This is a genomic window from Chryseobacterium sp. KBW03 (assembly GCF_003852415.1).
Classification (GTDB): domain Bacteria; phylum Bacteroidota; class Bacteroidia; order Flavobacteriales; family Weeksellaceae; genus Chryseobacterium; species Chryseobacterium viscerum.
The window spans coordinates 1-57,671 of the sequence record NZ_QAJO01000003.1 but is presented as its reverse complement, the minus strand read 5'-3'; the positions used below and the strand labels follow the sequence as shown (position 1 = coordinate 57,671).

Below are 57,671 nucleotides of genomic sequence, written 5' to 3'. Positions count from 1 at the left end.
TTGACTAGACTCCATCGAAAAGTTCGATACAAAATGATTGATGATGGAATAAAAGTAAGTGACAACATCACCTCCTTTTTGCTTGAATGCTTAGTATGGAACACACCAAACCGAATTATGAATGAATATGACAGTTGGACAGAAAGATTAAAGCAATCAATAATTTATATTTACCAACAAACTACGGAAGATAGCACTTGCAAAGAATGGGGTGAAGTTTCTGAATTACTTTATCTATTTTACAGTGGTAGAAAGTGGTCAAGGTCAGACGTAAATGAATATATGGTTCAGCTTTGGAATTATTTAGAATTTTAGATTATGGTTAAACACAATATAAGAATTTTTGCATTTGCGATTTTATGGCTTGCATTTATTGTGTATGCTATAATTTTTGTATCAACACAAAATTTAGATAGTATTGATTTTCAAAAGGCTATAACACATATATCTACGACAATTTCTATAAATATAGTTATATGGATGATATTTATAACCTGGGCTTGGAAATGGAAAATATTTTATCCTTGGCTTGTCCCTTTTCCTAATTTATCCGGAAATTGGGTAGGAACAGTTAAATCAAACTGGAAAGAAAAGCAACTTGAACCAATCCCAATTGAAATTTCAATAATTCAAAATTTCTTTAATATTCAAGTAAAAATTAAAACTAATGAAAGCCGTAGCTACAGTATAGGAGCATCATTTGATATTGATACTGAGCGCGGATTTCAACAACTATTTTATTCCTATTTAAACACTCCTAAATCTGGAGTAAGAGAAAGAAGCGAAATGTATTATGGCTCTACAATTTTGAACTTTGACGGTTTTAAAGTTGAAAAAATGGACGGTGAATATTGGACCGATAGAGAAACAACCGGTGAAATAACTTTAGAAAAAAAGAACAACTTATAAAATTGAAACTGTCTTATGAATATAAATGAATTATTAAATTCACTTAGTAAAGTTAATAATAAAGTTAATTCTTCGTTATTTAGTTCCTCATTATCTTTACAACTTCAGGAATTATCTCAAAAAACTACTTTAAGTTTAAGTGCGCAAACTATGGCAGCATTTATGCCAATGTCTGAAGTATTAAAGAGTTATCAATTTAACGGACTTTTAGAGAGTCAAAAAAAAATGATGAATAGTCTTTCAGCGTTCAGTTCAATATCTTCAATATTACAACAAATTGCAGCTCCAAAAATTCCAGATTCGACAGTTATCGCATTGCAAGGAATTACTAGTTTACAAAGCATTCAATATTTTGAAACTTTAAAATCAATACAAAATGCAACATCAGTTTCTAAGCTTATCAATTCAACTTTGGAAATACAAAAAATTGGAAATATAAATATAGCTTTTAATTCTCTTACTGCACGACTAACACAAATAGCCTCAAATAATAATGAATGGGAAATATTAGAAGATTACCAAAGTTTTGTAAGTGATGCGCTCGAATTTTCAGATAATATAATTGAAAATAATGAAAGGCAATTAGAAATATCATTTAACTTATTGTTCGAGAAATTCACATTTTACTACGAAAAACATAAGCAATCTGGTGCAATTATCCTTAAATTTTTTGAAATATTAATGATGTTTACAGCGATGCATCAATATTACGATTTTATACAAACTAAGCCTGAACTGGCTACAAAAAAAGATGTTATCGAATTAAAACAAGTGCAACAAAAAACTTTAGGATATGTAAAAAAAATAGAAAGTCATAGAGAGAAAAATATTGAAGAACAAAGGTTAATTCATAAATCTAAAGTACTTTTGAAGCCCAACAAAAGATCGAGCATAATTAATGAACTTCCTAAAAATTATTTCGTTGAGGTTTGGAAAAAGCAACCAACTTGGGTTTTAATAAAATATATAGATCCAAAAGATGGAGTTCCGCAAATGGGATGGATTTTAAGAGATAATATAGAGTTTTAAAAATGACTACAAAAATATGGCATTGAGTTAATAATTGAGTTAATAATAGAACGATTTTCAATAATATCTGCTTCAATTTGCTATTAAATTTTATAAATTCATTTCAGAGAGAAATGTCAAATATTTTGTCGAAATTAAACTACATTTTCGCTAATACTTTTCTTGTTATCTACAATTTTAATAAAATCAATTTCAAATGAATGAAAAAATACATATTGAACAAAGAGCAAATATTAATGTTAAGCGTACTCCAAACGGAGATGTAATTATCTATGAAGATCACAGAACAATTCTAAATGTTTTATTTGCTAAAAAGCTAAACAAAGAAATTGATTTTCCCGTTAATATTATTTTGTTTGATAATCATGATGACTTTTGTAAACCGAATGAATCAGCATTGGAAACCATAAAAATCTTTAATGAGAATGAACCATCAATAAGAGAGTTTTGGACATTTACGGAATTTGACCTTAGAGCTTTAGATGATGATTGGATAAAAACTGGAATGGAATTGGGTTTAATCGAAAATGTATTTCTATTTAATTCAACCGAAAGTTCTTTAGGATTTCTCACTGCTTATGAAACCATTAAATTTGGAACAAAAAAGCTATATAATTTAGGCTACATTTGGGATGCAATTTCCAATAAAGGATGCTTAAATGACATAATAAAAGAGGATGATTTTGGAGAATTTTGGGATGATTTTGGCTGGATTAATGAAGATGGACAATTTTACTTTGAACCAAAAAATAAATTTATAATTGATTTTGACTTAGATTGCTTTTCAACTGAGATATTGGATAAAAGAGTAGCGATTCCTGCAGAAATTCTTGACGAAAAATTAATAAAGGAATACCGCAGAGATAATCATTCATTTTACAGCAGCCAAGAACTTATAATAGAAATGATTCAGAAATCGGAATTAACAACAATGTGTTTTGAAAATCAATTTTGTGGTGGTTTTGCGGAATCTTTAAAAATTTTCAATTACATAAATAATACATTTTTTGAAAATAAAATAATTTAAAAAATTGATTGTCAGTTTATTTGTCTAACAGTTGTTTTTCTATAAAATTGAGAGTTATAATAATTTTAAAGATCTCTATAAACCAAGAAGTATCTTAATCTTTAGCACAACTTCTTTTATATTATAGCATACTTCGCACACATTTGTAGATTCTTCGACTATAGTAATTCTATTATTGGAAGGTTCAAGTTTGATAATGTAATTATTTATTCTTAAAGAAGGATTATTATCCCATCCAATCTCAAAATTATACTCAATTTCCTTCACATTTTTAAAATATAACTTTTTTATGTAAAACGTAATTAGTTCATTAAAATAACCAATAGTCGATGTAGAATTTAGCTGATAAGCATAATGATTATTAAATAGCTGTATAAGATTTTCTCGTCCATAATTGAAAATTTCAGGACATCTAATATATAACTCTTTGTAATGTAAATTTTCAAAGCTAATACCGTCAATTGAAATAGAGCCTATACATTTTTGAATAATAGTTTTTAATGATATTTCTAATTTGTTTTCATCGTAATCAGTATCAAGTATTAGAGATTTCAAGATTTTGTTTTTATTATCATCATTAAAAATCTGTCTCCAATTTTCATTACGTTCTCTGACGGTACCAAAAGTATTTTTAAGAAACGATTTTTTATTATCAGATTTTGAAATAAAATAATCACTTTTTGTAAGAAGACTTCTTTGTAATAAAAAAGATTCGTGATTCAAAATTTCTTTTCGAAATAAAGGATTAATCTTATTGAAAATATTCTGAAATTCATCTAAATCTCTTCCTGAAAAATCAATAATAAATTTAATTTGTCCATAAAAATAAGGATGCTTTTCCGCAAGCACTATAGGAGTTCTCCAATCTTCATTTACAAGCAGTTCACATTTTGCAATCTCATCATCTTTCTGAATTTTAGGAAAAGACATTGTGGATATTAAATCTTTTTGTTTTATTAATGACTTTGAAAAATCTAGTGATTCAAGAAGTACCTCTATTGAATGTAGATTGTTTTTAAAATCATCTGGGGAATCTACGTAAGAATTAAAGATTAAATTTGAAATGATGCGGTTGTAATCTCTTAAATGGTTTAATTCTTCCTGAGAATATTGCTTGAGATATTTATCTACTTTTAAAATATAACGCTGAATAGCAAAAAAATAAAGTTTTTGCCACCAATTTGTTGATATAATATTTGCTGAAAAGTAGAACTGGCTAAAAGTCTTAAAAGAATCATTTTCAAGATAGAAACTAAAAAACTCTTCCAATGTCGAATCTAAAATCATCATATTAGATTCTCCAGTCGTTTCAACTTTACATAATTCTAAAAATCGAAAATAGGTTTGCAGATTATTTTTGAAAACATCATTATCAAAAAATTTTTCGAAATCAAAGTCAGGCGATTTTTTGACCAATACATCTACTATTTCTGAATTAATATAATATCCGTTTGCATTTTTAATTATAATAGAATTTTCTTTTGCTGAGTATTCTTTTATAAAATGACTTAGAAAACTAAGCTTGAAATATTCAAAATAACTACTATCAATCTCATATATGTTTTTACTTTTTGCATTCCAAAAAATATCATTCCAAGAAACATCAAAATTTTGGTTGTAATCTGTCCTCGAATTATCTTTTATTAAATTTTCTTGCTCGATTTTGTTGAATAACCAAGCTTTGAAATTTTCAAAATCAGATAACTGCTTTCCTCTAGCGTTCATTTTCACATAAAGGTCATCAGAAAGATTAAAATCCTTTAAATCTAAAAAATCAAAGTAAATTAAATCTTCAGTAGTAAGACCTTCGTATAACAATATTAATTCCTGTTCGGAATAGTTATGATCAACTAATTTGTGTATTTCCTCTATTACATTCAGCATAGAATTGACGGTCGGATCATTCTGCCAAGTATTTGAAAAGCCTTCTTGATTAATAATTTCTTCTTTTAGATTAAGTCTGAAATCCAACTTAACATCAGTACATAGTAAATGAATAAAATTTTCTGTACTTTTCCTGGTTCTATATTTGAAATTTTTCAATGTCGATAAATCTTCAAAATTTCCTAGCCTCTTGGCTAAATACCAATGTATAAGAAATAAAGTCGTTAATCTTTGTTGTCCATCTAAGGGAATCAAATAGATTAACTTTTGATCTTCAAAATCTTTCTCTTCAACGGAAGTTTCTCCAATAGTGAGGTCAATAGAATTAGCATAAGTTTTTATACTAAGCAACAATGCTTCGAGTGCTTTTTTATTTCTCTTATATTCTTCTTCATTTCTGAGTCCAAAAATTTTCCCATATACAAAGTCAAGTCCTAATTTTTCTCTGTAAACAAGAGCATGGATGATCGCTTCAAGAAATTTTTTCCTAATTACGGGGATTTTACCGTAATCTCTACCTTGCGCATAATCTCTTTGGATAGATGGTATCTCAACTCCCTGATCATTGAGGAGTTTCCAAAATGTATAATTTGATATTGACATTTACTAGTTTTTAGTTTGGTAAAAATTCGTTTAATCTTTCTTCAATTCCTTTTTTATACGCTTCTCCATCTTCATTTGTCCAATGCGTGTAAGAAAATTTTTCATTTAATGTTTTATTAAAAGCATTTAATGTTTCGACTGGTATAAAAACAGGCACCCCTGAATCGGTTTGTCCATTTCTATCAAATCTCAATATTTTTTTTCTTTTTTCTTCAAATAGATCATTTTGCAATGCACTGTTGGTATATCTATCCAAAAGTAACAGATTATTAATTTGGTGCGTTCTATTTGCGAACAATTTTACTAATTCATCTATTCGTCCAACTAGCAGCTCATCGGTTTTCAGATCTTCAAAGGATTTCTTACTTTTTAATTGATCTAGTATATCTACGTTTTCAAGTTCTTTGCCTTCATACTGAAACTTTACCTGCTCCCCAAACCAATTTTTGTACAATTCAAAGTCCGTAATTTCTTTAGGATTCTGGGGAATAATATGCTCTATGCTCCATTTCATATTTACATAGAGTTCAAAAGGAAATTTGTTTTCAGAAATGTTATTGATATAATATAAAACATTGTGGAGTAAGAGAACTTTTTGGGTTTCTGCTTTATGTTTTTCAAAATGCAGATTTTCCAAGTTGTAAATCTTGTAAACTTTTTTATTATCATCTGTTGCCTCTTTTTTAAAAGCTTCGATAATCATGGTTTTGAGTTCCGTCTTGGAATCCTTTTTACCTTTACCTTTAAGTTTTTCTATTATTTGACCAAGATTTTTGATATGGGCATTCGTCAAGTAACCTATATAATGATAAAGTTCTGGATCTTTGAACCAGTCAACAATTTTGTTATGAAGCTGTACTATTTTTTCCCATTCATCTGCAAATGAAGGCAATTTTCCTGTACTCTGGTTATAGTTTTTCTCATAAAATCTGTACGCAAATAGGTCATCCTCTGCTTTTTTATTAAGATGCAAATCAAACAGGTAATCAATTCTTGTTCCCTCTGTGTACAAATCTTCGTTTGGTTGTATAAAATACCAAAAGGAATCTTCCTGTAATGATTTTTCTATTGCATCCCATTCCAAAGCAAACTGACTAACTTTGAAATCTGCCAATTCCTGAACTTCCTTTCTTTTAATGTCCAAGATGAATAGTGCTTTTATCAATTCTGAGCTTGTTAGCTTTATTTTACCTTTATTGTTATTTAGGAAAACGTCTATCACTCTATCATTGTTCATTGCCGAATCCAGCGAATACCAAATCACTTTTACATCGTTCAGCAGTTTCTTTACAAAATCCTCCGCAGAACCTTTATTAATGAGCATTATTTCACACCACTTGCGGATAAAAAGGCAGACGACAAAAAAGTGATATACATCTACCGTATCATAATCTTTATGTTTCATTATAAAAGCTGACCAAAGCCCATTGACAGTTTTCAAATTGCTATAATCTCGCTCTGTAACATCAGAATCTTGAAGTGCATCTATATTGAAAGTAAAAAGCTCATGAAGTTTTGTTTTGAGGAAAACACCGCTACGGGTTCTGGTTGAGAAATCAATATCGTACTTCCAAGAAGAATCTATAGCATTAATAAACTCTAAGTATGACAACAATAGAAATAATGTTGTTGTTCTCTGCTGACCATCTATTACTTCATTCTTTGCGAAGATTTCTATAGTTTCGGCATCTATCTGTATTTTTTGTCTTTCGGTAGCTGTCGGCTTCAAAATAATAGGCTGAAGACAGTATAGTCCGGAATCTGCTTTATATTCATTAATATCGTTAAGTAGCTCTAAAGTTTCTTTTTTCCCCCACTTGTATCCTCTTTGATAATTACCAATTTCGAAAGTTATATCTCGTAGTTTTTTGATAGGAAATAATAAGATTGTGTTTTTCTTCACGGTTGTTTTTTAGTTTTATTAATTAAATTATACTGTTAATCACTCTTATTTATGAGCAATCCCTTATCCTGTATTTTATTCAAAATTCCTCAGCCCCTTATATTGCCATTTTTTATAAGTTTTTCCAACTAACTTTTCTTACTAACAAATTTGTTAATCCACAAAATAAATGTTCAAATATATATCAAAAAAGTATAGAAAAATTACGGGATAACTCTCGTGCTAAAGTTTCCCCCTTAAAACCGCCATATCATCACTCACTTTCTTATCAAGAATCTTCGCGTAATGCTGAGTCGTTTTGATATTAGTATGCCCAAGCATCTTACTCACACTTTCAATAGGGACACCATTGGACAAAGTAATAGTAGTAGCAAACGTATGCCTTGCGATATGGAACGTCAAATCTTTATTGATTCCACAGACGCTCGCAATTTCTTTGAGGTAGGAATTCATTTTCTGATTGCTGAGAACAGGAAAAAGAATATCTGAATTGACACATTGCGGATGATTCTCATATTTTAAAATCAGCTCCTGAGCCACTGGTAATAGCGGAACTCTCGTTGAGGTATCGGTCTTTTGACGATGGGTAAAAATCCATTGGTCACCATCAACGCCGATATTGATGTTAGATTTTGACAATTGCTTGACATCCACGTAGGCCAATCCGGTATAGCAGCTGAATAGAAAAATATCCCGAACTTGGTTCAATCGATCTGATGCAAATTTCTTTTCGTAGATCATCTGTATTTCTTCTTTGATAAGATAAGGACGTTCCACTTCTTTAATTTTTGCTTTGTAGCCTAGAAAAGGATCTTTTGATAGCCAGCCGTTCGCCATACATAATCGCATGATCTTTTTGAAATTCTTGATGTATTTTACAGCAGTATTGTTAGCGCATTTTCGGACACTACGAAGCCAGAAATCATAATCCATTATGAAAGCGTGATCAATCTTTGTAATATCAATGTCAGAAATTTTATATTTCCAATTTAGAAATTCTTGTGTGTGTTTTAAAGAGGTTTTGTACCGTTCCAATGTACCGGGCGCAAAATCCTGACCTATTAATGCTTCTACTTTATCATTGTGATCCTGAAAAATAGGAATGAGCATTCTTGTGGTAACATCAGTCCCAAGCAGTTTAGATTTTAAACTTTCTGCTGTTATAAAATCTTCTTCTTTTAGCATCAGGTAGTGGAAATCGTAAACTTGCTGTTCCAAAGTTTTAAGGTAAGAGTTCAGTGTTTTGGCTTCTTGAGTATTACCTACGGCTTTCTGTGATTTATTATCCCATTTCTTTGGATCGATATACCTTTTAGCTGCAATCTCTGCAGCCTTGCCGTCTATCGTAATTCTTAAGTAGATAGGAGCAGTTCCATTTGTTCTAATTTTATTCTTTTTTATAAAGAATAGTAGGTTGAATGTTTTGTTCATCGTGTGATAACTTTAATTGTTTAATAATTTACTTTTTGTTACCACTTTTTGCAAGATGTTCAATCGTTAGACTGCCTATTGGTCGGGTTTTTCAGAGATTTCAGTGACCTATTTTGATATTTTCACGATAGGTCACTAAATAGGTCACTTTTAATATGGCCTTTTTTGATTTTCTTTGATACTAGCGCAAAACAAAAAACGCTGTAAACATTGATGTTTACAGCGTTTTAGCTTATTTTGGTTTCCCAACTGGCGGAGAGTGAGGGATTGCCACCTAACATTCTATCAACATGTAAACCAATTAGTTACAAATTGAAAATAGAAAGATGCCACATATGGGCCACACACCCGTCTATCTTGTTAATTCTCTTAAAATCTTAATTAAATTAAACTAAGTTCATTTAAGCAAATATAAGAATTTTAAGGAAAAAATCTTCAATAATTGGACGTTTAAATTTATAAATGCCACCAGTGGGAAACCGAGCGCTCCGATCGTAAGCCTTACTCATAATTATCCTTTTTTACTCCATTGAGAAATGAAGTAAGTCTATTTGTTTCTTATATGTATTAGTTAATGTACCATCATTCATATTTCCGAGGTTATGATGTTAAAATGACCTTTTCAGTTTTTCACTGGATCTGGTCAATACACGCACATCCCACATAATTTGGAAAAATAAAGGATTATAGTAATATTTCTTTTTACAACATATTTACTGTTTCCCGCACTGTTTTACGATAATTTAGTACTAAATTTAGAGAATGAATAGGAGCCAAAGTATAGCCAGTATTGCACAATCACTAAGCAGGTTTAAAAGTGAAGTAGAAATCTTAAACTCTGCCAATCTTTATGATATAAATCTACATTCAGAAAATGTATTAATTCCCCTGCTGAATGAACTTTTCCAACTACGTTTGGAGAATGCGAACAAAACTAAAAAGAACTATCCTGGCATTGACCTGATCGATACTGAAAATCGAGTAGCATTCCAGATTACTTCTTCAAATGATAATACCAAGGTCAAACACACATTAAAAAAAGTCATTGACCATAATATCTACAATGATGTAGATTTCGTCTATGTATACATCCTGACAGAGAAGAAGAAATCATATAACAACGAATCTTATGATGAAATTTTAGATGGTAAAATAGATTTTGATCCAACTAAGCACGTTATTGATTATAGCAACGTAATGAATATGCTTGACTCGATAATTCAGGCGACCCGCATCAATAATATAGTCAATCTTTTAGCTGAAGAGTTTACGGATGAAAAAATTGAAACTCGAAAAAAATTAGCAGAAAATGTCGAAGAAATCTTTCAAGAAGATATCTATCCGAATCTTATAAAAATTTGTACTCCTCAAAAGATTTTTATTGCGGAGCTTAATATTGAAAGGCAACAAATTATAAATAAATCTTGGGAAACCGAATATAAACTGAAGAAAAGTGCCTCCCAACGAAAAGTTATTATGCGAGCTTTAGATTTTGCAGGTGTAAAATTTGTTGGAGACTGGTATTTTGTGGAAAATAAACTTATAAGTTTTAGTGATCTCACAAGTTCCAAAAATCCTTTACAAAAGATAATAGATACAGGTACGGTTGAAAGCATTGATATTGATGAGTTTATTACCGTCAATGATAATTACAAAAACTCCTTCATTGGATTGCTAAAATCATGTATCAACCAGAAACTATATAACAAATACATCAGATGGATTGAAAAAGAAGGATACTTCAGATTCACATTTACGAGTAAAACACCAATGGTTCGGAAGATTACATGGAAACTAAAAAAACAGGCGACAAGAGCCGCCGTGGATGAAATCTGGAATAAGGATCACACACAGATACTATGCTTTAAACATGTGGCATTTTCCACTTTTATACATAATTTTGACGATGTATTCTATCTTTCAATAAATCCAACTTGGAGTTACACCTGGAATGGTTATGAAAAAAGTAATTTAGAAAAAGATCTTTTGTCAGGAATTAAACGGCTTGAAACTAACAAAAGTATTTACTATGTATTTAGATTTATTTGTTACTGTCTCATAAATAACCTGGAAAACGAGATTGCATATGATACCATTCAGTTTGAACTGCCTTCACCGATGGAATTAACCTATACTATTTAAGATGAAGATAAAACTATTAGAAGAGCCTATTTTAGAATTTGGTTTGGGGGAATCAATTTGCCCTAAAAGAGGAATAGCTGGCATGTCGCCATACGATTTAGAGAGTGTACGTCCGGAAAAAATAACCCTGGGACTTATCGGTAAAAGCGAAAGTATTGATAGTATTACAAATTGGTTGCAGTCAGCAAAAAAAACTATCCGTAATAATAAGCCTAACCTTAAAAATCTTTTTGCCGATTTTCCCGGTTTTAATAAAGAAATGGCATTTCAGTCTGAAATCGTGTATGATCAAAGCTATTTAAGAAAACTAAACAATTCTGATGTTGATCAGCTTATTAAAAAAGCTGATGATCTTGATGCCGTAATTGAACATATGGTTCAGATTTATATGACCGAAATAAAATTCTTAACAAAAAACAAGAAGCCTGATGTAATCTTATGCATCTTGGATGAGAAGCTTACCTCTTTGTTTTTTACTTCAGGAACAAAAAAGAAGAACTCAAACAACAACATTTTGGATGAAGCAGATCTAAACGATGAAGATCTTGCTGAACATGCGGATGAGGAATTTTATTCTGATATTGAAATAAACAAAAAGGAATACAATTTCCGCCGGTTACTTAAAGCTAAGGCGATGAGATATGGCGTTCCAATCCAAATTATGCGTGACAAAATTGCATCGCCCTCCCGAGACATGCAAGATGCAGCGACTATTGCATGGAATTTTTTTACAGCAATATACTACAAAGCTTCGGGAACACCTTGGTCATTAAAAAAAGAAAGCTCTGATATTATTTGCTACGCTGGTATTAGTTTTTACAGAAGTCGTGATAAGCAGACTATTCAGACCAGTGTTACCCAAATTTTTAACGAGCATGGCAAAGGAGTTATACTGAGAGGAGCCGAAGTTGAATTGAAAAAAGGAGATCGCGAACCACACCTATCGGAAGAACAAGCTTTTGAGCTCATGGACACGGCTTTGGGTGAATACTACGAAGCTTTAAAAATCTTCCCTCAACGTCTTGTTATCCATAAATCCTCAAATTTTAGCGAAAGTGAAATTGAAGGATTTAGAAGGGCAACATCAAAACATAAAATCAATTCCATTGATCTTGTAACGATCATGTCCTCCTCTCTTAGACTCTTTAGAGATAATATGTACCCACCGCTAAGGGGTACCATGTGTACAATTGATAGTAAGAATTTCATTTTATATACTAGAGGGTTTGTGAATTACTTTGAAACCTATCCAGGTGCTTATATACCAGATCCTCTTCTTATAAGGCTTTTTTCACATGATGAATCTCCGGAAGTAATATGTAAAGAAATTCTGGGACTTACGAAGATGAATTGGAACAATACGCAGTTTGATCGAAAATATCCCATTACCATAGAATGTAGCAGAAAGGTTGGAGATATTTTAAAATATCTCGACCCCGACGATCAACCGCAATTAAAATACAGCTTTTACATGTAAACTGCAGAAAACGCTTTCTTAAAAGGTTACATACATACTTATCAGTTCATTCCCACAGGCAACTAAAAATTTAAAAGTAATTTTTATTGAAGCACAAAAGGACTTCTTTGAGTCTTGCGTTACATAAATAACATCTCAAAAGCTCTCCATTTTATATCTTCAAAGGTGAATAAACTCGGCTTAAACTGAGTAAATTCGCCTTTGACTTCTTTTGGCTTTAAGATTGCATACCTTTCCGGAATAAAGCACACGCAAGTTAGTTTTATAGATAAAAACAGGTCTGAAACAGGTTTCAAAAGGTCCATTGATACCTTGTTCCCGGACGAAAACAGTTTTGCCACCGGATGACCCTTATATGATAACTTCTACAAATTTCCGGACCTGATATGGGTGTCTTCAACGTATTGTTCATCATTACGGCCGTTTAATAAACTGACATTTTTACACAAAGGGCTTTTTTTGTAATTTGGTAAAAAATAAACCATATGGAAGAGACCAACAAAACTTTTGAGTTTCATTATGAAATAGATAAACTTCCTTATACCGTTTTTCAGCAGGCTGACGGATCCACACGAAGAAAATTCGGGGGAACCGGCTTGGGCCTTTCCATTAGCCGCGAGCTCGCCCGGTTATTGGGCGGCGAAATTCAGCTTACAAGCATTTTAAAACAGGGAAGTACGTTCAGCCTTAGTATTCCGCTCAAAAAAATCACAAAAAAGCCAATCCCATTAGCAGCGGAAATTAACAATTTAATTGAAGAAAACATTACTGATGTCATTGAATTACAGCCTGCCCCTAACTATGTTCTTTCTTCGGTGCCCGATGAAATTGAGGACGACCGGAATAACATTCAACCGCAAGACCGTATAATTCTGATTGTTGAGGATGATACCAATTTTGCCCGCGCACTCTTGCAGTATGCCAGGCAGCACCATTACAAGGGAATTGTGATAGTCCGTGGAGATATGGCCGCAAAAGTTGCTGCTGAATGTCTACCTACTGCGATTTTGCTCGATATCCAACTACCGATTATGGATGGTTGGCAGGTAATGGATGAGATCAAAAAAAATCCAAAAATCAGACATATTCCGGTTCACATTATGTCGTCATTTCAGGTAAAGAAGGAGAGCTTGTTAAATGGTGCAATTGATTTTATCAATAAGCCGCTGGCTCTCGAAGAAATGGATCAGATTTTCAGAAAAATAGAAGAAGCGCTGGCGCGCGGTCCCCGCAAAGTTTTGATTGTGGAGGAGAACTCGAAACATGCCCAAGCACTCTCCTTCTTTCTCAGCAGCTTTGACATCCAGTCCGAGATAAAAACTGATGTGCAAAGCAGTATCGAAGCATTGTGCTCCGATCGAGCGGATTGTATTATTCTGGATATGGGATTACCTGACAAAATGGGTTATGAAACGCTGGAAGCGATTAAAACAAATACAGGTTTGGAAAATCTACCGATCATAATTTTTACAGGAAAAAGCCTGTCCCCTGCCGAGGAATTTAAAGTGAAGCAATATGCTGACGCTATCGTTGTCAAGACGGCTAATTCCTACCAAAGGATACTGGATGAGGTAGGGCTTTTTCTCCACCTTGTAGAAACTGGAAAAGATGATAAAACAGCAAGGAAAAATAAACTGGGCGGCCTGACCGATGTCCTGCAAAATAAAAAAGTTCTTATAGCCGATGATGATATCAGAAACATCTACTCCCTTACCCAGGCGCTTGAGAAACATCAGATGATAGTCGTTTCCGCAACAGATGGAAAAGAGGCAATATTGCGTATGGAGGAGCATACGGATATAGCAATCGTATTGATGGACATGATGATGCCAGAAATGGATGGATACCAGTCTATTCAGATCATCCGCCAAAATGAACATTACAAAGCTGTTCCCATAATTGCCGTTACCGCGAAAACTATGCTCGGTGACCGCGAGAAGTGCATCGGAGCGGGAGCTTCAGATTACATTTCTAAGCCTGTTGACACAGACCAGTTGCTGTCGCTCCTTCGGGTATGGTTGTACTAAAATTAATTGCAAAATAAAAGAACATGGAACAAAATAGACTAATTCTTCTCATCGATGATGAACCTAAAAATATTTTCGCACTTAACCTTGTTTTTAAATCAAAAGGTTATTCGATTCTGACGTGCAACTCTGCAGAGCGTGGATTAAAGCTTTTAAAACGGGAAAATAAAATAGCGCTCGTTTTGATGGATATGATGATGCCTGACATGGACGGATATGAAGCGATCAGGACCATCCGGTCATCTTCCGAGGCTTATAAAGATGTAGGCATAATAGCGGTGACAGCTCAGGCAATGAATGGTGACAAGGAAAAATGTTTACAGGCGGGCGCCGACGGTTATATTGCAAAGCCAATCGATATTGACCTTCTTATCAATGAGATTACTTCTTTTATAAAATCAAAATGACAAAGCTTTCAAACGTTTGTTTATGTTGGATAATATAGAATTCCCAAACTAGCTCATCAGCTGAAAGCCACAAACTACACAAGCAGTCTGTTTTGAAATGCAAAACGTACTAAATCTGCTGTATTTTTTGTTTTTGTTTTATCGATCAACTGCTGGCGATGGCCTTCAATGGTTCGTTTGCTCAGAAAAATTTTGTCGGCAATTTCCGCATTGGTGAATCCATGAGCAATCAGTTCCAAAACACTTAGCTCCCGTTCAGAAATATCATAGCGCTGGCAGATCATTTCCTTTTCGATATGCGCGGGCTCGATAACATGGAAATTATCCAGAAGCCCTAATCCGATTGAGTTTGAAAGATATCTTCCTCCGCCGGCAACCTGCAGCACTCCGCCCAAAAGTTCATTATAGTCTGCATTTTTTGATAGGTATCCCGCTGCTCCAGCCCTGAAAGCTTCCAGAACTGTGGTGTTTTCGTCGATCATGGACAACACGGCTATCCTAACTTCGGGAAACTGAAACTTTACTTTGCTGATCAAGGAAATTCCGTCCATCTCCGGCATATTGATATCAGTTACTATAAGATCGGGAAGCTCGCAATTAGTCAGAAATTCGAGCGCCTGAACTCCATTGTCCGACTCCCCTATAACGGTGATCTCATCATGCGAATCAAGGATAAGCCTCAGGCCGTTACGGACCAGTTTGTGATCTTCGACAAGTAATATCTTAAACATTCAAAAAAAAATTATAAAAGAAACTATATATTACCCTCAATTAGCCTGCCATTTATCCTTGTTTTTTAAATCTTTCGGCTAATAAAAAATATAATGAAACTTTAGGACTTTTTACATGTTAGACCACGTATTTTTACCTGGTTTATTAAGCGTTTAATTCTATATTTTTACCTCAAAAAACATTTACCTTTTATACTGCTCTATGAGTCTCGAGGAAACAATAGAACGACTAAAAAAAGAAAATAAAGACTTAAAACAACGGGTTTCCGACCTGTCAGAATTTATTGACAAGGCTTCCATCTCGTTGCACTGGGTGAACAGTGATGGCATTATTATTTGGGCCAACCAAGCCGAACTGGATCTGCTTGGTTACACCGCCGCAGAGTATATTGGCCAGCCGATCAAAAATTTTCATGCCGACCAGCAAACAATAAAAGATATCCTTCAGAAACTGGGCAGCAATGAGCGTATCGATGATTATCCAGCAATTCTAAAATGCAAAAGTGGCGATATCAGACACGTGGTTATAAATTCAAGCGCTTTGATAAAGGATAACGAATTTATGCATTCGATGTGCTTTACAAAAGATGTTACAGCAGCCGTGTTAGCGCAACAAAGAAAAGACCAGCTCACAGAGATATTAAAAGAAAAAGAGGAAAGACTCAGGCTCGCGCTCGCTTCCACGGGTCTGGGAACCTGGGATTGGAATTCTGATAATGGAATGGTGCATGTTTCCGAAAAGGCACAGCAGATATTGGGTCTCCCTTCAAATAGTGAATTTACCCAAACGGTGGTTGATATTTTGCACCCTGAGGACAGAAATGCTGTCATAGAGCAGATCAGAACTTTAAGTCAAAAGAGCATTGATTCCCGGTTTGAGTTTACATGTAGAATAGCAAGAAAGACGACGGGCTTAATTTCCTATATTAAAGTTCAGGGGTCAGCTTATTTCAGCGCTGGCAGGAAGTCCAGAAGGATTATTGGAGCAATCATGGACATCACCGACCAGAAAAAAGCCATCCAAAAAAGTGCGGAATTGGCCGCTATCGTAAAATCGTCTTATGATGCGATCATCGGAAAAACGCTTGAAGGTATAATCACAAGCTGGAATAATGCAGCTTTCTCGCTTTTCGGATATACTGCCGAGGAAATGATCGGCCAGTCTATTTTAAAATTGATCCCACTTGAAAGGCATAGCGAGGAAGATTATATTCTTGGCCGGATGCGGCTTGGACACTCGATCAAGCATTTTGAAACTGTCCGCCTGACGAAGTCCGGGAAACCAGTTGATCTGTCTTTGACAATATCACCAATTAAAAATGAACTCGGTGAAATTATCGGTGTATCCAAAATCGCCCGGGATATCACAGAGAAGAAGCAAGAAGAAAAGAGGAAGAATGTATTTATCTCTATGGCAAGCCATGAGCTCAAAACCCCACTTACAAGTGTGCTGATGAGCGCCCAGATCATGCAGCAGCACAAAGATACATATGGCGAAAAAAGCGCCCTGATGGGAGATAGAATTGAAGCGCAGGTTAAAAAGATGATGCTGATGATTCAGGATTTTCTTAGCGTGGCACAAGTTGATGAAGGTAAATTACAACTCAACAAATCCTGCTTCGCGCTTGAAAAATTAATGAAAGATTGCCTCGACGAAATGCGATCTGACAACCGCAAGCATGACTTCAGATTATCCTGTGATCCTTCGATTCGCATATTTGCAGATCGGCAGAAAATCGATCAAGTACTTGGAAACCTTTTAAGCAACGCGGTTAAATATTCCCCATTGGGCGGCGTGATCGACCTTGGGGCGGAAAATTGTGATGAAAAGATACGCATATACGTTCGTGATCAGGGGATAGGAATAGATGAAAAACATGCTAGAAGTATATTTAAGGCATTTTACCGTGTTGACAATTTAAATTCATCAAATATATCTGGATTTGGAATTGGCCTATATGTGGCCTCAGAGATATTGCGAAGCCATGGCACGCGTATCGAGGTTAAAAGTAAAAAAGGCGCAGGATCAACTTTTTATTTCGAGATTCCGGCAAGTATACCGAACAACCCCTAAGTTCTTCATGTAAGTACATGCTCTATGCAAACCTAATAGCATGTGGTGCTGTTCTGCAAAGAAAAGACAAATATGGTATTCACAGTATACGCAGAACATCACTATCGAGGGCGGAAAATTCCTCTATTAGCGGTCTTCATTCTTGTAAATTTTGAAAAAAAAGCAATAGGTCGAAAACTTTCCAGACAAATAGTTGAAAAATATGTAATCGTCAACAATAGGGGCAATTGATAGAAAGGTCAGTGTCGTGCATTAGATCCCGGCGACGAGCACTTTTATTTTTTCCCAAAAAAAGTACTTTGGAAATTTTTAAAAAATTTCCAAACAATATGCATTTTATATGTGTCCATTTTGAAAAAAACTAGAATTATGGCAACATCAAATCAAAATGCACAGCAAATGCCCAATGCGCATTTACATGAACTATTCGTAGATGAACTAAAAGATATTTTAGGAGCCGAAAAACAGCTTCTTAAGGGCTTAAAAAAGTTAAGTAAGGCAGCAGAAAACGATCAGCTTAAAAAGGCATTTGATGAACATTATAATCAGACCGAAGGACAGATCGAACGTCTGAAAGAAGTGTTTGCCTCATTAGGAATTCCTGCGCGTGGCAAGAAATGTAAAGCTATGGAAGGTCTTCTGGAAGAAGCAGACGAAATAATCGAAAGCTTTGAAGGTGACCCAGCGCTTGATGCGGCATTAATTTCTGCCGCACAGAAAGTGGAACATTATGAAATTGCCAGCTATGGGTGTCTGGTGACTTTCGCAAAATTGATGGAACATAGGGAGGCTGAGCAGTTATTACAGGAAACACTCGATCAGGAGAAACAGACAGATACCTTGCTGACCGAAATAGCAATCAATGGAGTTAACGAGTCCGCATCATAGATAATGGTTTTCCCCAGAAATCATGCCGATAATTATATCGGCATGATTTCGTTAAAATCGTATATCAACACTATTCACTGCCACTTTCTGATACTTCCTCAAACGATCCCAGATAGCTTTTCACAATTCCCTTTGAATCGACCCGAATTAATGCTGAAAAGTCTGAATTAAGATTTTCATAAAAATATTGATATTTTGTTTTTCGGGTATAGCGCTGTTTTATCGGTTCAAAAAGATGGAGAAGTATGGCTCACCGAGAAAGTCAGCAGCAAACAGATCATGGATCTGATCATCCAACAAGGAACCAGTTTCCAGCCTGGTGAAATGATTGCCTATTCAAATTCCGCATATTATCCGCTGACAAAAATTCTCGAAGAAAAATACCGGATGCCTTTTCAAAAGATCGTTAGTGAAGAAGTTATAAAACCGCGCAGACTTAAAAATCTGACTTCCTTCAAACCCGATAAAAAAAACGTGTTTCTACCTTATCGTTATAACGATAATCCTTGGAGTCCATTGGAAAAAGACCTTGATTTCCTAAATGTCATAGGCGTCGGTGACATTGCTGCCACCTCCTATGATCTGAACATTTTCGTAAACAGTTTGTTCCACAAAAACATCCTTAAAAAGGAAACACTACCGTTGATGGAGACAGTAATAGGAAAAGAAGTTTTGGGAAGAGGAATCGCAGTCTGGGATTTTGATGGGACCATATTCTATGGGCATGGTGGGGACACTCTAGGATCGCATGCTGTTCTAATTTATAATAAAGAAGCCGATATTTCTATTGCTTATAATACCAACGGTGAAAGGATCAAAAAGGAAGATTTTATAAAAAATATCGTTAATCTTCTTTATCACAAGGAGGTTAGGCTTCCAGAACTTAAATAACGAAAATAGCTCTGCTTATGCACTAGCAAATCATAATTCCAAGCAAAAAAATGTAAACGATATAGGTCCTCACATTATTCAGGTTGGATAATTACGTAGTGGACAAACTTAAACTCGTCTTTAATTTCAGTCCTGATCCGCCGTATTGCTTCAGTAATCTCCTCTGTATCTAAATGATCCTGGAAATCTATGATCAGCATCAGGACGACTTCCTCCGGTGATTGATAAGTAGATAGTATATTTTTCGTTTTTAAAACTGTTGCGTCTTTTTCGATAAGCTGGGCAATCTTCTGTCTTGTTTCCGGGGCTATCCCCTCACCCATCAGCAGGCTTCTGCTTTCCCTGGCAAGAATGAAAGAAACAAAGACCAGCAATAGTCCAACCAAAACCGAGGCAAGTCCATCCAGCTCAGGAATCTGCAAGCTGTGGCTCAGACCCATCAACACCATAACTATAACAAGTCCTGCCACAGCAGCACCGTCTTCAAATACAACGAGAAAGCTCGATGGGTCCTTGCTTTTTATGATAGCATCCCACCATCGCATCCCATTCCGGGTTTTATTAAACCCTTTTAAAGCAATAATAAATGAAGTCCCTTCGAAAATCAAGGAGAGAATCAATACAATATAATTCAATAAAGGATCTTTCATGATTTCCGGCTCTCTCATATGGGAGATTCCCTGAAATATCGATAATGCACCCCCAAGTCCAAAGATCAATATGGAGACTACAAAAGACCAGAAGTATAGCTCTTTTCCATAACCGAAGGGATGCGTTTGATCCGCAGTCTTCCTGCTTCTTTTTAAACCGTAGAGTATCAACAATTGATTAGCAGTATCTACGGTCGAGTGAATACCCTCAGAAATCATGGATGAACTGTTGGTGAATGCTCCTGCAATAAATTTAGTTAGCGCAATTAGTAAATTCGCAGCAAGAGCACTATATATCGATTTTTTATTGTCATTCATTAATTAGTCGAAAGCATCTTAATTTATTTAGAGTTATGGTTACTTGCCATATTGATCAATAACCTTTTTCAGGTCAATACCCTTTCCAAGAACAGGCTTGAAAATATCTCCCATTTCATTCATTCTGTCAATAGCATTTCGAATATCAAAATCGCTGATCTTAAGTCCCTTTTTTACCTCGTCCCAGTGCAGCGGCATCGAAACAGTTGCTCCAGGTTTTGGTCTTACGGAATAAGGGGCGGCGATTGTCGCATGCGGCCTGTTCTGCAAGAAGTCAAGATACATCTTACCATGACGGTCCTTTACAGTACGTTCAAGGCTTGTATAGTCAGGAAGTTCATTGTGGAGCAATGTAACAACAACCCTGGCAAATTCTTTGGATTGATCGTACGTGTATTTATTACCAAAAGGAATATATATATGCAGCCCTGTTGAACCGCTGGTTTTACAATAGCTTTCAATACCCATATCGTCCAGAATGGTCTTGGTAACCTGCGCAGCTTCGATTACCTGATCGAACGAATTTTTATCAGGGTCAAGGTCGATAATGCAGAAACTTGGGTGATCAGGTTTCTTTATTGTGCTGTTCCATGGATTCATTTCGATGCAGCCGAGATTAGCCATATAGAGCAATGTCGCTTCGTCCTTTCCAACCAAATAATGCTTGTCCTCTTTATCGGTGTCACTGTGATACAAATAGGTTTCTGCCCAGTAAGGCGCAGTATCGGTCACGTCCTTAAAGTAGAAGCCCTTTCCTTCTATACCATTGGGAAAACGGTTCATACTCTGCGGTCTGTCTTTCAGATAAGGCAAAATAAAAGGAGCGGCCTGATAATAATAGTTGAGCAGGTCTCTCTTGGTATAGCCTTCTTTTGGCCAGAAAACCTTATCAAGGTTGGTGAATTTTAACTCATGTCGGTTTATTTTTTTGACCTGGGTTTTATCGGTCGGATTTAACAGCGTTTTTCGCTCGCCCTGTACTCTGGGTGTCACAAGTTTATCAGCCATATCATCGACTATTTTTTCGGTTTCTGCTTCTTGTTCCAAGATGACTTTCTTAGCACTTTTATCCTCCCGCATACCATCGAACGAAGGATGCCGCATAACACCATCACTGGTAATCTCAGTAAAACTGACCTCGCAGACAAGCTCGGGTCTGAGCCACGTGACAGTCGCATGTGGTGGATTCGGACGAAATCTTGAAGGTTTATTGACATCAGGTTCTTCGGCAAAAGGAGCTTTGTTTATAATTAGGGGTTTAAAAAGCTCCATCATTTCGTGCTGAGACTTTTCATTAAACCCAGTACCTACCTTTCCCGTGTAAATTAATTTCTTTCCTTGGAAAACGCCAACAAGAATACTGCTAAACAGCTTACTTGAATCATCGTTCAAAGTATAACCGCCGATGACAACCTCCTGCCTCTTGTTAGCTTTAATCTTTAGCCAATCCTTAGACCGAACTTTCGAATAATAAAGACTGTCCGCCCGCTTAGCCATAATACCTTCTAGACCGAGCTTTCGGGGTTCTGCAAGGAAAGCAATGCCCGAGGTATGGAAATGCTCACTGACTAAAATACTGTCACTCTGTGGCAGTATTTCCTTCAAAATGCCCTTCCTATCGAGTAATGGCAAGTCTCGCAGATCTTTCCCATCGTACCACAGTATATCAAAGACATAATATACTAGATCACCATCGGCCTCGCTGCGCCAGTTCTGTAGTGAACCAAAATTTGCGGTTCCCCCTTTGCCGAGCACAACAACCTCTCCATCCAGTACGGCATCAATGCCCAGCGATTTCAGCTCGTCATGAATTGGATAGAACTTATCGTTGAAACTTTTGTCGTTACGGGATTTAAGTTCTACTTCTCCTTTATTCATAAAAGCAACAGCCCGGTATCCGTCCCACTTTACTTCATAAATCCATTCATCATCGTCGAAAGGTTTGTCAACAAGTGTAGCAAGCATCGGTTCTATCGAGGTATAAAATTTCTGTTTGGGTGCTTTTTTCAGTAGAGCAGAAACATTGGTTTTAACGGTGGATTTATCAGGTTCAGCGTCCAGCTGATCTTCAATAATTTGCGACGCCTCTTTGGATGCAGTCTTCCTATCTTTAACGGTAGTATCCTTTTTAATGATATTTTTTCCGTAGACCTTATCAGGATTTTTTTCCATCTGGGCAATGGTCTTACCTGAAATAACAGATTTGTCCTTTAGCGTGATATCTTTTTCAGCAGCATACCTATCATCGAGTTTCATCAGGAGCCAGCCATTTTCTCCCCGTCCGTGGGCTTTGATAAGGGCAAATTCTCCTTTGAGCTTTTTGCCATGGAGCTTAAATTTGAGCTTGCCAGAATATAACTGATGTAAAAGGCTTTTCTCCTGTTTGGAAATATCCGTAAAGTCACCTTCTGCCGGCTCATAGGTTCCCTCATCCCAGACGATAACTGTGCCGCCACCATACTGTCCTTTAGGTATCACACCCTCGAAATCACGATAGTCATAGGGATGGTCCTCCACCATCATGGCAAGCCGTTTCACGTCAGGGTCAAGGGATGGACCTTTGGGGACAGCCCAACTTTTGAGTACTCCATCCATTTCTAGACGGAAGTCGTAATGGAGATGGGATGCATCATGTTTCTGGACAACAAACCTTAATTCCTTTCCCGAAGGTTTTCCTCCGAAAGGTTCAGGCGTTTTATCTGCGGACCGTTTTTCACGATATTTTTCTAAAGCCATAATAGATCAATTTGAAGTTAATTGGTTCTCTCAATAAAAGCTGCGGTTGATGCAGAAGTAGAATCTACCACGCTAAGCAATACTATTTATTGTGCCGCTTTTTTAAGTACTCCTCCAAGGTCTTACGGTCATTTGATCCTGTTTTTTTTTATCGCACCTACAACGGCCTGCGAACTAACGCCCATCTTATCCTTGAAATACTGTATCTCATAATTTTCTGAGCTGCTGACTTTTGATCTGTCCTGTTTTCCCTTTTTTGCTTTGTTATCTGCCATGAGTTAATATTTATTAAATTAATACCTTGAAAATTTTTATTAATTATTTGCCTTAGTGACTAAAATTGTATGAAGAACAATGCTCACCGTAAAAAAGATTGCTCCGTTTCAGTAATAGATCTGACGCTCCTTTAAGTGGATGATTTCCTGCTGTGCCATCTTTTTAATCGCTCTAATCACTGTTTCAACCCGTAGGCCTGTAAGGTTGGCTATTTGCTGCCTTGTCAGGGGCATATGATAGCGAAAAGGCTCCTCCTCTCTGGCGCATCCTTTATAATAATCCAATAAGGAAACAATCTTTTCAGTCGGATTCAAAGAAGAATTATTGAACAGCATGGTATATTTATAGTACAGCCTATCAGAAAGGTGCCGCAGGAACTGCGATGTAATCTCTTTATTATCTTCCACTAATTTCAGGAAATTCGCTTTAGGAAGTTTCAGTACGATGCAGTCTGTTTTCGTTATTGCGTTCATCGGATAACTATTTGCACCAAAAAGCAGTGATTCACCAATACTGTCTCCCTTAGAAAGTATATTCAACGTAAATTCCCTGCCGTCCTGATGGTAATTGTTCAGCTCTACAGTCCCGCTGCAAATCTGCATATAGAAATGAGGTGTATCGCCCTTTTTGAATATAATTTCTTTTGTAGGGTACCGCTCCTCATATGCTCCATGTTTAAGTAAAACATTTTCATCGGTTATCATACTAATAATATTTATGGTTTTTAAATAAACATCTTAGGTAAATTGGTTTCCTTGGGAATACAAATAACGCACCATTTCAAACCAAGCCCGGCGGTCAAAAATTACCAGATTAATAAATGGTATATTTTTTTAGGACAAACAGCCTCGCCTTGGTTCCGCTATTTTTGTAAACCTGGCGAATTTACACCCGGTCATTCCTAGGATAGCCCTGGTCAGTGTCCAGGCAATAAAATAGAAGTTGAATCGATGCAGAAAACGATATGTGGTTGATTGTTAAAAAGTTGCATACAAATGTTCAGCCGAAAAATTACCTTATACTAAAATTACGCGATAAATGATCCTCGAAATTTAAAACGGTAAAGGCTTAGTTTTTGTTAGTACCTATAAACTATCAGGCTGGCTAACAATTAAAAACTAAACATATGTCAAAAGGTAAAAAAGATTCCAGGATTCTTGCGTTTTTTAAAAAACTCGGTCCTGGATTAATTACAGGGGCCAGTGATGATGATCCCTCTGGTATTGCAACCTATTCACAGGCGGGAGCGCAATTTGGGCTATCCACATTATGGACTGCGCTGCTCACATTTCCGCTAATGGCCGCAATCCAGGGCATGTGCGCAAGAATAGGGCTGGTAACCGCGCAGGGTTTAACAGTGACTTTAAAGAAACATTATTCCAAACCCATACTTTATGGCATGCTTCTATTTAGCTTTCCTGCAATAACCTTAAATATAGGGGCTGATATACAGGGAATGGGTGCCGTGGCCCATATGATTTTTCCTAGGGTTCCTGTCTCCCTGTTTTCCATTCTTGTCACAGCAATTCTTCTGTTCATTATTATCCGCTATCCCTATCAAAAAATTGCCATGATCTTGAAATGGCTGTGTCTAAGTTTACTACTATATATTATTGTTCCCTTTATGGTTGGCCAGGATTGGATAATGGTCGCAAAAAAAACATTTATTCCAACAATCAGGTTCGACAAAGAATTTCTATCGATCATAGTGGCAATTCTAGGAACGACCATTTCGCCCTATCTATTTTTCTGGCAAACAACCATGGAAGCAGAAGATCAGGCACACAAAGGCGTTGTGATGGTAAATAAACGGATCTTGAGCGAGATGAAGACAGATGTAAACATGGGAATGCTCCTTTCCAATATGGTAATGTTCTTCATGATACTGACAACAGGAACCGTACTTTTTACAGGCGGGATCCATAAAATTGATACAGTGGATCAGGCCGCAAAGGCTCTTGAACCCCTTGCCGGCAAACTTACCTATTTTATCTTTGCTTCCGGAGTACTCGGAACAGGAATGCTCGCAATACCTGTTTTAGCAGGTTCTCAATCTTATATGCTTGCAGAGACATTCGGTTGGAAGGCGGGACTTGACAAGAAATTTTCGCAGGCAAAGCCTTTTTATGGCTCAATCATCGTGTCACTGCTGGTAGGGCTGTCACTGGACTTTTTTGGTGTCAGTCCTATCAAGGCGCTGCTGTACACGGCAATTGTATACGGGCTGACAGCACCGGTAATGATTGCCGTGATCATGCATATCGCGAACAATGAACAGATTATGGGCGAACATACAAATTCGAGGTTCTCCAATATACTAGGCTTATTGACGCTGGTCCTGATGACGGCGGCAGCAGCAGCACTTATTTATTTCTTGTTTTAATTTAATAAATCCACCATTAAAAGAACTGCAGAACGCTAATTTTTATAGGTTATGTTGTTACGCAACAATTCATGCATCATAGTCTGAATTCCAAATTATTGTTTATTAGAAAGATCCTGTTATTCTTTTTTGTACATATCGTCGATCATTTCAGACAAAAGTCTGGAGCTCTCTAATATATTATGCAGAGATTTATCGACAAATTTTTCCGGTATATTTTTATTTTGCATGAGCATCTGGGCCGCAAGCGTAATTGTTGTAAGAGGATTTTTTAGATCATGCTTCAAAAAATAAGCGCGGTCATGTTGAACGACATTTAATTGATCAGCATTCGGCTTTAATACTGTATGTTCGAGACGGTCCTTAGCAAGGTATTTCCCAAGTGTTTTAAGAAGTTTTTTTAGAAATCTTAGCTCCCATCGGGCCCATTTTTGCTGCTTGTCATCAATGGTACTTTCTTTTGGCTGCAAGAAAGATGCATTCTTGGGAACACTTGAGTCGACTGAGGAATCTTTACTTGACACTTGTGTCTCCATGTTATTACGTATTTCCGGGCAACAGTTTAACGCCTTAAAAACATACATGGAGCAGTCTTCCCGTGTACTGATCATTACGGCTTCCAGCCCTCCAAATTGATCGGTTCGGTAAAGGTCGGCATCAGCGTTATTTGTGCTTTCTTTGTATTTTTGAAACTTGCTGAACAGTTGGTCAGGGTTTGTTACAACATTTTCACTGGTGAAATTTCCGAAATGGATAAGCTTTTCCTTTTGTTTATAAATAATACCCTGGGCATGCAAAGCTTGCAAAATCTTTGATCCATAACGGTGTAAAGCCTTTTGTGGCTCCAGCCCCAATTGCAACTTATTCTTTAACTTCTTATGCAGCTTTGATAATTTCTTACAAACCGCTTTGCGCTTTAAATTTAATCCTGCTATTTCAACATATACTTTGCCTTGGACTTCATAAATGATCAGTTCATAGGTCACGTTTTTAATACATACCTTTTTGATCAATATGCTTTTGACATCTTCCTGCCGGCCTACCCTTTTCGCTTTTGAGACCAATTTAGGTGCAATTCTGTTAAGCATTTGCTCAAAGCGAATACCCAGAACTTGCTTGAATTCCAAATCCAGCAGGAACGACCAATTTTTACTTGCAGCAACACAGATATCCTTTTCAAAAATCATCAAGGACCTGAGCATATTGCTCCGCCTCCCCTGACGGGTCTTTCCCACTGGGCAAAAATTATCAAGCATAAAACCTTTAGTTGAAAGTCGAACCGAATTTATTGTTGTATTATTTACATGGTGCGATATACAGCCTGTAGCGAATCTAACAATTTTTAATGGTTTTTTCAGTAGAACAAAAGAAAAGATCTTTGTACCTCTAAACAAAAATTTATTTTTTTAAAACTCCCATGGCGCAAAAGTTGTATTTAATCTGTTAACATCAAAAATATTAACAGTATGGAAACAAAAACAACAAAAAAAAGTGATGATACAAAAAATGCTGCATCCAAAACAGCTAAAACTCCGGCTAAAAAGGATGCAGCTAAAGATCTCGCAAGTTTATTCGAGGACTCTTTAAAGGATATTTATTGGGCTGAGAAAGCTTTGGTAAAAGCACTCCCACAAATGCACAAAAATGCCACGGATGAGAATTTAAAAAATGCATTACAGAAACACCTCGAAGAGACGAACACACATGTTGACAGGTTGGAACAATGCTTTGGTGCTCTTGGAAAGAAGCCTCAGGCTAAAAAATGCGATGCAATGCAGGGATTACTAGATGAAGGAAAAAGTATTATCGAGGAAACAGAAGCGGGAGCTGTTCGCGATGCTGGTATTATAGCGGCCGCACAAAAAGTTGAGCACTATGAAATTGCAACGTATGGGACGCTTGCAGCTTTTGCAAAAGTACTGAACGAAAAGGAATGCCTTGAAAATCTCACTGCAACCCTCAAAGAAGAGAAAGCATGTGATACGCTGTTGAGCAGCATTGCCGATACAAATTTGAATAACGCTGCAAAGTAACAAGCCTTTATTAAAATTATATTTAGTGCCTTTTAAAGCAAACTTGCTTTCAGAGGCACTTTTAATTTTGGATTTAGTCGTTCACAGCATTGTATAAATACAGCTATTCCAGCTTTCGTTCGAAGCTTAACACATTTATCACTATAGTTTAGTCCCAACAACGTGAACATTATGATTTACGAATTTCATTTTGTAAATTAATGTAGGATGGAAAACCATCAGAATTAAAGGGAAAATAGTTCATTTGGGGTCAATCAATACTTATTATGAATACTCAGCACTTTGAAATTGCGAAAAGTTATTTTCCGGATTCCACTTCGGCAAAGTTAATCTCGCAGCAACTGAACGCTATTATTAAACAGACACAAAAAAATTGTAGCAAACAAATTGTACTTGTAACGAGCCTGTGTCCGGGCACTTTAGATCTATTAAAAGAAATGGAGCTAGATGATATGGTTAAAGCGTTTCATTTGGGTGGAATTGATGGATATCCATTTTTGGACCTGGACGGACTGGAAAGTTTAATGCAGGCTTCTGATGTTATGATCCTCCTTATCTTTGGTCCGCATGTGGTGATTTCACCGAAAGAGGGCAAAGCTCCAAAAAGCAAGGCCGATACCTACTTGCGTGCATGTTGTAATGCAACAGAATTCAGAGATGCTCCACTTGCAAACACAATAACTTCTGGTAGAAATTTTCCGGACCGAAGCGCCCAGGTCGAAGAAGTCATAAAGCTATTCTCGATGCATACTGAGCGACTGACAAATGCTAAGGATCAAACTTTGGAAATTACTGACATCTTTTATGAAGCGATCGAGGAAAGAATTAGGACGATCATCAGAACAAAAAACGCCAGTGTCAGTATCCTATTATTTGGTGGAGTTTATATAAACTTTGTTGATGACCCCGAATCCATGTGCCTGCCAAGAAATTTGGCCTATTTGCCTTCGTATTCGGATGAATACCAAACCATCGATATCTTTTAGAAACAGCTAATTGCACAGCAAGTGCTACGGGAACTTTTGCGCAGCTTCAGCCTAATCATAATTGGCGACCAAAAGTAAAGGCATACCATTAAAGCATGCCTTTACCAAAATCAATTTAAACAAAACGTTTTGAGATGGAGCGCATTTCTAAACGGTTGAGAATTTCGATCAACTTCTTACGTTCTGGATATAAAATCCCAGACCTATATAAACTGCTCTAAGAGATATTCAAAAGTGAACTTCGGGTTGTATCCCAAAATCTTGCTTGCTTTGTCACTATTGTAAACCCGATCAATTGTTTCTGGAAAGTTCCAGCCTTTTTCACGGTAAAGATCAATGGCTTGCGGAACGCGTTTGGCAATGACCTCAAGGGGTCGTCGTTTAAGTGTCTCCACATCCTCCATTTTAAATGGAGACCGGCTTGAAACATTGAAGATCTCAAATGACTCAAAGGTAAAGGAGACAGCAACCTTAAGAAGTTCGGCAGCATCCCTAACATCAAGTCCACGATACAGCCGGTGATTCAGGCTGATATTATCCGCCTCAGGTAAAAACCGTGCCACCCTATAAACGCTTGTCATGATCTGCTCTTTTTCAAAAAAGTCCCTGCATAATTCTTCACAGGCCTGTTTAGTGATGTCATAAATATCCCGTGGCTGCACTTGTAGCTCCTCGGTAACCCAAACCGCTTCGCGCTGATTGACCATCGCCTTTCCATATAATGAGGTAGAAGAAATAAATAAAAAGCGCTTGATGTCATTTTGCACGCAAGCATTTAACAGGTTTAATGTTCCGGAAATATTGGTATCTACAAAACTTTGCCGATCATAGCCCTCATCCATCTGCTTGCCGTGCAGAGCAGCAGTGTGAATAATCGCATCAAAACCGTCAGTTAAGTCTATTAAAGCCTTTAAATCTCGAATGTCAATGACATAATCAGTGGTGATGCTTGCAGTAAGATCAATTCCCGTAACTTGATGTCCGGCCTGCCTTAAACTTTCGACTGCTGTACTGCCCAGCTTACCGGCTGCCCCGGTTATCAGTATCCGCATGCTTTCTTCCTTCATAATACTATAAAAACCAAAAATAATAAGATAAAAAGATATTTCTAAGCCAAAGTAAGGTTTATCATCCTACAGAATCTGAGAATACTAACAGTGATATGTTTTGGAAAAATTGATTCACTGTTGTAAAGCTTGCTAAATTCTTTGAATCGGACACGCGCTAGATTAATTTAGGCACCGATTTAAAAATTAAGCTCTGAAAGCCCGGGTTCAATGCAAGATTAAAATTATATTGTCTTATTTTTAAAAATTGCTTAAATTTAATTACATATAAATCACTAATTTACAAGAACCCTCATCATAGCACTTCTTATTTAAAGTTGAGTGCAAAAAGAGTAAAGGATATACAGAATGGGTACACGTTTTGACAACAATAAATTTGACATCCAACTTGATGACTTAAAAGTTGCTGTGACTGAACATACCGTAAACGGCCAGCAGGTTTTTCGTCTTGTTTTTGGAGACAACAGAAGCCCTCTAATTATTTCGCGAGCAAAAACATGGAATGGGGAAATCTGGACAAGTATTCCCCGTGGTAGACAAAAAGAAGCCGAAGAATTCGGTAAACAAATCAGTAAACACTTAAAAGATTAAAATTATGTGTTATTATAACGGACAGCGCGTATCGCGGGAAGAGTTTATCAGGCTCATGGATCTTGAAAAAGCCGTCATGAACTATGACTTTTTGGATCAGGAAATTCATGAAGGATTTAATTATGGAAATATTGCAGTACTACGCCCGACAGAAGACAGGTGCAATTTCGACATTGTTCAAATGGAGTGGGGTTTTATACCCTCATACGTAAAAAATCGAGACGATGTAAAAAAGATGCGATTTGGCTATAAGGACGGCGCCGGTAAATGGCATCAGCCCTATACTACCCTGAACGCCAAAGGAGAAGAGCTGCTTCTGATAGATGAAAAGACCGACCGTGAAAAGATGTTCCGCAAAGCAGCGCTCGAAAGAAGATGCCTGATTCTATCCAGTGAATTTTACGAGTGGAGACATCTTTACCGCCTCAATAAGCGTACCAACCAGCCTCTAAAAACAGCAGATAAATATCCGTACCATATCGGACTGAAAGGCAAAGAATACTTTTTTATCGCAGCCATCTGGCAGAACTGGACGGATAAGGATACTGGTGAGACCGTGGATACAGTGGCGCTTGTTACAACTGAAGCAAACGCACTGATGAGACAGATCCATAACTCCAAGAACCGTATGCCGACCATGCTTCCTGATGAACAGGCCTGGCAGTGGATGATGTCCGATCTTGATGAAGACCAGATCACTAAGCTTGCCACCTATCAGATAAATGCGGCGGATATGGAAGCGTATACCATTGAGAAAGATTTTAAAACAACAGGTACACCTACCAAAGCCTTTGTATATGCTGATGTTCCGGAACTTACCTATGAAGTTTAAATAAGAATGTAAAACAGTCGATACTTTTATATCTTAGATAGAAACCTTGGTTGATACGCAGTTTGCTCAGAATTCTACTGGTGGGCAGTTCTTATTAAGGTATAAAATCAGCAAATTTTAGGTCGTTAAAATAGTAATCTTGTCACCAGCCACATAAAGGCTCCACGAATGTGGTGCCTTTAGTAATTGTACTTTTTTCCAAAGCCTTGGTATTACATGGATGCGGTAGGTAATCTGAACTAAGATGACTTCAACGCTTTACAATAGCTATTCTCGAGAGCATTCAAGCGCCCGCGACGTATAGCAATTTTCGCCACCAGATTTAAAAACGGCTCCGCTACCTTCATAACCCCAGTCATCCTCGAATTATTTAGATATATAAACAGTGCCAGATCTGAAAACCTCCTAGGAATTCCGCTGCTATTAGTAAGGCCGTCATTAGCTAGTCCTAAAAGAATTAGTGAGGCCTTCTCAAATGGCAAATTTCCAGGATCTATGGTGGTCCGAATTCTGCAGACAATCTTTGATCGGTTGTTAAAAAGATGCTTCTCGTATGGTAAAATACTTATTGCGTCCCCGGCCTTGAGCTGGTAACGTTTACCCCCCTTCCCCACTTCAAGTTCGCCTTCCAATACCTCAAATTTTTCTGAAAATAAGGTATGGTAATGCCAAGGAGTCTTTGCGCCCGGAAGAAGATCACACTCGCTTATGGTGGTACCGCCATCAGCTGCGGACTGAATTAGAATGAAGGACATTTTATGATCTGGAGCCTTTTTCGTTGACTTTTGCATTGAAAGTATGGGGCCAATTATGAGACAGATGGCTATAGCGATTAAGTGAGCGATCGAATGTTGCAATTCGGTTCCGCCGGTACCTATGACGATCAAAAAGTCTCCCAAAGGCACAATTGTGGCACAGAGTAGCGCTAAACCTAGCGCCTTTCTTTGCTTTGAAATGGCAAGAGTCAGTAATAGAATGCCGGAGAATATATCCCTTATTCCTTTGATATAATGAAAGGAATAATCTGCATGGGTATCGGTAAAGATCCCGAAATCAAATTCGGCCTGAACAGGTGAAACCAAAAACCTAAGCCCGATAAATAGTAATCCTACCGCGGTCAAAATTGAAATGATGTAACAAATTTTCGTTGCCATAATGTTTGCTTTTTAAGTTGACAACAAATTTATCTGTAACCACTTCGCCTTTCATGCACCTGAGTTAACAAATCATTTTTTATGCAGACTCCTGCTCCGGATGCGACTCAGTGATTGCGGTTTAACACCGACATAGGAAGCAATGTAATACTGCGGGATACGTTGAAGCAGATCAGGATATTCTTTTGTAAATTTTTCATAGCGAAGTTCCGGTGAATCGGTATAGAATGAATTCAGTCCCTGCAGGGTCTTGACAAATACATGCTCGATAACCAGCCTCCCGAAACGTTCACCGTTCTTTAGTACACCATAAAATTTTTGAAGGTCGTCATATCCGATGACCAATACCGTACAGTCTTCCAGAGCCTGGATAATTTGCCGGGATGGCTGCTGTGGCAGAAAACTTTCATTGTTGCATATAAAATCATGTTCTTCGGCAAATCCGTAAGTTTTCTCCTCTCCATCATCATTAATATAATAACGCATTACACCGCTGACCATAAAGCCTACCTTGCGGCAGACCTCACCCTCATTCAGAAAAAAATCACCCTTGCCATATTTTTTTTCATGGAAAAGGCTGGCAATAAACTCCTTTTCATCGCCGCTTACTTCAACCGAATTTGCGATCACCGTTAGCAATTTTTCTATCATAATTTTGATATTGTTTCACTAAAGTTCGTGAAAAATTTTAAGCAGCGCTCAGTTATTTCACCAAGCTTGTAATTTATCAGCGTTTAAAGGGAAGTCGGATACACTGACTGATTAGTACTGCTTATTCAGCAACTAGTAACCAATAAAGTGTTCAGGTCTAAATAGAAGTGGTTCTTATACGCTAAAAATAAAAGCTACAATTCAATTAAAAAAAGTAGTTGTCCGCAAATTGTAAGTAGAAAGACCAGAACGCTAAATGCTTTTCTAATGTCTATTCCAATATGTTTAAAAACGTGTTTATGAAAAATGTTATCCAGGATAAGCAAGCAACCATTTCTATTTTAAAGGCTTTAATGACTGACATTAAAAATGGTATTTTATGCACTTCTACAGGAAAAAACGACTTTCCAAATGTTCAGACGGTGCATACAAAAGAAATGGATCGAAACGGGAATCTATTCTTCATCTTTTCCTCGGAAATCAGGCCCTACCAGAATCTGCAGACAAACGAAGAAATCAGATTAATTTACACCATACCTCATAAGTCTGAGTTCTTACTGGTAACCGGCACTGCTGAAACCAGTAATAATATCAGCAGTATAGAAAAATATTGGTCGGTTTATAATGCGAAAGATTTTGCCAAAGGCAAAAGAGATCCCACAATCCGCGTATTGAAAATAGCTGTTGAATATTCCAAAGTGTTCAAATCTGCCTCCACTGGTATGGTCGATTATCTTAAATTGCTTGGAAGAATTATTGCCAATACGCATGAGTAAAGTTGAAAACTTTTTAATCGCGATAACACGCGCTTGAACTGATCCTTAGGAAAGCTTTCTTGCTACTATCTCCATGTTATTCTTTCTCGTCCTCAGTGGATCAATAGTTAAATAACCCAAATACCCCCTTATAGATAAGGATTAATGTGATGGAATCAAATAACGCGTGGGAAAATATGGGAATCCAGAGGTTGTGAAATTTCCTACATAGAATCGCCCAGTACAGTCCTCCCAAAAATGCTGAGAAAATAGCAAAGACATCCTGCTGTATATGGTAAAGACCAAATAGTAGACTGGTCGTAAACATACTGATTAAAGGACTATATTTTTTAAGAATTTTCTGCTCTAGCACATTTTGGATGTAGCCGCGAATTGCTACCTCCTCATAAAAACCACCAATCAGCACAGCTGCCACCAAAGTCATTAACAGTCTCGTCAAACTGCTTCTGATAAAATTGTATTCCGAGTAATCCGGAACTTGGAAAATGAATTTTATGCCGGGAATATAAAATAATTGCATAAAAGCAACCCAGGCCACCGCAGTAATAAATCCCAGCAAGATAGCTCTGAAGGTTATTTTTTCCTTTTTTAAATCTATATCGCTAAAACTCCTGCCATCCCACCGCAGCATAAGATAAATTGCTACGAAACAGACATCAGCATAAGAATAAAATGGTAAAGGAACTAAATGGGGAAATATCAAAAGAAATACAATAAATCCCATATTTCCAATTGGTGAAACTATTTTTTTCCATACACTGGTTTACTAATGATGAGGCAAACTTTTAAGTTTTTCAGCGATCCATTCCTACCATAAAGTTATTGAAATAATAATCAAATGGTATTTTTGGTTGCAGGCTCCTGCTCATTTTAATTTTGTTAAATTAGGATTCCTAAACAGACTTTCAACTATAAAGATACCACTAGCATAATTCCTTTGAAAACCGCACTCGACCATAAGTCCCACGGGCTTAAATTGAGCATAACTTTTACTCAATTCTTCGCAGCATAAATTAGCTGTTTTCCCTGTTGATCGTGCCGGCTTTTTTCCTATATTTAACCCATAAATTTCAGAAGAAATGACAAAAAAGAAGGCTGTGCTTATTCAGGATAATGAAGATATCTTGAGTATAATGGATGAAGTCTTAGTTGACGAAGGTTTTGAGGTGATTCCTTCGCTTACAACAGAACCGATTGAAGAACTTACCGATATTGACCCGGACATCCTTATCGTCGATGACCACATCAGAGGCGACAAAAAAGGATCAGAAGTGATCAAGGAAATTAAATCAGACCCTGAAACCGAAGATGTTTCATCTGTTCTGACATCAACGGCCAACAATATTGAAAAAATTGCAGCGGAATGTAAAGCTGACGATTTTATCCAGAAGCCTTTTGATCTGGATCATATGATCGAAGTGGTTAAAAAAAATAGTGACTGATCAGATCAGAAAAGAATTCACTTGCTCGCTCCTCCACGTGTATAGTTATTTGGTAGGGCAAAGCAACATAATCTTTTGTTCGTTACTTTGAATATAAAGGTGATTGATCTTGCGTGGAAAATTATCTAAACGTGAAAAAAGCAGGGCTATTTCGCTCAGCATCAACCATTGTAAGCCATAACAGTGAATTAGAATAATATATCTTACCTTTGCAGTGGTCCTAAAAGAAAGAGGTATGATTGCTAATAAGTCAAGCAGAAATAAAATCCGAAGAGTCAGCTATGCTAAATTAATTGGAAGTTCAATATTAATAAGTATAGTCTGCTGCCTGATAGCATTCAGTTTAAAGCACATCACAGCATTCATTCAGGAAAGATTATTTGAAAGAGTAATGTCAGCGGGAAGTTTCTTAATTATCTTCCTACCAAGTATCGGCATAACAGCAATCTATTTCCTGCGCAAGTACTTTTTTCATAACAGAAAGAATAAAGGTATCAAAGAGATCTATACCACCCTTGAAACAAGAAAGGACCACCTACCTGCATTTAAAATACCCTCACATTATATCAACGGATTTCTTACAGTTATTTTTGGTGGTTCTACAGGCGTGGAAGTATCAACTGTCGTTGCTACTGCAACCGTTGGAAATCAGGCCTATAAATATCTGCATGCAGCCTGGGCATATAAAACAGAAATGATATGTGCCGGCATTATAGCGGGTGTAACCGTATTATTTGGAAGCGCCTTGGGAGGATTTTTATTTGCTATCGAAGTTATTGCACGTAAATATAATAAATCCATTTTGATCAGCGGGGTCAGTTCGATGCTTGTTGCCTATTTATTTGTTCACTATTTTGATTCGGAACCTCTGTTTTCAGCACACGTGCAGCAATGGCACTGGCAGGCCATACCCTTTGTTATCATTTTGGGTCTGATCGGGGGAATCTTCGCACTTTATTTTACCAAGATTGTGATCTATGCAAAAACATTTTTCGGGAGTATAAAGAATAATTTTATCCGTGTAAACTTAGGTGCAATAACGGTTGGCATATTTATCCTGTTTCTTCCTTCCTTATATGGAGACAGTTATCACGGGCTTGGTAAAATCCTGGAGAGCAGTGCATCAGACTGCGTAAATATGATGTACTTCATTCCCCTTTTACTTCTTATTTTCATTAAACCACTTGCCGCTTCACTTACCTTAGGTGCCGGAGGTGATGGTGGAGTATTTGCGCCCAGTATCGTAACAGGTGCATTTTTAGGTATTTTCTTTGCACAATTTTGCAATTATTATCTTGGCACACATCTGATCGTGATAAACTTCGCATTATTCGGTGCCGCTGCCATGCTCTCGGCAGCCATACATGCTCCTTTCACAGCCATGTTTATTATTTCCAGCATCGTTCCATCTGGTTATGTGCTCCTGTTACCACTGTTGATCGCAGGTTTTGTTTCCAAAACGCTGGCAAAGAAAATCTATCCGTATAATGTTTACACTTACAAAGAAGCGACCAGTTACTGATAATAATTTGAACCAGATGTTCTAAGTTTTTACTGTGTTCCGGCCGGATATATATAACTTAACACGTTTACCATTTAATGTAAAGAGCTTGTTAGAAAACAGACTCTTTACATCGTGCAGCAAATCGAAATACATTTTCAGTATAAATTCTAGCGACTGCATAAATAAGGATATTAGCTAAAATATGCTTATATCTACACTAATTTTGACACCCCGACTTTCGTTTATTTCGTTCGATTGGCTGCTGAGAACGATTTTCGTATCGGTTCATCGATCCACTTGAGAATAAAATGGGACAAGATTATTAGAAACAACATTCCGGCGCTGACAGTAACCGTCAGTTCCATCTTGTTCGGTTTAACTTTTTCAACATAGCTCGTAAAGATCCAGATAAAAGGGTAATGAACAACATATAAAGGATATGAAATATCCCCCAGCCACTTGCATGCCTTTATTGTCTTTTGCTTTAAATGGTCTGCTGCAGCGCTTAAGGCGATCAAGAAAGGAAAATAGAAGATTGCCAGAAGCGGATCAACTATTGGACTTAGCCACTCGGAATAAGGGATAAAAAATACAGCTGAAAGTGCGATCGTGAGCAGAAAAAAGGGCACCTTTTTATGAAAAAGCCAGTTTTGGCGGAAAACCAGGATCCCTGCCGTAAATGAGAAAGACAGCCTTACGCCACCACCCCAAAAATTATCGCCGCCGAATCCCACGGCGAGGTACCCGGACTTATAGGATTCATAGCACAGCAGAAGAGCAGAAATGATTAGGATTGTCCACAGTACCCGTTTTGAAGCTTTAACAAGGAAAAAAGCATAAATGATGTTTCCGATATATTCCCAAAAAAGTGACCAGGTCGGTGGATTTAAGTGGAAAAGGTTAAAATAGCGCTGCGGAACAGCTGGATAAGGAATTAAAAAGCAGGCGCTCAGAAACATAAGCAAAAGCTGTAAGGTGCTGAATGAATCTTTGAGGTCGCTGAAAGGATCAAACACAAACGCCAAAAGCCCGATTATTGCCCCAACCACAACCATGGGATGTAGACGTATCAGCCGTCTTTTAAAAAAATCTTTCTTTCCTATTTTGTCCAGTCTGTCATCATAGGCATAAGCAATGACAAATCCCGAAAGGCAAAAGAAAAAGTCGACTGCCAGGTAACTATGCGGAATAAAACTGTCATGATAATCCGGTGCCACGATCTCCATAAAATGAAACAGTACAACCCCGATCGCCGCAACGCCCCTTAAACCATCCAATGCACTGAAATGTTTTTTTGTAACACTTCCTTTTCGATAATCACTCATTATACAAAATCTTTAAATCAGCATCAAAGATATAGCAACCGGGACCGTCGGAATGGTCACAATCGTTTCATTTATTTGACAAATTTTCTCAAATTTTCACCTATCTCCTATTTATACTTTCATAAGCCATTTACAAGTTCAATTTTCTAGATCTTGGTAGTGTTACTTTAGGTGCAGGTAAGATACCTTAATGCAAATTGATGAATGGTATCCCGTCTCACGATAGTAAAATGCGACCGGAGAATTCCGGGATTTTTTTTTTGAATGTGAATTTAGTCAAACTTTCAGTCACAAAGTATGCGCTATAATCGACGAGACTTTTTTGACAGAAGTGAGGAGGTGATTCATTGAAAACAATAAAACAAAGAAGCAAGAAGAGTATTCACTCTTGCTTGCTTCCAAAAATTCTTCCGTTTAAAGATAGATGAGCAGTAATTCTGCTTCTATACCTGCCCCTAAAGTCCCAGATACATTTTGAAATCAAAATGCTTTCTTGTTTTTGGCTCTAACAGGCGGTAATAACTTTGCGGTTTGCCGTCCCGGCCTGTATACTGAGGAACGAGAAATGGATTGAAAGTATGAATGACTTCAAAACTCCAATTGGGAAAGCCAAACTTTCTTTTGGTCACTTCCATCATATAAAAGTTTAAAAGGAAACGGTTTTCTTTATCCCAAACAGTCTTTTTAGCCTTTTCATTTATTGCAGCAAATTCGCTCTCTTTTGGATTGTAGTCCACAGCCAATTTAAATTTTTCATTAAAACGGGCCAGGATCTCGTCGGCTTTTTCTTCCACATTTTCAGGCGTGATCTTCTCCACTTCCTCCTGAAAATCTGTTTCGAGCAGTCCGTAGTCGTGGCTTTCCATAGAATCTAAAAATGCTACTGCATCGTCCTCATTGTCAAAACTCAAAAAGAATTTCTTATTGTCACTGGCCATTACCCGAAATTCTGCTTTCTCCTTATGCTTGGTACAAGTCTTACGCGTATTTGGATTTTGCCTAAAAAATCCAAAATTCTGTAAATCTTTCCTGATTGCTTCAAAATCATTAAGATCACATTTTGTTTCGACGATTTTAAAATTCTGTTGTGCCATTAAGTTCATATGTATTATTGGTTGCGCGCAATTTATGGGGTAAATTGCTTTAAGATAGTTTTCCATTTGGTTATGTTGTTTTGGTCTGTTAAGGTAAAAATTATTGTAATTCAGTAAATAGGTGATTATACTTTTTGTGGGATTTTTACGGATTGCGTAATATCAAAAATTTGCTTTACCAATTTATATAGGAGGATCACCTTTAAATGTTAACACACAAACTTAAACTAATACTGCTTTGGAAATTGTAAATCCTACTCAAAACCGTAATTGAGCTAGACTTCAGCGGTTAGAGATTCATTGATTAATGCGTCAGCGATTTCTAAATCCAATTCCTGATCGAAATTGGAATATATAGTGCCCTTTACGATAATTTAAAAAGATACGGTACTCTGATTTCAACTTTCATCGGTATAAATTTGCTGTATCAAAACATAAAATGTATTGCGAAATTTGGCTGTCATCTTGATCAAAAAATTCCATTTCCAATAAAAGCTCGTCCGAATGTCTATATGTTAAGAAAGTACCTGATCCATTTGAGAATGGAGCGTGATGGTTTTTCTAAATTTACAATTCGATGGGATTCAGTAATATTACGGAGCTTTAGATAATTTTCAAAACTAAAGTAGGTATCTTCATCGCCGTATTTTTGAAGACAAATCGCATAATAATTGCTCTGAAAATCTTCGATCGCGTTTTCTTCCCTGTCTATAATATCTGCCCACTGATAAATTTTTTCAAGCAGTCCTTGTTTGAGCAGGTTTTCCAGCGGCTCATTCAGATCCTGATCTTCCAACGCCCTCACGCAGCAATCAATTGTTTCTAAATTCAGCATTAAATCAAATTCTCTCTTTTGCTGGAAATCCTTAAACGAATAGGCAAAGTGCCCCTCCGTAATGCAGCGTTTTTCGAGTGGGTGCATCTTTAAATACTTGTATAACAATCCAGCCTCAATACTATTGATGCTAACTCTAACGCGAATATCATACAAAACTTCCATTATAAATTTTTATACATAAAACCTGTTGCGGTCAGTACGTCAGATACCGAGCATCTGACCGGCGGAGTTAAAAATTCTTATTGATACCCAAGACGATATGGAAAGGTATCAGCTTCTGGGTGTACAGGCTTTCACTGATATTATCGATAGAATACTTGGTGATGCTGTTGGAATTCAGCAAATTGTTCCCCTGCAGATAAATTTCGCTATTGTATCTTTTCGAGGTATAATTAAGCTTGATATCCCAAAAATGAGTTGGACTTTGACCGGTATTCCCAAATTTATAATATTCCATCGACGACTCGATCCTGAACATTGGACTTACCCTAAAATATACATTCGCGAAGGCTTTCTGATCCTGATAATTGCTTGAGTTTACATCCGAGACAATCTTATTGAAGGCGATCTCATAACCGAGTTCATAATTGAAAAATCCCATAAAACCTGATTTCATCTCAAAACCTGTTTTGAGGTTAGAAAACCGTGATCTGATCAGTGGCCCGCTATTGATGCTGTTTTCATATTCCGAATCCGAATAAGAACCTAAAAGACTTATTCTGGTCTTGATAAAATTCAGGTATTTGCGAAGTTCTAGGTTAGCGGAAAACGTGCTGTTATTCTTTACCAGGATCGCCTGACTGAACGTAAAAGTTGGATTCACGATCATATTATTTGAGAGGTAGCTGTCATTTTTTGAAAAATTAGCGTTAAAGGACAGATATTGCGAGCTGATCTGCCCAACGTTATAGCTTAAGTTAAAGCTGTAGCTGGGCAGCACTGTAAATCCGACCTCACTCTTGTTAAAATTCCTGTTTCCCTGATAAATGTATCCGGTATAGACATCATTGATGCTTACTGTTGAAAATCTTCTGGATGCGCTTAAACTGATATTTCCGGTCCTGCTGTTTTCATACCCAATATTGACGGTCGGAAACAGATGAAATCCTGCTGTATTCTCGTCTCGGAGATCGGAATAAATAAACTGACCCAGCATCGTAACACCATAACGCCATTTTTTGCTTTTCCGCAGATATTTTCCCTGGGCAAACAGGTTATTCTGCTCAAGCGACACATCATTGCTAAAACCCCGGTCATCGTAATTAACCTTATTGTCGTCCGCATCAAAAAGTGAAAGATCTGAAGATAACCGGTTACTCCGGTATTCATTTGCGGCCTGAATCTCAACCGATTCCTTTTCCGAATATTTTTTAAGGTAGGAAACCTTAACTCCACCAAAATTCATTTTTGAGCTGATGGTCTGCCGTGATTTCCTGACGTCCGGATTACCGGTGACTTTTTGGAATACATCATTATCATCAGTGAAATCATAGGGCCTTTCCTGAAAAATATATCTTGCAACGGCAACTACAGCTTTGGAAGAGTCAATTTTCTTGGTATAGACAAATTTATTCTCAGTAGACAACAGCCTGTTGGTTCCTATCTGGCTATTTAGCTGTTCATTGAAGACAAAAATATTATCGTTGTTTTCTCTCAGGGATGATGTTTTACTGTAAAACTGAAAATTCGAATTATTTCTGAATTCCTTTGAAATTTCCAGTTTTCCAACCAGATTCGTGTTGTTCTGTTTCCAGGTCTTATCCTCCACGTTTGCGAAATTTTGTCCCGCATAGTTGAACCGGTAAAAACTGGAGATGTAATTTCTGTTCTCGATGTCATTGAATACAGTGATGAATTTAATTTTCCAGTCATTCTTGAAGTTGTAGATATAGTTCAGTGAACCCAGTTTATCATTGTTGAAGTTGGTACGCTTATCCTGAAAGATGCTGTTTTTTTGATGAAGATTCACAACCGACAGTATACCCACGTTCGTCCCCACATTCTCAACCTCATTCTCCGAAGCCGGATCTATCAGGTATTCAACACCTTTCATTTCGTTCAGCCCGAGATTGTTCGCATTAAGAAGAAAATAGACCTTTCGTCTCTTGGTGAAATTCATCACGTTGACCTTCCCCTGTCTCATATCCTCTTTGTAACTTGTCGAAGCAAGCAATAAATTCCCGAACCATTTCCCTTCGCATCTTCCTTTAATGTTAGATTAAGGGCAATGCGGTTTGTATTTTCTATATTCTTTAGCAGTTTATTCTTGGAGTAGTTCTCCAGCACCTGAACTTTTTCAAGGGGTTTGGAAGGCATGTTCTGTGTAAGGGTCTGATAACCTTTTTCAAAGAGGTCATCATTTTCTATCATGACCCGCTCAACCTCCCTGTTCCTGAATTTTATTTTCCCGTCACTTTCAACCGTGATGCCGGGAAGTTTTTTTAGCAGTTCCTCCACATTGCGTTCTGTTCCGTTGGAGAAACTCTGCACATTATATTCTGTCGTATCTTTTTTTTGCCTGATCGGTGTGTTTCTGGTAATGACAACTTCTTTGATTTCCTTGACTTTATCACTGCTAAGTTCGATAGCGTTAAGATCAATAACCGAATTCTTTTTGATGAACGAGATAGGAATATTTTTCTTTTCATGCCCCGCCGCGGTAACCTGCAGGTTAAAGCTGCCATACTGATCCGTATTTAGCGAAAAGCTTCCGTCCTTATTGCTAAAGACGAAAGCTATGATATTATCATGTGTATCCGTAAGAATGATACTGGCTCTAAGAAGCGGCTGCTTACTATCTGAAAGTACAGTTCCTGCAATCTTCGTTTGCGCGGAGATCTTAAAAATTAGTATAAAGAATAATAAACATAAATATTTCATTAAGGCTTCTTGGTGTCAGGTTCCCATTCAAAGTGGGTTTCCATTGACATCTCTCTGATGTTGGGCACTTCGTACTCGGTTCCTGCTGGCAATGCAGCGATAGATTTATTCATATCGTCCTGCAAGATAACATTTTCCAATTCTATCATTTTTTTGAACGACATGATGGGGTCAGTCGTTTTTTTCTCAAAAATTGCTAGAATTTTAGGTGGAAACTGATCCTGCGAATTTAATGAAATTGTTTTTGCAGTACCTCTTATAAAACCATCTTTATCCTGAAATTCCAGGATAACACCAGGTAGTCCCTTAAGTTTCCAAGGAAACACTTCGACATTTAGATCCTTGGTGAACCATACCGTATATTCCCTTCCCCTAAAATTAGCGGTGGCCATAAAAGCTTTATAACCGAGAATATCCTTTGATTCCTTCGTGATCTTCCAGTCAAGGTTTTTCAGCTTTTCGGAAGCTAATCTCGGGAGCGGCTGCTTATCATTTTTTGGAACCATGTACACCCGCTGGTAGAGATTTTCGCTGGAAAGATCATAGTCATAGACATGATACGGATTAATTGATGTAAAGTCAGTTTCTATTAATTTTTTATAACTAACAGACGGATCACTGGCAAAGAAAAAATAGGAGTTTTTTTGATCACTTATGACAAATGATTTTAAATTACTCATATGGGCAAAAGTATAATCGTATTCCACGATGATCTTATCCTGAGCGCCAGCATATCCAAAAATTGTCAGCAATAAAAAAATTAATACGTTTTTTAAGGCCATAAGTCAATATATGGATCTAGTGTATGTACATAAGTCGTTGTAGTTGACCCTTCCAGCTGTCCCGAAGCACAGGGTGCCGCAACACGAGGACCCGCTACAGATCTGACATAATTACCTTGCTTATCCTCATATTGAGTGATGGTCTGCGTAAAACAGCCAGCAAGCTTCTTTTTGTTAATTTTTTTCACTCCGGGAGCGGCATAGGTTAGGCCGCTTAGACCTAGAACGGTCGCTGTTAAAATGATTCTTTTCATATTTTTTTATTTTAGATTATGGACAGCTAGTTGCTTGGTTAGGATCTGAACCTGGGTTCCATCCACCCTCTGTTCTGACTTCGTAATAAGTAGATGTTGAGCCTTCTGCCTGCCCCTCTCGGCAATTGACGGTATATTTTGGACTAGCCGAAGAATACAGATACTGTCCGCAGGTATTTTCAACGTTTACAATAACTTGCGCGTAGCAGTTTCCTTTAAAACACTGATCCTGATCAAGATCCTTTTCGATCTCAATAGTGTTAGCAAGAGCAAACTATGATGATCCTGCAATTAGGAATAAACCTAAAATGAGTTTTTTCATAAGATAAGATTTTTGTTGTTTATTGGTAATTACACATATTCTTACTCAGGTGAGTAATGGATTTTATTTTTTAATCTGCTTCTCTTACAGATCAATAACTGACCTATATGGCTGTTAAGGAAAACCTAGCCAATACACAGCAAGCGGAGAGATCTGATGGACATAAGTTGTCTGGGTGGAGCCTTCAAGCTGTCCCTGCGCGCATTCAACCGACACTCTCGGTCCAACAGAAGAACTTACGTAGTTGCCCTGAAGATCTTCATATTGGGTTACTGTCTGCGTAAAGCATCCGGCAAGCCTCTTTTCAGCGGCCACTTTTTTTACAATAGGTGAAGAAGCATAAGATAAACCAGCAAACCCTAAAACGGTCACTGTCAAAATGAATTTTTTCATAGATTTTAATTTAATTATGGTTGGATTAGTTACAGCTTGATGGTGTTGCTGGATCGGAACTTGGATTCCATCCGGCCTCTGTTCGTACTTCACAATAAGTGTCCGTAGTACCTTCCGCTTGTCCCTGTCGGCAATTAACGTTGTACATCGGACTTGCTGCGGAATATAGACACACGCCGTACTCTGTCTCATGATTGACGATCACCTGCATAAAGCATTGCTCTTTAAAAATTTCTGTTTGGTCAAGATCATTTTTTCGATCTCAATGGAGTTTGCAAGCACGTAAGAAGATGTGCCTGTCACCAGAGATAATCCCAAGAAGAGTTTTTTCATAAGTTTTTAGTTATTTAATGGTAGTCAAATATAGAAATTTTTATCACACAAAAATGATATTTTTAACTTTTATTTAATATTTTATGTATCATTTCCCCCTAAAGACCGCCTATACGGCATTTGATAAAATACCTACTTCACCAGTCTTAGATAAAATACAAGCTATTATTGCTCCCAATAAAACAATTTTCAATAAAACATTGCCTTCGAAAAAGATGTTCTCCAAGATGAACACTTCGAGCTGGAAAAATAGAATGCATTTTTTTAAAGTGGATTCAGATAATTACCGGAACAATCGGATATTCTGCATTAATTTTAGGCGACAACTTGCATTTCGTTGTTTGGAAAGTTATAGAAAAATGCATACCTACGGATGGCATTGCAGACAAATGGACTTTTATTTAAAACTTAAGCAGAAGTTGCATAATTACGCTTTCAGACAGCAATTTTTCAATTTTAATTAATATTGGGAAGAAAAAAATTATTATATTGTACCTAGAAACTAACAAGCCATTATTAATGCCAAATAACCTATTAAACCGGATCAATTACGTCCATGTTGGAAAACATGGCACATTCTATCCTGATACCAATCCCCTGTACAATTCGACTCCCGCTGAAATTGATGCATTATTCAATTTCTTAGAGGAAAACAATAAATCGAAGTTACTATTATATTTTCATGGTGGTTTAGTTAGCGCCGACGAAGGATTGAAAACAGCCGAAAGAATCATAAGATATAGCAGCTCAGGTTCTGATTCCCATGCATTCTGCTTTGTTTGGGAAACTGGCTGGATGAAGACCATTACAGATAATTTAACGACCATTTCTAATTCAGATTTTTTTAAAAAGATTTTAATAAAAGTTTTAAAAGTCACAGGTTCAAAATTAGGAATTGAACTTGATGATCTATTTGATGGAGCAAAAGGATTTGGTCAACTTACAGAAGAAGAAATTGAAGCCGAACTCAGAAAAGAAGCACCTTTTGAAAGTTATCAGATTAATGCGGGCGCAAAATCAGCAACTATCATAAATGCTGAATCAGCAATGGATGAAAGTGGTATCCATATTCTAGAGGGCGAATTGCAAGCAGAGCTAGAACTAGAAATAGAAAGCGACCCAGAACTACAGGAACTTATTTCTACTGAAAAAAGTCAGGCCGAAGAAAATATCTTAGATACTAAATATAAGTACGGTTCAGAAGAAAATGCCAAAGGGTTAATCACCACAATGGAAGTGATCATAGGTGCAACCAATGTTGCAATCCGTGTTATAAAGCGTTACATAAAAAAAAGAAATCATGATTTTTACCCCACAGTAGCAGAAGAGACGATGCGTGAATTGTATGTTTCGGAACTCGGAAACTGGCTTTGGGGAAACATGAAACGGAAAGCCGTAGATATGTGGAAGCACAGCGATTTTGAAGGCAACTTTTTTCATTGGCCTGTAGGATCATATTTTATAAAAAAACTTACTGAGTATCAAAAAGAAACTGGTAAAAAATTAACAATCGATTTAGTTGGACATTCTGCGGGTTCTATCGTCATCTGTGAATTGATCAAAATGATATCAGCTAAAGGCTATGACATCAAATTCCGTAATATTATTTTCATGGCTCCAGCATGTCGTACAGATCTTTTTAAAAATACTGTCCTTAAAAACCCTTCGATGTTTAATTCCTTCAGATGTTTCACTATGTCAGACGAATTTGAGAAAAAGGATAGACTGTTTTACTTTGTGTATCCTAGATCCCTCCTTTATCTAATTTCGGGAATTCTAGAAGATGAGAGCGATGCATTGATTTTAGGGCTCCAAAGACATACAACAGGTAATCACCCATATAATGATGATCAATCCATTATAATATCAGATTTTCTAAAAAAAGAAGGTCACACCGTCTATGCGGTAACTAATACAAGTGCTGAAGAGGGGTTCCGATCTGGCGCGCAAAAGCATGAAGCCTTTGACGATGATGAAGAAACGACATTGGATAGTATTATCCATATAATAAAGCAATAACAAAATGCCTGCAAATATAGACGATTATGCAGTAATAGTTGGTGTTAACCACTATGCTGAATTAGCGACATTAAAGGGGCCGGATAAGGACGCCAAAAGATTTCACAATTGGGTTGTTGATGAAAAGGGAGGATTTGTTCCACCTGACAACTGCTATCTGGTACTTTCAGAAGAAGATTCTTTATTACCTATACAGTACACCATTGATCAATGTTTCGGTAGAATCAACAATAAAACCAAGATGCGAAAAGGTAGAAGGTTATATTTCTACTTTTCTGGACATGGCCTTGGACTATCATGGAATGACACGGCGCTTGTTCTGCCTCAATGGGATAGCTTTTTTAGAAACCACGCCCTTTCATCAGGTGATTACCGTACCACCTTGATCGAATCTGGAATATTCAGTGAAATATTCTTTTTCTTAGATTGCTGTAGAAATCGGAAAGTAGCCGTGAATGGTGCGCCACCATTGTTTGGCAATGTTATGCCTGCTGCAACGGCAGGAGCATGCAGATCATATGTCTACTCAGCTTCCGAATTTACTAATCAAGCTTATGAAGCGCTTTTACAGTCAGAAAGTGGCAGTATACAAGAAGTTGGAATTAGGGGAATATTTACGGAATCGCTTTTAAATGGTTTAAGGGGAGCCGCTGAAAAAGATGGGAAAATAACTTCCCTTTCGTTAGCGAATCATCTCGAAAGAGATCTTCCAAAGATCGCTGAACAGACTAACAAAGTTCAGGTCCCAAATATTCAAGGTCATTATGCTGACACAACAATAATAGATGGGCTGACTGTAAATATCACCAATGTGCAGATTACTTTTACTGTCAGCGGTAAAAAGGCCATATTGGAAGATTCAGACCTTAATGTTTTAAAAGAAGGTATTTCAGATGTAGGTGAACCTTGGACCATAGATTTATTTAAAGGACTTTATACGATTTACTACGAAAATGAACAATCTGATGCAAAAATAATGAGGATAGATGGGACAATAAAAACAGTAAGCTATGGTATTTAGAACACAGGAGATAAGTGAACGAAAACAGTTTAATTTCAAATTTTCTGTTGTAGGCCCGCTGAGTGAATTTGTTTTGCTTAAACTGTTCAGTGGTAAAGGAGAAATTTTAGCTAGCGAACATGAAGAAATAATACAAGATCTGCCCCGCGGACTATATCAGCTACAGATCTTTTCAAATGAAAAATTTGAACAGCAATTGATCAGATTGGATGAAGATCTTCACTTAACATGGACAAATAAAGGGTCCTTTTCATCTATTCCCGCCGATTTTTTGCGTAGTACCAAAAATTATTACCAAGATGCTGTCAATCGCTGGAGCCAAAGATCCACCATGGATAACGTCGGAATTAGGGATAATGATGCATCGCTGTTTTTATTTTTTAGATACCCTGATGAAATCATAAGAGGAAATCAAGAAAATGTAGCTCAGTCTATGGGATGGCGCTTTTCAATACTGAACAGTAATAGAAATGTGATTTATCGCCTTTACAATAATACTAACATTAAAGAAGATACGCATAATGGATGGTTAGCATTCCACGCAATAATGGAACCCGGTATCTACTATCTTGTATATAAAGGAAACTCTAAATCAAGAGAAATCCCATTATATGTGTTTCCGGAATGGCAAACCCAATTCTACCTCACCTTTAAACGTACTCCAATTTTTTCTACCGCTAGGGTCCAGCTTGTTCGACAGAACAAACCTTATGAATTGCAAGAAAAGGAAACAATTCAGTTAGACGCAATTCTAAGAAACCTGGAAAATGAGATCTACTATGTTCCCCAGTCTCTTATTAGCAATATTGCACATTCAAAATGGCGAAATCCTATTTTAGCAATTGCGGTTTGCTACGCCTATTTACTTAGTAATGAAGAAACGAATGACCAACTTTTTCGTATAATGCTGCGGAATATTGAAGAAAGAATACTTCCCTTGGAAAATGCTTCTGACCTAAAAGCATTAAGATTACTGGCCGCAAACCATTTCGGAGATCCTATTCCTCATCTGGAATTACAGGAACCTTGCATGTTTAATGCAGGAATGAGGGCATTTATTGAAAACTCCATTAAGCATTTGGACAAGATTACCATAAATGACATGTGTGAAGAAATGATTTCAAATCTACATAGTGACAGTGCCTGGACATCATATAGACCTATTGAAAAGTTTTATATAAATGAAGTATGGGACAATTCAGAACAGATAAGCATTTTAGAAACTTTTCAACTGAAAAATAAGCCTTATGAAAATATAACAAATTCCTTATCCAAACCTAAGAACCTCCGACTAGAGGATTGGCTAAGTCTCAGTATTACTTCACAATTAATGGCTAAGAAAGAAAGCCCAGTAACAGCAAAAAGCTTGGCATTTCAGTTTCAGGTAACACAATCAATGGTTGAACATAGCATTAGTAACATAAAAAACAAGTTGATTAATAATGAACAGCAAAACTTGTTATTAGGGGATAGTGAGGAAATAGAAAATTTAAGGGACAATATTTATAATGTAATCACCAATGATTTAAATAACATTTAGTAAACTTTTATATTAACTGCTACTTTTAAATAAAAAATAAAGGTCTCGTTTTAAAATGAAAAATGGCAGGTCAATTTAAGAATGATCTGCCATTTTAGGGAATAAGAATTTTATGCCACTATTTCGGTGATGCGCTTTATTAGAAGTAACTTCCTTACTTCAATGAATTCTCTGAAATTTGAAACCTCCAATCTAATGTGCGATGGTATAATATGTGAAATTAAATCTATCTCATTTTCCTCAATCCACACTTTTAGATGCTTGTCTTTTTTACTGGAATTAAGAGAGCCATTTAGCATCTGCAGATTTAGGATACTATTCCAGTTTTGGGGATCTTTATAAAAATCTATATCAGATTCTGGAATTATAGAAATATATTTATCTAAATTTCTAAATAAATTGGCAGAATATAAGTGATCTTTATGAGTGTCCTGATTAAAATAATCTAAATTAGGGTAGAGTAGTGATAATATTAAGTGAGCCTGAGGATCTTCATATTGTGTTTTAAGAATTTCGTCAACGAATGCGCTATCAAAAGTCAAATTCTTAGAAGGATCGGACGCAAACTCGTCCACAATATCTTGAAACGGAAATTTTGGATCATTCAACTTTAATGACATTATTTTGCGAATCTTAGTTAAGACACTATCAGACTGTCCTCCAAAAACTCCTTTCAGCAACGAAATGAGCAACCATTTATGAATAAGGGCTCTAACGTGGTTATGTTTTAAAGGATGATTGATCTCTCCTACCAATTTTTTATGGTAAATAAAATAAATAATTGGAATAACCGCATTCTTTGCTCGTAATGTAAAATTGGTCAATCCTAGATTAGCTACTAATTCAAAGCTTGTTATAATCGCTTTTTTAATTTCAAGCCAGTGCTCTTCAAAATTCACAATGTTTGCCTCATCGAAATTTTTAATCTGAAATTTTACGTTATCATTAAGAAGTACCAAGCATGTTTTTAGTACAAAATCTTTAGTAATATGAAATTCCCTGCCGCGGATTGCAAATACTTGATTGATAACATCTGGTATTTCTTTTCGTGCATCTAAGTTTTTCCAGCTTGCAGTGATTAAAGACATTAATAAATCTGAAAATGACAAAGGTTCTCCTCCACTATTAGTCCTTATAAAGATATCGAGCACTGTTGACAAATCTTGACTATTTTCAAGATAATAGTTTATTAGAGGTCTCTCATGTACAATTGTCCATAACTTTCTGAGAGTTCCCTTTTTAAATATATCTCCCAACCAGCCATTCTCCTCAATAAAGTTATCTAGTGCATTTCTATCTCCAATAGTCAAAATATCTCCAACCTTAAACCACAGCTTATTTGAATCATGTTCAGCATGCCAAACAATATCCTTTTCCCTTAAAAAACGAAAATCATATTGTACTTTTCTTTCATTATCTTCATGTATTGGATTACTGATATCCAGATAAAGAAATCGGGTTGGAAGATTAGTCTCATCATTTATCCACCATTTTTTATATTCTTTATAAGCATAAGAACCTTTTAGCCCAATATATATACTTGTCAGGCGCTGTTGTCCATCTATGACTGCATAAAAATCTTCATAACCTTTTGTTTCGAATTCTGGATTGAGCTCATTATAGCGCTCTCTATATTTCTTCAGAAATTCATAAAATTTAAAATTGTTTTTTATACTGGAATCAGTGACTCTCCAAAGCATAAATGAATTTATAGGGTAGTCTCGCATGATACTATCAAAGAGTATTTCTATTTGCGCAGTAGACCAAACGAACTGCCTCTGCAATGCTGGTAATAGATATTCTCTTTTGTCTATATGCTTGATTGCCTGCTGAATTGTTATAGGCTTTTCAAAACCACTTATCATTATCGCTGAATGTTATTAGTTAATAAAGGTAATTTGTCGAGTATTTTTTTTGAGAAGGTGCCCTCAAAAAAACAATTTACAAAAATTTATATCAAAATTTGCGAGTATTTAATTTTAGAAAGAAAAAATTATATTAATGTTGTTGATTCGGTGAAACGGTGGACAATATTTGTACAAAATCTTGTCCAATATATCATTACGCCTATTTTCTAATCCTTTGAAATATATGCTCCAAACCCCACCGGTTCAATTTTCTCTTTTCTAATCCATTCAAGTGCGTAATCCAACTGATCAATAAATCTCTTCTTCTTATCATCCCAATCAAGGAAATCTTGTTTCAAAATATCATCGGTGAACAGTTCTTTCTTTATCAATCTGTTATTCCAAACAGCATACATAGTTGAAATCATTTCACAAAACTCCCAGGTTTTCGCTTGAAACTTATCTAAAAGATTGCTTATACCGTTAGCTTGAGCTTTAAACTCCCGATTAAATAAAGAAGGTAATTCATTTGATGCCGATAAAGGTGTGTAAGTAACTTTTGAGGTGCTACCAAACTTATCTTTTTTTATCTCGAAAAATCTTAGAGACTTTAATTTTGGTTCTATTACATGTTCTAGTTCCCAAGCATACGGTCCGGCTACATTTTTCAGATATTTCAATTCTGAAAACAATTGACAATGATACTCTACCAAATGAAGCATCTTTTGCAATTTCACTCGACCAAAATCTTTCGAATTCTGTGTACTTAACTTTTTTATAATATAGCCTGCAAGAATTGCCATATCTCCAGTATCACAATTCTTCTGAATATTTTTCGAAATAGAATAAATTGGAGATTCTTCTCGAGTAAATTTTAGATTTTCATTTTCTACTTCATTCTTTCCATCAAGTTTTTCTCTTAAAACTTGTTGAAGAAGTTGTTCAGTATAGTTTTGACTTTCCTTTCTTGATTTTTCCAATTCATCACAGTATTCCATTAAACTGTCTAATCTGGAGTTAATACGGTTTATTACTTCCTCCGGCGGAAGTGGTATTAGAATATTTGAAAGTTTAGTTCCATTAAAATTCGCCTGACCATTCTGTTGAATAATATTGGGTTCTAATTGATTAATTCTACATACTTTACTGTTAATGTACTTACAAATAAAATTAGAGAACTGATTCTTTTTAATAAATCGAACAATTATTAAATATGATGCACAAGTAAATTTTCCAACCTCATTAAAAACAGCAGATTTACCTACTAATTCAAAACTGTTTGTTCTATTGAAAAGTAAATCATACTCTTGTAGATAGAGAGATGGTAAATCAGCAATATCTGAATCTGTATATTTTAAATTTGATAACAATAATTTGCCGTCAGTTGTTATATTGCCCATTCTTAATACTGGTACTTCTCCCTCATCTTTAGTTTTAGTAGAGGTACCATAAACTATACTCTGAGATAATTCCCCTAATCTACACCAAGCCCAATTTTCAGGAATCTCAAATGGAATATCATCTTCAGAAATTGGAGGTAGAGATTTAGATTTTTTAATCTTTTTTTCTTTAATTAATTTCTCTTTCTCATTTTGAATTTCTTGTAGAAGATCAGCACCGGTTATATTATCGGAAGTTTCGTTACTAACCAATTTTCCTTGCATTGCTTCTTGAAGAAATACTTGACGCAGTTGATCAATTAATTCAAGTTGGTAATCTAATTCTTTGGATATCTGATTGGAAGTTTTTTTTAAATCCGTATAAAATTCTACAAATCGGAGCTGCTCCTCGATACTCATTACTGGGATTGGAATTTTTTCAATCTCTTTAATAGGCAAAGTAACATTTGCCATTCCTTTCATCCTTCCAACTAACTCTTTTTCTTTAACAAGATTCAGATAATAATATAAAAATTGAGAATTTATCTCATCTTGATCTTTAGGAATTATTGCACAAAGAATTGATCCAAGTGCAAATTTTCCTTCTTGATAATGAATTCTTTTTATACTTGCATGTCCGTGTCCCGTTCCAGAAACCAAGGGAACAATTACAGCATTTGCATTAAATTGAAACTCATTATGAGATTTTCTTTCTTCACTAGTCACTACTAACGGATACTCACCTTTAACTGCCTTTTGAATTCCAGTCTTTCCTTTTGTAATAGTACATAATTGTTTTAATGTTTTGTACTCCATCACTTAATCATTTCTTTCATTTTAAACAACAATCCTTCGGCATCATGAAATGATTTTGATAGTTTACCGATCAATTCTGTAGAAGAAAATTCAATCACTTCTTCTTTCTTGTTTGGATTTTTTATATCAAGATCAAAGTTGCGATCTTTTAAACTGTCAATTGACACTTTCCAACATACTTCCGATTCTTCACGATTATTCCACCATTCTTTAATAGGATCAAACTCTGACTCTTTAATTGGTTTTGTTTTGCTATAAGACTTTTGCCCTTCCGGTAATCTGTGCTCATAATACCAAACTTCTTTTGTAGCAAAACTTGAGGTATCGTTATTATGATGCACTTTATCAAAAAACAAAAGATTGGTAGCTACTGTTGCATAAGGTTGAAACACAGAATTTGGTAAACGGATAATAGTATGTAATCGACAATCTTTTAACAGTTTTTCTCTTACCCTTTGTTTCACACCATCGCCTGTTAAAGATCCGTCAGGCAAAACAATTCCTGCACGACCACCTACTTTTAATAAGTGAATCATTAATATTAGAAATAAATCCGCAGATTCTTTAGTACGATAGTTTTGAGGAAAGTTGTTTTCATTATTATTCGCTACAATTCCCCCAAACGGAGGATTTGCTTCGATAACATCCACACGATCCTTCTCACGATATTCCGATAAAGGTCTATCCAAGGAGTCACGATAAGTGATATTGGGAATTTCTACATCGTGTAAAATTAAGTTGGTAGTCGCAAGAAGATAAGGTAATGGTTTATATTCCCACCCAATAATATTATCCTGTAAAGATTTTAAATCATCCAATGATGAAACTTTTTTAGAGATGTTTTCAATAACCGCAGTTAAATAACCACCCGTCCCGCATGCCGGATCTAAAACCTTCTCTCCTAATTTTGGATCAAGAATATGAGTGATAAATTGTGTTATAGCCCTTGGTGTATAAAACTCACCGGATTTTCCGGCAGACTGTAAATCTTTTAAAAGACCTTCATAAACATCTCCAAAGGCGTGTTTATCTTTTGTATTATTAAAATCAATTTCATTAAGTTTATTTAAAACCTTACGAATATTGATTCCACTTTTCATATAATTGTTGTTGCCGTCAAAAACTTCGTGTACGATTACAGCACGTTGATTTCCTGTACTTAAATCTAAATTTCTGAGAGCAGGAAAAAGTTCTCTATCAATAAAATAAAGTAATTCATCTCCTGTCATTCCTTCATCATCTGATGCCCAATTTTCCCATCTGTATTTTTCAGGAATTGGAGATACATAATTCTCATCCATGAGTTCCATTTCCTGGTCTTTATCACAGAAGACCTTGAAGAACAGCATCCATCCCAATTGTTCCAAACGTTGTGCATCACCGTTTAGCCCGGAATCCTGCCACATTATTTTTCTTATACTTTCTATTACTCCTGTAATACTCATTTTACATTTTATTATTTTGCAAAAGTACGTTCCTAAAAAATCTATACCAACATTATGGTGATATAATTTAAGCTATTGAGTAGATTTCATTTTCAAGTTCCTTTAAAGCATTGAGATACATTTCTCTTCCTCCGAATGTTTTAACAATTTCCATGGGCGAACCGAATTCAGAGATTGGGTTTAGCTTCAATACTTCCATAGATTCAATTGTTTCAACACCTTCATCAGCATACTTATCTACCAATGCAGTAAGAACATTTCTCGCCTGCTCACCATATTTTGCAAAATAATTTCTTTTTTTAACCTCATTTGCACGTTCTTTACGGGTCAAGGGTTTTTGATCAAACGCAACGTGACAAATAATATCAAAAAGATCACATTCTTTGTTTACTGCCTGTAAAAGTTCTTCAACCATAACCCCCTGTTCTGCCAATTCCTGGATAATTGCCTCTTTTCTATCGGAATTTTTCCAAAGATTTAAGAACTGATCTAAAGAGGTATATTTTTCACTTAAAATATCTTTGGTGTAGTCTTTTAAACTTACAGTAATCGGTTTACCTTCTTTATCAAAATACAATTCTCTTGAATTTAAAACAGTAACATCCACACCATTTACGTAGATTTTTGAAGGTTTCGTTTTCTTTTCGGTAAAGGGATCTGAATAGTCTGGTTTTGGGTCTTTCACTTGAGCTGTGCTCCCCTTTTCATCAGTTTGTAATTCGTCCGGAAAATCATTATCGAAATCATCGTTTGCCGCAGTATCTACATCAATAACTTTTATCCTAACAGGATCACCATCAAAATTGGGATCTGCAAACAAATCTGTTACATTTCTAAAATCCATGATGGTAAAATATAACTTCCCGAATTCTTCGTTCACTCTAGTCCCACGCCCAACAATTTGTTTAAATTTTGTCATTGATCCTATTTCGGTATCTAATGCAATCAGTTTACAAGTTTGGGCGTCTACTCCTGTAGTCATTAATTCCGATGTTGTGGCGATAACAGGATAAGCTTGTTCGGGATCAATAAAATTATCCAATTCTCTTTTTCCTTCATCATTATCACCGGTAATTCTCATAACATACTTATGATTTTGCAGTATAAGATCAGAGTTTAGATTTGCAATTGCTGACCTCATTCTCTCTGCATGATCTATATCTCTGCAAAAGACAATTGTTTTATTAAATCGACTAGTATTTTGCAGAAACTCGGTCACTTTTCTTGCGACCGCCCAAGTTCTGTTATCAATAACTAAATTTCGGTCAAAATCTTTTCTATTGTAAATTCTATCCTCAATAACATTACCATCTTTATCCCTCTTGTCTTTTTCTGGTCTCCAACCTTCAACATCTACATCCAAGGTTACTCTAATAACCTGGTAAGGTGCCAAAAATCCATCTTCAATTCCTTGTTTCAAACTGTAAGTATAGATTGGATCACCAAAATATTCTGAATTACTTACGGTCTCTGTTTCTTTTGGCGTTGCAGTAAGACCTATTTGCGTAGCAGTTTTAAAATACTTTAGAACCTCTCTCCATGCCGAATCTTCCTTAGCACTTCCTCTATGGCACTCGTCAATAACAATTAAATCAAAAAAATCTTCACTAAATTGTTTGAATATATTTTTTTCATCTTCACTTCCGGTTAAGCCCTGATAAATTGCTAAATATATTTCATAAGATTTGTCTACCTGTCGTTTTTGAACAATAGTCATCTTATCACGAAAATGTTTAAAATCGCCCCTTTTGGTCTGATCAATTAAGGAATTGCGATCCGCAAGAAATAAAATTCTTTTTTTTGTTCTTGATTTCCATAAACGATGAACAATCTGAAAAGCAGTATAAGTTTTACCGGTTCCAGTTGCCATCACCAACAAAATTCTATTTTGACCCTTAGCAATAGCTTCGAGCGTAAGATTTACAGCATTCTGCTGATAATATCTCGGAGATCTTCCTGAACCATCAAAAAAGTAATCTTGTTCAACAATAGATTTAGAGTCGATTTCATTAATCCCCTTAAATTCTAAATATTTACTCCACAATTTTTCCGGTGAAGGGAAATCATCTAATTCAATTTCGGTTTCAACGTTTGTAGAGTTAGTTTTATCATGGAATAAAAAACGATCTCCATTGGTTGAAAAAACAAATGGTAATTGAAGAATGTCAGAATATTCCAATCCTTGTTGCATTCCTGCACCAACTTCATGATTATTTTCTTTTACCTCGATGATTCCTATAGGAATATTTGGTTTATAATATAAAATATAATCCGCCCTCTTTTTTTTACCACGACTGGACAATTTGCCCCTAACGATAATTCTACCGTCTGTAAAATTGACTTCTTCTCGAAACTGTTTCATTTTATCCCATCCAGCATTTTCTAAGGCAGGAGTAATAAATTTTGTACAAATATCTCTTTCAGAAAACAGTTTTTTACTCATTTTTATGTAATTAAAGAAAATTATTTCATAATTAATATTGCAATATTACATATTATCAACTGTTCTCTTTTATTTTTTGAAACATTAAGTCTATTTTATATCTGATTCTCCGCAAACA

At 36.3% G+C, this 57,671-nt stretch carries 47 protein-coding genes (1 of these 47 running past the window's edge); 22 read left to right on the top strand and 25 right to left on the bottom strand.

Annotated elements, in window-relative coordinates:
- From DBR39_RS04190 to DBR39_RS04175, 4 genes are all read left to right on the top strand, one after another.
- Positions 1–315: the end of a nucleotidyltransferase gene (locus tag DBR39_RS04190; RefSeq protein ID WP_124530980.1), read on the top strand. 585 nt of this gene lie to the left of the window's left edge; the window shows 315 of its 900 coding nt (coding positions 586–900); the start codon falls outside the window, past its left edge; the stop codon is at positions 313–315.
- Between the two features lie 3 nt (positions 316–318).
- On the top strand, positions 319–909 hold the full coding sequence (locus tag DBR39_RS04185) for a hypothetical protein (RefSeq protein WP_124530979.1): 591 nt from the start codon (positions 319–321) through the stop codon (positions 907–909).
- Positions 910–924: 15 nt separating this feature from the next.
- The gene (locus DBR39_RS04180) at positions 925–1,938 is read left to right on the top strand and encodes a hypothetical protein (RefSeq protein WP_124530978.1); all 1,014 of its coding nucleotides are present in this window, start codon (positions 925–927) and stop codon (positions 1,936–1,938) included.
- A 196-nt stretch (positions 1,939–2,134) separates the two neighbouring features.
- Complete coding sequence (locus DBR39_RS04175) at positions 2,135–2,965, top strand: hypothetical protein (RefSeq protein ID WP_124530977.1); 831 nt, start codon at positions 2,135–2,137, stop codon at positions 2,963–2,965.
- Positions 2,966–3,040: 75 nt separating this feature from the next.
- Here the strand turns inward: DBR39_RS04175 and DBR39_RS04170 are convergent, their stop codons facing one another.
- The 3 genes from DBR39_RS04170 to DBR39_RS04160 all read right to left on the bottom strand — a co-directional run bounded on the left by DBR39_RS04170 (position 3,041) and on the right by DBR39_RS04160 (position 8,786).
- Positions 3,041–5,452 (bottom strand): DUF262 domain-containing protein, encoded by a 2,412-nt coding sequence (locus DBR39_RS04170; protein ID WP_124530976.1) that lies wholly within the window; start codon positions 5,450–5,452, stop codon positions 3,041–3,043.
- Positions 5,453–5,462: 10 nt separating this feature from the next.
- The gene (locus DBR39_RS04165) at positions 5,463–7,355 is read right to left on the bottom strand and encodes a DUF262 domain-containing protein (RefSeq protein ID WP_124530975.1); all 1,893 of its coding nucleotides are present in this window, start codon (positions 7,353–7,355) and stop codon (positions 5,463–5,465) included.
- A 222-nt stretch (positions 7,356–7,577) separates the two neighbouring features.
- Complete coding sequence (locus tag DBR39_RS04160; RefSeq protein WP_124530974.1) at positions 7,578–8,786, bottom strand: site-specific integrase; 1,209 nt, start codon at positions 8,784–8,786, stop codon at positions 7,578–7,580.
- 762 nt (positions 8,787–9,548) lie between these two features.
- Here DBR39_RS04160 and DBR39_RS04155 point away from each other — a divergent pair.
- The 4 genes from DBR39_RS04155 to DBR39_RS04140 all read left to right on the top strand — a co-directional run bounded on the left by DBR39_RS04155 (position 9,549) and on the right by DBR39_RS04140 (position 14,839).
- On the top strand, positions 9,549–10,928 hold the full coding sequence (locus tag DBR39_RS04155; RefSeq protein WP_124530973.1) for an SMEK domain-containing protein: 1,380 nt from the start codon (positions 9,549–9,551) through the stop codon (positions 10,926–10,928).
- Position 10,929: 1 nt separating this feature from the next.
- Positions 10,930–12,405, top strand: a complete 1,476-nt coding sequence (locus DBR39_RS04150) for an argonaute/piwi family protein (RefSeq protein WP_124530972.1) — start codon at positions 10,930–10,932, stop codon at positions 12,403–12,405.
- 485 nt (positions 12,406–12,890) lie between these two features.
- Complete coding sequence (locus tag DBR39_RS04145) at positions 12,891–14,432, top strand: response regulator (protein ID WP_124530971.1); 1,542 nt, start codon at positions 12,891–12,893, stop codon at positions 14,430–14,432.
- 23 nt (positions 14,433–14,455) lie between these two features.
- Positions 14,456–14,839, top strand: a complete 384-nt coding sequence (locus DBR39_RS04140; RefSeq protein ID WP_124530970.1) for a response regulator — start codon at positions 14,456–14,458, stop codon at positions 14,837–14,839.
- A gap of 74 nt (positions 14,840–14,913) precedes the next feature.
- Here DBR39_RS04140 and DBR39_RS04135 read toward each other — a convergent pair whose 3' ends face one another.
- Positions 14,914–15,570: a response regulator transcription factor gene (locus DBR39_RS04135; protein ID WP_124530969.1), complete on the bottom strand. Its 657-nt coding sequence runs from the start codon at positions 15,568–15,570 to the stop codon at positions 14,914–14,916.
- A gap of 202 nt (positions 15,571–15,772) precedes the next feature.
- Between DBR39_RS04135 and DBR39_RS04130 the strand changes: the two genes are divergently transcribed.
- From DBR39_RS04130 to DBR39_RS04115, 3 genes are all read left to right on the top strand, one after another.
- Complete coding sequence (locus DBR39_RS04130; RefSeq protein WP_124530968.1) at positions 15,773–17,644, top strand: PAS domain S-box protein; 1,872 nt, start codon at positions 15,773–15,775, stop codon at positions 17,642–17,644.
- 369 nt (positions 17,645–18,013) lie between these two features.
- Positions 18,014–18,532, top strand: a complete 519-nt coding sequence (locus tag DBR39_RS04125; RefSeq protein WP_124530967.1) for a ferritin-like domain-containing protein — start codon at positions 18,014–18,016, stop codon at positions 18,530–18,532.
- Positions 18,533–18,727: 195 nt separating this feature from the next.
- The gene (locus DBR39_RS04115) at positions 18,728–19,423 is read left to right on the top strand and encodes a serine hydrolase domain-containing protein (RefSeq protein ID WP_124530966.1); all 696 of its coding nucleotides are present in this window, start codon (positions 18,728–18,730) and stop codon (positions 19,421–19,423) included.
- A 74-nt stretch (positions 19,424–19,497) separates the two neighbouring features.
- On the opposite strand, the gene DBR39_RS04110 is transcribed toward DBR39_RS04115, so the two are convergent.
- The 4 genes from DBR39_RS04110 to DBR39_RS04095 form a co-directional block, all read right to left on the bottom strand.
- A complete protein-coding gene (locus DBR39_RS04110) occupies positions 19,498–20,391 on the bottom strand; it encodes a cation diffusion facilitator family transporter (RefSeq protein ID WP_123865742.1) in 894 nt (297 codons plus the stop codon).
- 39 nt (positions 20,392–20,430) lie between these two features.
- Positions 20,431–23,127 (bottom strand): DNA ligase D, encoded by a 2,697-nt coding sequence (gene ligD / locus DBR39_RS04105; RefSeq protein WP_124530965.1) that lies wholly within the window; start codon positions 23,125–23,127, stop codon positions 20,431–20,433.
- Between the two features lie 128 nt (positions 23,128–23,255).
- Complete coding sequence (locus tag DBR39_RS04100) at positions 23,256–23,402, bottom strand: DUF3606 domain-containing protein (protein ID WP_124530964.1); 147 nt, start codon at positions 23,400–23,402, stop codon at positions 23,256–23,258.
- A 108-nt stretch (positions 23,403–23,510) separates the two neighbouring features.
- Positions 23,511–24,107, bottom strand: a complete 597-nt coding sequence (locus DBR39_RS04095) for a Crp/Fnr family transcriptional regulator (RefSeq protein WP_123865745.1) — start codon at positions 24,105–24,107, stop codon at positions 23,511–23,513.
- A 422-nt stretch (positions 24,108–24,529) separates the two neighbouring features.
- On the opposite strand from DBR39_RS04095, the gene DBR39_RS04090 reads away from it, so the two are divergent.
- Entirely contained in the window at positions 24,530–25,786 is a 1,257-nt protein-coding gene (locus tag DBR39_RS04090) for an NRAMP family divalent metal transporter (protein WP_123865746.1), read from the top strand.
- 119 nt (positions 25,787–25,905) lie between these two features.
- On the opposite strand, the gene DBR39_RS04085 is transcribed toward DBR39_RS04090, so the two are convergent.
- The gene (locus DBR39_RS04085) at positions 25,906–27,042 is read right to left on the bottom strand and encodes a histidine kinase dimerization/phospho-acceptor domain-containing protein (RefSeq protein ID WP_124530963.1); all 1,137 of its coding nucleotides are present in this window, start codon (positions 27,040–27,042) and stop codon (positions 25,906–25,908) included.
- Positions 27,043–27,252: 210 nt separating this feature from the next.
- On the opposite strand from DBR39_RS04085, the gene DBR39_RS04080 reads away from it, so the two are divergent.
- Together DBR39_RS04080 and DBR39_RS04075 are read left to right on the top strand one after the other, a co-directional pair.
- Positions 27,253–27,819, top strand: coding sequence for a ferritin-like domain-containing protein (locus DBR39_RS04080; RefSeq protein WP_123865748.1), 567 nt, complete (start codon positions 27,253–27,255; stop codon positions 27,817–27,819).
- A gap of 266 nt (positions 27,820–28,085) precedes the next feature.
- The gene (locus DBR39_RS04075) at positions 28,086–28,805 is read left to right on the top strand and encodes a hypothetical protein (RefSeq protein WP_123865749.1); all 720 of its coding nucleotides are present in this window, start codon (positions 28,086–28,088) and stop codon (positions 28,803–28,805) included.
- A 203-nt stretch (positions 28,806–29,008) separates the two neighbouring features.
- Here the strand turns inward: DBR39_RS04075 and DBR39_RS04070 are convergent, their stop codons facing one another.
- Positions 29,009–29,872: an NAD-dependent epimerase/dehydratase family protein gene (locus DBR39_RS04070; protein ID WP_123865750.1), complete on the bottom strand. Its 864-nt coding sequence runs from the start codon at positions 29,870–29,872 to the stop codon at positions 29,009–29,011.
- 348 nt (positions 29,873–30,220) lie between these two features.
- On the opposite strand from DBR39_RS04070, the gene DBR39_RS04065 reads away from it, so the two are divergent.
- Entirely contained in the window at positions 30,221–30,463 is a 243-nt protein-coding gene (locus DBR39_RS04065) for a hypothetical protein (protein WP_123865751.1), read from the top strand.
- A 4-nt stretch (positions 30,464–30,467) separates the two neighbouring features.
- Positions 30,468–31,295, top strand: a complete 828-nt coding sequence (locus DBR39_RS04060) for an SOS response-associated peptidase (RefSeq protein ID WP_123865752.1) — start codon at positions 30,468–30,470, stop codon at positions 31,293–31,295.
- A gap of 239 nt (positions 31,296–31,534) precedes the next feature.
- On the opposite strand, the gene DBR39_RS04055 is transcribed toward DBR39_RS04060, so the two are convergent.
- Positions 31,535–32,449, bottom strand: coding sequence for a DUF4267 domain-containing protein (locus DBR39_RS04055; RefSeq protein ID WP_123865753.1), 915 nt, complete (start codon positions 32,447–32,449; stop codon positions 31,535–31,537).
- A gap of 72 nt (positions 32,450–32,521) precedes the next feature.
- Positions 32,522–33,079 (bottom strand): Crp/Fnr family transcriptional regulator, encoded by a 558-nt coding sequence (locus DBR39_RS04050; protein WP_228447761.1) that lies wholly within the window; start codon positions 33,077–33,079, stop codon positions 32,522–32,524.
- A 320-nt stretch (positions 33,080–33,399) separates the two neighbouring features.
- On the opposite strand from DBR39_RS04050, the gene DBR39_RS04045 reads away from it, so the two are divergent.
- Entirely contained in the window at positions 33,400–33,876 is a 477-nt protein-coding gene (locus DBR39_RS04045; RefSeq protein ID WP_172957739.1) for a pyridoxamine 5'-phosphate oxidase family protein, read from the top strand.
- Between the two features lie 100 nt (positions 33,877–33,976).
- On the opposite strand, the gene DBR39_RS04040 is transcribed toward DBR39_RS04045, so the two are convergent.
- The gene (locus tag DBR39_RS04040; RefSeq protein WP_123865756.1) at positions 33,977–34,600 is read right to left on the bottom strand and encodes a CPBP family intramembrane glutamic endopeptidase; all 624 of its coding nucleotides are present in this window, start codon (positions 34,598–34,600) and stop codon (positions 33,977–33,979) included.
- Positions 34,601–34,955: 355 nt separating this feature from the next.
- Between DBR39_RS04040 and DBR39_RS04035 the strand changes: the two genes are divergently transcribed.
- Complete coding sequence (locus DBR39_RS04035) at positions 34,956–35,318, top strand: response regulator (RefSeq protein WP_123865757.1); 363 nt, start codon at positions 34,956–34,958, stop codon at positions 35,316–35,318.
- A 235-nt stretch (positions 35,319–35,553) separates the two neighbouring features.
- Complete coding sequence (locus DBR39_RS04030) at positions 35,554–36,840, top strand: chloride channel protein (RefSeq protein WP_123865758.1); 1,287 nt, start codon at positions 35,554–35,556, stop codon at positions 36,838–36,840.
- Between the two features lie 224 nt (positions 36,841–37,064).
- Here DBR39_RS04030 and DBR39_RS04025 read toward each other — a convergent pair whose 3' ends face one another.
- The 8 genes from DBR39_RS04025 to DBR39_RS03990 all read right to left on the bottom strand — a co-directional run bounded on the left by DBR39_RS04025 (position 37,065) and on the right by DBR39_RS03990 (position 44,695).
- Positions 37,065–38,147: an acyltransferase family protein gene (locus DBR39_RS04025; protein ID WP_124530960.1), complete on the bottom strand. Its 1,083-nt coding sequence runs from the start codon at positions 38,145–38,147 to the stop codon at positions 37,065–37,067.
- Positions 38,148–38,602: 455 nt separating this feature from the next.
- On the bottom strand, positions 38,603–39,241 hold the full coding sequence (locus DBR39_RS04020) for a hypothetical protein (RefSeq protein ID WP_124530959.1): 639 nt from the start codon (positions 39,239–39,241) through the stop codon (positions 38,603–38,605).
- Positions 39,242–39,749: 508 nt separating this feature from the next.
- The gene (locus DBR39_RS04015) at positions 39,750–40,241 is read right to left on the bottom strand and encodes a hypothetical protein (protein ID WP_123865761.1); all 492 of its coding nucleotides are present in this window, start codon (positions 40,239–40,241) and stop codon (positions 39,750–39,752) included.
- 67 nt (positions 40,242–40,308) lie between these two features.
- Entirely contained in the window at positions 40,309–42,222 is a 1,914-nt protein-coding gene (locus tag DBR39_RS04010) for a hypothetical protein (protein WP_124530958.1), read from the bottom strand.
- On the bottom strand, positions 42,219–42,959 hold the full coding sequence (locus DBR39_RS04005) for a carboxypeptidase-like regulatory domain-containing protein (RefSeq protein ID WP_124530957.1): 741 nt from the start codon (positions 42,957–42,959) through the stop codon (positions 42,219–42,221). Before DBR39_RS04005 ends, DBR39_RS04010 begins: the two co-directional genes overlap by 4 nt.
- Entirely contained in the window at positions 42,959–43,741 is a 783-nt protein-coding gene (locus tag DBR39_RS04000; protein WP_124530956.1) for a GLPGLI family protein, read from the bottom strand. Before DBR39_RS04000 ends, DBR39_RS04005 begins: the two co-directional genes overlap by 1 nt.
- Positions 43,732–43,995, bottom strand: coding sequence for a hypothetical protein (locus DBR39_RS03995; protein ID WP_124530955.1), 264 nt, complete (start codon positions 43,993–43,995; stop codon positions 43,732–43,734). Before DBR39_RS03995 ends, DBR39_RS04000 begins: the two co-directional genes overlap by 10 nt.
- Positions 43,996–44,431: 436 nt before the next feature.
- Complete coding sequence (locus DBR39_RS03990; protein ID WP_123865766.1) at positions 44,432–44,695, bottom strand: hypothetical protein; 264 nt, start codon at positions 44,693–44,695, stop codon at positions 44,432–44,434.
- Between the two features lie 867 nt (positions 44,696–45,562).
- Between DBR39_RS03990 and DBR39_RS03985 the strand changes: the two genes are divergently transcribed.
- From DBR39_RS03985 to DBR39_RS03975, 3 genes are read left to right on the top strand one after another with little or no spacing between them, the layout of a single operon-like run.
- Entirely contained in the window at positions 45,563–47,062 is a 1,500-nt protein-coding gene (locus DBR39_RS03985) for an alpha/beta hydrolase (protein WP_124530954.1), read from the top strand.
- Positions 47,063–47,066: 4 nt separating this feature from the next.
- Complete coding sequence (locus DBR39_RS03980; protein ID WP_124530953.1) at positions 47,067–48,083, top strand: caspase domain-containing protein; 1,017 nt, start codon at positions 47,067–47,069, stop codon at positions 48,081–48,083.
- The gene (locus DBR39_RS03975) at positions 48,073–49,623 is read left to right on the top strand and encodes a hypothetical protein (protein WP_124530952.1); all 1,551 of its coding nucleotides are present in this window, start codon (positions 48,073–48,075) and stop codon (positions 49,621–49,623) included. Before DBR39_RS03980 ends, DBR39_RS03975 begins: the two co-directional genes overlap by 11 nt.
- 110 nt (positions 49,624–49,733) lie before the next feature.
- Here DBR39_RS03975 and DBR39_RS03970 read toward each other — a convergent pair whose 3' ends face one another.
- From DBR39_RS03970 to hsdR, 4 genes are all read right to left on the bottom strand, one after another.
- Complete coding sequence (locus tag DBR39_RS03970; RefSeq protein ID WP_124530951.1) at positions 49,734–51,488, bottom strand: DUF262 domain-containing protein; 1,755 nt, start codon at positions 51,486–51,488, stop codon at positions 49,734–49,736.
- 209 nt (positions 51,489–51,697) lie between these two features.
- Positions 51,698–53,665, bottom strand: a complete 1,968-nt coding sequence (locus tag DBR39_RS03965; RefSeq protein WP_124530950.1) for a restriction endonuclease subunit S — start codon at positions 53,663–53,665, stop codon at positions 51,698–51,700.
- Positions 53,665–55,110, bottom strand: coding sequence for an N-6 DNA methylase (locus DBR39_RS03960; protein WP_124530949.1), 1,446 nt, complete (start codon positions 55,108–55,110; stop codon positions 53,665–53,667). Before DBR39_RS03960 ends, DBR39_RS03965 begins: the two co-directional genes overlap by 1 nt.
- A 67-nt stretch (positions 55,111–55,177) precedes the next feature.
- Positions 55,178–57,553, bottom strand: a complete 2,376-nt coding sequence (gene hsdR / locus DBR39_RS03955; RefSeq protein ID WP_124530948.1) for an EcoAI/FtnUII family type I restriction enzme subunit R — start codon at positions 57,551–57,553, stop codon at positions 55,178–55,180.
- Positions 57,554–57,671 lie beyond the last annotated feature (118 nt).

What these genes read in the sequence shown, in the direction of transcription:
- DBR39_RS04035 (WP_123865757.1), top strand. Translation starts at nt 34,956, where the DNA reads ATGACAAAAAAGAAGGCTGTGCTTATTCAGGATAATGAAGATATCTTG.
- DBR39_RS04060 (WP_123865752.1), top strand. Translation starts at nt 30,468, where the DNA reads ATGTGTTATTATAACGGACAGCGCGTATCGCGGGAAGAGTTTATCAGG.
- DBR39_RS04065 (WP_123865751.1), top strand. Translation starts at nt 30,221, where the DNA reads ATGGGTACACGTTTTGACAACAATAAATTTGACATCCAACTTGATGAC.
- DBR39_RS04025 (WP_124530960.1), bottom strand. Translation starts at nt 38,147, where the DNA reads ATGAGTGATTATCGAAAAGGAAGTGTTACAAAAAAACATTTCAGTGCA.
- DBR39_RS03995 (WP_124530955.1), bottom strand. Translation starts at nt 43,995, where the DNA reads ATGAAAAGAATCATTTTAACAGCGACCGTTCTAGGTCTAAGCGGCCTA.
- hsdR (WP_124530948.1), bottom strand. Translation starts at nt 57,553, where the DNA reads ATGAGTAAAAAACTGTTTTCTGAAAGAGATATTTGTACAAAATTTATT.
- DBR39_RS04000 (WP_124530956.1), bottom strand. Translation starts at nt 43,741, where the DNA reads ATGGCCTTAAAAAACGTATTAATTTTTTTATTGCTGACAATTTTTGGA.
- DBR39_RS04150 (WP_124530972.1), top strand. Translation starts at nt 10,930, where the DNA reads ATGAAGATAAAACTATTAGAAGAGCCTATTTTAGAATTTGGTTTGGGG.
- DBR39_RS04090 (WP_123865746.1), top strand. Translation starts at nt 24,530, where the DNA reads ATGTCAAAAGGTAAAAAAGATTCCAGGATTCTTGCGTTTTTTAAAAAA.
- DBR39_RS04135 (WP_124530969.1), bottom strand. Translation starts at nt 15,570, where the DNA reads ATGTTTAAGATATTACTTGTCGAAGATCACAAACTGGTCCGTAACGGC.
- DBR39_RS04020 (WP_124530959.1), bottom strand. Translation starts at nt 39,241, where the DNA reads ATGGCACAACAGAATTTTAAAATCGTCGAAACAAAATGTGATCTTAAT.
- DBR39_RS04175 (WP_124530977.1), top strand. Translation starts at nt 2,135, where the DNA reads ATGAATGAAAAAATACATATTGAACAAAGAGCAAATATTAATGTTAAG.
- DBR39_RS03960 (WP_124530949.1), bottom strand. Translation starts at nt 55,110, where the DNA reads ATGAGTATTACAGGAGTAATAGAAAGTATAAGAAAAATAATGTGGCAG.
- DBR39_RS04005 (WP_124530957.1), bottom strand. Translation starts at nt 42,959, where the DNA reads ATGAAATATTTATGTTTATTATTCTTTATACTAATTTTTAAGATCTCC.
- DBR39_RS03975 (WP_124530952.1), top strand. Translation starts at nt 48,073, where the DNA reads ATGGTATTTAGAACACAGGAGATAAGTGAACGAAAACAGTTTAATTTC.
- DBR39_RS03985 (WP_124530954.1), top strand. Translation starts at nt 45,563, where the DNA reads ATGCCAAATAACCTATTAAACCGGATCAATTACGTCCATGTTGGAAAA.
- DBR39_RS04125 (WP_124530967.1), top strand. Translation starts at nt 18,014, where the DNA reads ATGGCAACATCAAATCAAAATGCACAGCAAATGCCCAATGCGCATTTA.
- DBR39_RS04100 (WP_124530964.1), bottom strand. Translation starts at nt 23,402, where the DNA reads ATGGCAGATAACAAAGCAAAAAAGGGAAAACAGGACAGATCAAAAGTC.
- ligD (WP_124530965.1), bottom strand. Translation starts at nt 23,127, where the DNA reads ATGGCTTTAGAAAAATATCGTGAAAAACGGTCCGCAGATAAAACGCCT.
- DBR39_RS04010 (WP_124530958.1), bottom strand. Translation starts at nt 42,222, where the DNA reads ATGAGACAGGGGAAGGTCAACGTGATGAATTTCACCAAGAGACGAAAG.
- DBR39_RS04170 (WP_124530976.1), bottom strand. Translation starts at nt 5,452, where the DNA reads ATGTCAATATCAAATTATACATTTTGGAAACTCCTCAATGATCAGGGA.
- DBR39_RS04130 (WP_124530968.1), top strand. Translation starts at nt 15,773, where the DNA reads ATGAGTCTCGAGGAAACAATAGAACGACTAAAAAAAGAAAATAAAGAC.
- DBR39_RS04110 (WP_123865742.1), bottom strand. Translation starts at nt 20,391, where the DNA reads ATGAATGACAATAAAAAATCGATATATAGTGCTCTTGCTGCGAATTTA.
- DBR39_RS04085 (WP_124530963.1), bottom strand. Translation starts at nt 27,042, where the DNA reads ATGCTTGATAATTTTTGCCCAGTGGGAAAGACCCGTCAGGGGAGGCGG.
- DBR39_RS04045 (WP_172957739.1), top strand. Translation starts at nt 33,400, where the DNA reads ATGAAAAATGTTATCCAGGATAAGCAAGCAACCATTTCTATTTTAAAG.
- DBR39_RS04030 (WP_123865758.1), top strand. Translation starts at nt 35,554, where the DNA reads ATGATTGCTAATAAGTCAAGCAGAAATAAAATCCGAAGAGTCAGCTAT.
- DBR39_RS04160 (WP_124530974.1), bottom strand. Translation starts at nt 8,786, where the DNA reads ATGAACAAAACATTCAACCTACTATTCTTTATAAAAAAGAATAAAATT.
- DBR39_RS04095 (WP_123865745.1), bottom strand. Translation starts at nt 24,107, where the DNA reads ATGATAACCGATGAAAATGTTTTACTTAAACATGGAGCATATGAGGAG.
- DBR39_RS04075 (WP_123865749.1), top strand. Translation starts at nt 28,086, where the DNA reads ATGAATACTCAGCACTTTGAAATTGCGAAAAGTTATTTTCCGGATTCC.
- DBR39_RS03965 (WP_124530950.1), bottom strand. Translation starts at nt 53,665, where the DNA reads ATGGAGTACAAAACATTAAAACAATTATGTACTATTACAAAAGGAAAG.
- DBR39_RS04185 (WP_124530979.1), top strand. Translation starts at nt 319, where the DNA reads ATGGTTAAACACAATATAAGAATTTTTGCATTTGCGATTTTATGGCTT.
- DBR39_RS04140 (WP_124530970.1), top strand. Translation starts at nt 14,456, where the DNA reads ATGGAACAAAATAGACTAATTCTTCTCATCGATGATGAACCTAAAAAT.
- DBR39_RS03980 (WP_124530953.1), top strand. Translation starts at nt 47,067, where the DNA reads ATGCCTGCAAATATAGACGATTATGCAGTAATAGTTGGTGTTAACCAC.
- DBR39_RS04145 (WP_124530971.1), top strand. Translation starts at nt 12,891, where the DNA reads ATGGAAGAGACCAACAAAACTTTTGAGTTTCATTATGAAATAGATAAA.
- DBR39_RS04180 (WP_124530978.1), top strand. Translation starts at nt 925, where the DNA reads ATGAATATAAATGAATTATTAAATTCACTTAGTAAAGTTAATAATAAA.
- DBR39_RS04080 (WP_123865748.1), top strand. Translation starts at nt 27,253, where the DNA reads ATGGAAACAAAAACAACAAAAAAAAGTGATGATACAAAAAATGCTGCA.
- DBR39_RS04070 (WP_123865750.1), bottom strand. Translation starts at nt 29,872, where the DNA reads ATGAAGGAAGAAAGCATGCGGATACTGATAACCGGGGCAGCCGGTAAG.
- DBR39_RS04155 (WP_124530973.1), top strand. Translation starts at nt 9,549, where the DNA reads ATGAATAGGAGCCAAAGTATAGCCAGTATTGCACAATCACTAAGCAGG.
- DBR39_RS04015 (WP_123865761.1), bottom strand. Translation starts at nt 40,241, where the DNA reads ATGGAAGTTTTGTATGATATTCGCGTTAGAGTTAGCATCAATAGTATT.
- DBR39_RS04055 (WP_123865753.1), bottom strand. Translation starts at nt 32,449, where the DNA reads ATGGCAACGAAAATTTGTTACATCATTTCAATTTTGACCGCGGTAGGA.
- DBR39_RS03970 (WP_124530951.1), bottom strand. Translation starts at nt 51,488, where the DNA reads ATGATAAGTGGTTTTGAAAAGCCTATAACAATTCAGCAGGCAATCAAG.
- DBR39_RS04040 (WP_123865756.1), bottom strand. Translation starts at nt 34,600, where the DNA reads ATGGGATTTATTGTATTTCTTTTGATATTTCCCCATTTAGTTCCTTTA.